Raw genomic sequence first — 54,875 nt, 5'->3', positions numbered from 1 at the left:
CCACGAGAACGAGGACATTCGCAATCATGTGATCCCGTTTGATCAGGCGATGGCGCTGGTCGAAAGCGGCGAGATCAACGCGGTTCCGCTGGCCATGATGCTCCTGTGGCTGGCGGGCAGACGCGCAGGGCTGCGCAGGGCGGTCTGAGCGGTCTTGAGTTCCCGGCAGGCGAGCCCTACACCATGGGGACGTTTGTGAAGGAAAGGACAGCGCATGCGGATCGCGAAGGATTTGGCCCAGGCCGTTGGCAACACCCCCCTGATCCGCCTGAACAAGGCGTCCGAAGAGACAGGCTGCGAGATCTTCGGCAAGGCGGAGTTCATGAACCCCGGCCAGTCGGTGAAGGACCGTGCCGCGCTGTTCATCATCAAGGACGCCGTCGAGAAGGGCCTGCTGAAGCCCGGCGGCACCATCGTGGAAGGCACGGCCGGCAACACCGGCATCGGCCTCGCGCTGGTCGGGTCCTCCATGGGATTCAAGACCGTCATCGTCATTCCCGAGACGCAGAGCCAGGAAAAGAAGGACATGCTGCGGCTCGCCGGTGCCGAGCTGGTGCAGGTGCCCGCAGCGCCTTACAAGAACCCGAACAACTACGTGCGCTACTCCGGCCGCCTCGCGGAAGAGCTGGCGCGGACCACGAACGAGGGCGTGATCTGGGCCAACCAGTTCGACAACGTCGCGAACCGTCAGGCGCATATCGAAACCACCGGACCGGAGATCTGGGAACAGACCGACGGCAAGGTGGACGGCTTCATCTGCGCGGTCGGCTCGGGCGGCACGCTCGCCGGTGTCGGCATGGCGCTGCAGCCCAAGGGCGTGAAGATCGGCCTCGCTGACCCGGACGGCGCGACGCTCTACAACTATTACACGCACGGCGAGCACAAATCCGAAGGCTCGTCCATCACCGAAGGCATCGGGCAGGGGCGGATCACCGCCAACCTCGAAGGGTTCACCCCGGACCTGGCCTACAACATCCCCGACAGCGAGGCGCTGCCGGTGGTCTTCGACCTGCTGGCGGACGAGGGGCTTTGCCTTGGCGGCTCCTCCGGCATCAACGTCGCGGGCGCAATCCGCATGGCGAAGGAAATGGGGCCGGGTCATACCATCGTCACCATCTTGTGCGACTACGGAACGCGCTACCAGTCGAAGCTGTTCAACCCCGAGTTCCTCCGGGAAAAGGGCCTGCCGACACCGCCGTGGCTGACGCGGGCGCCTGCCAGCATCCCGGGGGTCTTCGAAGATCAATGACGTATCTGACAAGAACACTGACAGGGCTCTTCGCAGCCCTGTTTCTGTCTTTGGCAACGGCTCTTCTCGCGCAGGACGAGACCGGCATCGACTACTCCGCCTGGGAGAGTCTGGCGGTGCGGGCGGAAACCACCGTCGAGCAGGGACGCGCGTCCGACACGGCGCTCGAGGACCTGCGGGCGGAGGTGGCGGGCTGGCGCGATTCCTTCCTGCAGGCCCAGAGCATCAACGCGCAGCGCATTGCCAGTGTCGAGGCGCAGATCGCGACGCTGGGTCCCGCACCCGCCGAGGGCGAAACCGAAGACGAGGAACTTGCGGCGCGGCGTGCGGATCTCAATGACCAGCTGACCCGGCTGAAAGCGCCGAGCCTGCGCGCCGAGGAGGCCTATGTCCGGGCAAACGGCGTGATCTCGGAGATCGACAGCATCATCCGCGAGCGCCAGACCAGTGAGCTGCTGAGCCTCGGACCGTCGCCGCTCAACCCGGCGCATTGGGGCGAGGCCTTGATGAGTTTGAAGACCTCGGTCACCGCGACCTGGGCCGAATTGACGCGCAACATCCAGACACCGGCGCTGCGAGCCGAGGCCCAGCAGAAGCTGCCGGCCATCCTCGTGTTGCTGGCCATCGCCGCCACGCTCCTGCTGCGCGGCAAGGGGTGGGCGCGCAAGGGGGTCGATCGCATGCGCGGGGCCACCCGGCGCGGCACCGGCGTCTGGCGCTTTGTGCTGTCTCTGGGGCAGATCCTGCTGCCCTATATCGGTGTGCTGTGCCTCACCGTCGCCCTGCTGATTTCCGGTCTGCCGGGCCAGCGCTGGACGCTGATCCTCGAACAGGTGCCGCTGTGGATGCTCATCATGCTGACCATCCGCTGGCTGGCGGACCAGAGTTTCAACGATGACGACGCCATCGCCACCATCGCCCTCGACCGTTCGGAGCGCTACGCGGCGCGGGCCTATGCCAACCTGCTGTCGCTGACCTTCGTCGCGCGTTCGGTGGTGCAGGCGATGATCGAATTCGACAACCTGCCGGAAAGCACGGCGGCGGTTCTGGATTTCCCGCTGCTTGCGCTGTCGGGTTTCTTCCTGTTCCGCCTTGGACGCGTGCGCAATCACGCACCCTTCGCCGGCAGCGCCGCCGCCCAGACCGACGAAGGCCCCTTCCGCATGCGCTTTGCCCGTCTCATGGGCCGGGCGGCGATGGTGGTGGGCGTGCTCGGGCCGCTGCTGGCGGCGATCGGCTACTACCGCGTTGGCGAAATGCTGATCTACCCGTTCATCGCCACGCTCGGCGTGATCGGCCTCGTGCTTGTGCTGCAACGGGTGATCAACGACCTGTACGAGCTGGTGACCGGCGAGAGCGGCGCGGAGGCCGACAGCCTCATACCCGTGCTCGCGGGGTTCATGCTGGTGGTTCTGTCGCTGCCGTTTCTGGCGCTGATCTGGGGCGCCCGGGTGGCGGACCTGACCGAGCTCTGGGCGCGGTTCCGCGAGGGCTTCCAGATGGGCGACACGCGCATCTCGCCCAGCGATTTCCTCGTGGTGATCGTGGTCTTCGTGGCGCTGCTGATGCTCACGCGGCTGCTGCAAGGGGGGCTGCGCAGCACCGTGCTGCCGAAGACCAAACTCGATCAGGGCGCCCGCAACGCGGTCGTCTCCGGCGTCGGCTACATCGGCATCTTCCTTGCCGCCATCATCGCGGTGACCGCAGGCGGGCTGGACCTTTCGTCGCTGGCTATCGTCGCCGGTGCGCTGTCCGTCGGCATCGGTTTCGGCCTGCAGAACATCGTGTCGAACTTCGTCTCCGGTATCATCCTGCTGATCGAGCGGCCCATCTCCGAGGGCGACTGGATCGAGGTGGGCGGCCGCCACGGCATCGTCAAGGACATCTCCGTGCGCTCGACGCGGATCGAGACCTTCGACCGCTTCGACGTCATCGTGCCCAACGCGGACCTCGTGTCCGGACAGGTGACGAACTACACCCGGGGCAATGTCATCGGGCGGATCATCGTGCCGGTGGGCGTGGCTTACGGCAACGACACGCGCAAGGTGGAACGTCTGCTTCTGGACATCGCGCGGCACCACGACATGGTGCTGATGAACCCGCCGCCTGCGGTGATCTTCATGGGGTTCGGGGCGGACAGCCTCGATTTCGAGATTCGCGCGATCCTGCGGGACGTCAACCAGAGCATGGGGGTGAAGTCCGAGATGTTCCATCAGATCTACGAGACCTTCACGAAGGAAGGGATCGAAATTCCCTTTGCGCAGCGCGACGTCTGGATTCGCAACCCGGAAACCCTGGTGAAACCGGGCGCCGGGCCGGACGCGCCGAAGGACTACACGCCGGTTGACCGGGAGCAGCGCCGCGAGGCGTCGGGGCCGGCTTTCGATGCCGGGGAGGGCGACAAGTGAGCGCGCTTCTGTACCGCGACGATCCCTACCTGCGCGATGCGCCGGGGCGGGTGACGGGCCACACCGAGGAGGGCGGCATCATCGTCGAGCCGGCGCTGTTCTATCCCAAGGGTGGCGGCCAGCCGGGGGACAACGGCTGGCTCGAATGGGACGGCAAGCGGTTGCCGATCGCGACGGCGGTCAAGCACGAGGACGGCGTGCGTTCCGTGCTGGTGCCCGCGGAACCGGCGGCGCTGCCGCCGATGGGTGCGCATGTGGTGCAGGTGCTCGACTGGGAGCGGCGGCACCGGCACATGCGGGTGCACACGGCGCTGCATCTACTCAGCGTTGTGGTGCCGCTGCCGGTCACCGGCGGGCAGATCGGGGCGGGCACCGGGCGGCTGGATTTCCTGATGCCGGAGCCGCCGAGCGACAAGGATGCGCTGGAGCGGGCCCTGAACGACATGATCGACAAGGACCTCGCTGTGGGCGAGGAGTGGATCACCGAGGCCGACCTCGACGCCAATCCGGAACTGGTGAAGACACTGTCGGTGAAACCGCCGCGCGGCTCCGGCGCGGTGCGCCTCGTGCGGATCGGGCAAGGGCGGGACCAGGTGGACCTGCAGCCCTGCGGCGGGACGCATGTGGCGCGGACCGGAGAGATCGGGCGCGTCAGCTTTGGCAAGATCGAGAACAAGGGCAAGCAGAATCGCCGGATCAGTATTGTCCTCGACAGTTGACCAGTCCTGACGGCGCCGTCCTTTGTCTTGTCACCGCTTCTTCAACGGCACACCGTAGAGTTCCATCCTGTGGCCGGTGAGCCTGTAGCCGAGCTTGCGGGCAATGCGGTCCTGCAAGACTTCGATCTCCGGATCGACGAATTCGATGACCTTGCCGGTGGTCGTGTCGATCAGGTGATCGTGGTGCGCGCGCTTCGCATCCTCGTAGCGCGCGCGGCCGTCGCCGAAGTCGACCTTGTCGAGAATCCCTGACTCTTCAAAGAGTTTCACCGTCCTGTAGACCGTCGCAATGGAAATGCGCCCGTCCACTTTCGCGGCGCGGGCGTGCAGTTCCTCGACGTCCGGGTGATCGCGGGAGGTTTCCAGAACCTCCGCGATCGTGCGGCGCTGGCCGGTCATGCGCAGGCCCTTGGCGCGGCATCTGTCCAGGATGGTTTGGGTCATGTCGGGGCCTTCGTCACGGGTCCGACCCTTTTGCCAAAACCGGCGTCAGGCGTAAAGCGGTTGCAGGCCCATCTGCATGTGCAGTGCGTTGACCGTGGGCTCGTCGAGCTCCATCGCCTTGGCGAGGCTGTCGAGGTACTGCGCCTCCGCCGCGGTATCGACCGTGATGGTCATGAGCGAGGCGCTGTACACCTGCGTGCGCAAGGCTGCGGGGGTATCGGCGGCGAGGGTCTCCGGGTCGACCTTCGCGGCCAGCTGCGTCTTGATGAAGGCCTTGTCCTCCGCGTCCGCGTCATCGCCAAGTGTCTCCAGGATCTTGGCTTTCTCCGCTGCGTCGATGCCGCCGTCGGCCTTTGCCGCCTGGATCATGGCGCGCAGCATCAGGCCGGCCATCTCCTCGCCCTGCGGGTTGGTCTGCTTCGTGTTGAAGGCGTCGAGCATGGCCGAGGCGGTTTTGCCCTGCGTTGCCGCGGCGGCGGTGAGCATTCCCGCAAGGCCGGTGCCCGCGCTGCCCATCATGGCGTTCAGATCCATGGTGCCGTTCTGGACCTTCTTCATCATGTCCGCCATGGGGTTGCCCTCGCCCATGCCCTGCATCATCGCGCCAAGGCCACCCTGCTTGAAAGTTTCCATCATGGAATTCAACGGGTTGTTCGGCATCTGTGGCATATCCGGCATCTTGCCGGACATCGCCTGGCCCATCTGCGCGGTGGGCGCGCTGGCCGGGTGCTCGCCCTTGAGCTGGGCGCTGCCGCCGATCAGCCCGGGTTGCGGTTTGGTCAGCCGGTCGACGCCGCGTGCTGCCGCGTAACCGATTGCAATCTTTGCCAGAGTTCCCATGAGACCCATGATGAAAATCCTTCCCCGTGTGTTGGCGTTCGCCCTGTCCACCCAGACTGGCAGATTTCTCCAGCGGAGTCACAGGGTTGATTGACGGCGGCGGATTTCCGGTGTCCATGGGGGCATGGAACGCAAGGACAGGATGGATCTGGCGGGGGCGGCGGGGATGGTGGCGTTTGCCGCGATGCTGGCCCTGAACCAGGTGGTGATCAAGGTGACCAACGGCGGATTCGGCCCGGTCTTCGGGGCGGGGCTGCGCTCGCTGCTGGCGGTCGGCGTGCTGCTGATCTGGGCCGCGGTGATGAAACGCCCGGTGCGCGGACTGCGTGAAAGCCTCGGGCCGGGGTTGCTGCTCGGGCTGTTGTTCAGCGTGGAATTCCTTTTGCTTTTCATGGCCTTGGATCACACCACCGTGTCCCGTTCGGCGATCCTGTTCTACTCGATGCCGGTCTGGCTGGCCCTTACCGCGCACTTCCTTTTGCCGGGCGAGACGTTGTCTTTGCGGCGGGGGATCGGATTGGTGCTGGCGATGGCGGGGGTGGTCTGGGCGCTCGCCGATCCGGTGAGCCTGTCGGCAGGCAGCGTGTTCGGCGATGTCCTGGCGTTGGGGGCGGCGCTGTGCTGGGCGGGGATCGCCCTGACGCTGCGGCTGACGCGGGTGTCCGAGTGCTCCAACGAGACGCAACTCTTCTGGCAACTTTTTGTTTCTGCTGTTGTTTTGCTATTCGTGGCACCCCTGTTCGGACCGTTGTTCCGGGAGCCGACATGGCTGCATTGGGCGGGCATGGGTTATCAGGCGGTGCTGGTAGCGAGCCTCGGGTTCCTGTTCTGGCTGCGCCTGATGGCGATCTATCCCGCCTCCGACATCGCGGCGTTTTCCTTTTTATCCCCGGTGCTTGCGGTGGGTTTCGGCTGGGCGCTGCTGGACGAGCCGGTGGGGCCGGGGTTCCTCGGCGCGTTGGGGCTCGTGGCGGTGGGAATCGTGCTCATCAACGTCCGCCGCAAGCGGAGTTAATGCACCGTCCGGCGCGGTTAACGGGGCGTCCGGTCCCCCGTTGCCGCCGGGATTCGCGGAAAGTCGGTACAAAACCTGTCGAATTTCGTACAGATTTGGGGGGTGTCGAAACCGGCCTTGCGGGGGGCGTTTCCGGGGTTTGGTACAAAAAGGGCCGAGTTTCGTACAGATTGCCCTGCGGGGACTTACGATGGTATCGATACCATCCTGCCGGGACGCTTTCCCTTGCGTCACATTTCGTTAACGCAGCTGAAATTCCACCGCGTCACGTGCCGCAGAACGTCGCCGTGACCTCTTCCTGTGTCGTCGGAGCGCGGCGCAGGTCTTCGAAGTCGGGGTTGGCCTCGAAGGGATTGGCCAGCGCCGCATTCAGGCGGTGAAAGAGGCTGTCGTCGCCCTGCACCGCGGCGGCGATCATTTCCTCGATCCGATGGTTGCGCGGGATCAGGACGGGATTGCTCGCGGCCATGAGCGCCTGCGGGTCCGGCTCGGACCGGATGCGCTCCTGCCAGCGGACATGCCAGCGATCGAAGCCCACCCGGTCCGCGATCTGGTCACGCGGGGCGCCATCCAGTAAGCTGCGGAAGGTGTTGGTGAAGTCGGACGCGCCGGACTGCATGAGGCCCAAGAGGTCACTGACAAGCTGCGCGTCCTCCGGCTCCGGCTCGGAGATGCCGAGCTTGGCGGCAAAGCGGCGGGTCCATTCGGCGCGGAGGGTGTCGGCGCTGGCGTGGATGATCTCGGTGAAGTCCTTCACCGCCTTGTCCTGATCGTCGGTGAGCGGCACGAGGGCGGTGGCCAGTTGTGCCATGTTCCACAGGATGATGTCCGCCTGCGCCGCATAGGCGTAGCGCCCGAAGCGGTCGATGGAGGAGAAGCGTTTCTCCGGGTGGTAGGCGTCGAGAAAGGCGCAGGGGCCGTAGTCGATGGTTTCGCCCGAGAGGGTGCAGTTGTCGGTGTTCATCACGCCATGGATGAAGCCGAGCGACATCCACTGCGCGACGAGGCGGGTCTGGCGGTCACAGACTTCCGCGAGCAGGTCGCTCGGCGTATGGGCCTCCGGGTAATGGCGGCCCTGGGTGTAGTCGAAGAGCGTTTGCAGCGTGTCGTAATCGCGCTGCGCGGCGAAGACCTGAAAGGTGCCGACACGGATATGGCTGGAGGCGACGCGGGTGAGGACGGCGCCGGGGAGGGGCTGGTCGCGGTAGACCTCTTCTCCGGTGCGGGTGGCGGCGAGGGCGCGGGTGGTGGGCACGTCAAGCGCGTGCATGGCTTCGGAGACCACGTATTCGCGCAGGACCGGGCCGAGCCATGCCCGCCCATCGCCGCGACGGGCGAAGGGCGTGGGGCCGGAGCCCTTGAGCTGGATGTCGCGGCGCAGTCCATTGCGGTCGATGACCTCGCCCAGCAGGACCGCACGGCCATCGCCAAGCTGGGGATTGAACTGGCCGAACTGGTGCCCGGCGTAGTTCTGCGCGATGGGCGTGGCGCCCTCGGGCAGGGCATTGCCGGCGAAGAGCGCGGCGAGGGCGGGATCGTCGGTGCCGTGGATCTGAAGCTCCTCGGCCAGCGCGTGGTTGAAGGCGATGAGGGAGGGGGCCTTGACCCGCGTGGGTCTTTGCGGGGCGAAGAAGCCCTGCGGCAGGCGGGCGTAACTGTTGTCGAAGGGAATGTGCAGGGTCATGCCGGGGACATAGGGTCAGGAGAGGGGCTTTTCCATGGTCACCGAGGTGATGCGGGTGAAGCCGGGGTGCGCCTTGCGATCGGTGATCGCGAAGCCGAAGGCGGTGAAGGCGGCGTGGTTGCGGGTCAGCTCGATGCGGGTTTCGAGTTGCAGCCGGGGCAGGGACAGGCGGCGGGCGAGGGTCTCGGCCTCCCGCAGGAACGCCCGGCCCAGCCCCTGGCCCTGCGCTTCGGGGGCGATGGCGAGCTTGCCCATATAGAGCGCTTCCGGGCGCTGCGCGAAGAAGGCGCAGCCGAGGAGCGGGCCGGGGGTGATGTAGAGATGTTCGGCGCGGGCGCGTGCCCGCAGGGTTTCGAGCGTGAGGCGGTGCGCGGAGGAGGGCGGATCGATGACGCCGTCCATATAGGCAAAGCTGCCACGGATCAGGGCCAGCAGCCCCGTCCAGTCGTCGAAACCCTCGGGAGCGGGGATCGGCGTCACAGCATGCGGCTCATGTACATGTAATCCTCGCGCGGCGCAAAGCGGGCGCGGCGGTAGAAGCCGATCAGGCGATCGTCGGAGCGGTCGGCCTCGAGATGCAGCGCCTTGACCCCGGCGTCCTTCATCGCCTTGGCAATGCCGCTGAGGGCATCGAAGCCCATGCCGCGCTTGCGCACGGCGGGGCGGATGTAGAGCTCGTCGACGATGGCATCGAGCCCGCCGAATTCGAGGCTCCAGCCAAAGGTGATGCAGATGTAGCCCACGGGGGCACGGCGCGGCCCGATCAGCCAGATCGCGCCATGCGGCGATCCGGCGAGGATCGGGGCGACGGCATTGGCGACATGGTCGAGGTCGCTGTCGTAGCCCCGTTCCGCATGGAAGGCGGCAACAAGCGGCAGGAGCTTGTCCGCATCCTCTTCGGCGGCGAGATGGAGCGACTTCATGGGACCTGCCTGACGGATAACCTGCTGCGCGCAAACCCTATGCCCGCCCGCAGGCCGAAGCAAGCCGCTCAGGCAGGAAGCCGCCGCCTGGTCTTCTCTGGTCTGAAAATACCCTCGGGGTCCGGGGCAGAGCCCCGAACAAAATTTTGTCCCGGCAAAATTTTTGCCCGCTCAGGACAGCCGCCCGAGCCTTTCGGTCAGCAGCGCGAAGAAATGGTCCGCGTCCAGATCGCCGATGAACAGCGCGTTGGGCGCGCGGTCGGTCACGCCCCACCAGTCGGCGACGGTCATGCCGCGGCAGAGGGTGCTTTCGGTCTCGATCTCGACGTTGATGTGCCGTCCGGAGAACAGGTGCGGGGCGATCAGGTAGGCGGTGACACAGGGGTCGTGCAGCGGCGCCCCCTCGGAGCCGTATTTGGCGAGGTCGAAGCGCTCGAAGAAGTCGGTCATCTGGGCGACGGCGGTGCCGACGCGGGTGCCGAGGGCGCGGAAGGCGTCGTTGCGGGGCGTGGTGACCAGCGCCTTGTGGGTGCAGTCGAGCGGCAGGACAACCAGCGGCACGCCCGCGCCGAAGACGATCTTCGCCGCCTCGGGATCGACGTAGATGTTGAACTCGGCGGTGGGGGTGATGTTGCCCACTTCGAAATAGGCGCCGCCCATCAGCACGATTTCCCGGATGCGCGGGGCGATGTCGGGGGCCTTTTCAAGGGCGGTGGCGATATTGGTGAGAGGGCCGAGAGGGCAGAGGGTGACGCTGCCCGCGGGTTCGCGGCGCAGGGTGTCGATGAGGAAATCGACGGCGTGCCCGTCCTGCAGCGGCATTGTCGGCTCCGGCAGGGTCGGGCCGTCGAGGCCGGTCTTGCCGTGCACATGCTCCGCCGTCACCAGATTGCGCCCGAGCGGGCGGTCGCAGCCGGCGAAGACCTTCGTTTGCGGGAAACCCGCCAGTTCGCAGACAATGCGGGCGTTGCGGGTGGTCAGCTCCAGCGGCACGTTCCCGGCGACGCAGGTGATGCCGAGCACCTCGAGGTCCTCTGGCGAGGCCAGCGCCAGCAGGATGGCGACCGCGTCGTCCTGTCCCGGGTCGGTGTCGATGATGATCTTGCGGGCCGTCATGACGCTCTCCTGTTTCTGACGGCTCAGGAGTGGCATGGGGGCCGGGACCATGCAAGGGCAGCGTGAGCGTCTCCGTTGCGTCACCCGTGACGGCAGGTCATCCGGCCCGATCAGGCGGGTTGCACAAGTTTTGCATTGCCTGCCTGCCGATTGGGCGTTCAATAGACGCCATGAAAGTCCGTGTGTTCCGCTGCAAAGCCTGTAACCACCGTTACCGCCTCGGCGTCAGCCAATGCGGCTATTGTTTTCGTCCCACGGCTCTGTGGAATCGCTGGTGGGTCCTGCTGACCGCGGTGGTGGCGGGCGGCTGGTTCGCGGCGAAGGAGTTCGGTCTGATCTGAACGGGTCGTGCGAAGCAGGACGCTCCGCCTAGGCGGAGCAGGATGCTCCGCCGAGAACGCAGAATTTCGCGCAATGGGGGTGGTTCAGGCGGACATCCTGTTCGGCCTCCTCCAGTGTCGTCCCCAGTTCGAATTGCGCATCGTAGGGCAACAGCGTGCAGGCAAGCACCGCAGGCCGCTCCACGCCGCGACGCTTGACCACCATGCGCGAGGAGGCGCACATGACGCTATTCGGTGACTTCTTCAGGATGCCCCAGCAGGCGGTGGTGATCTCCGGCACCTCCACGGCGGTGTCCATTTCGGGGAAAAGCACGGTCATGCCCGGGTTCATCGCGTCGATGGCGAAGCCTTCCCTGTCGAAAAGGGCGGCATAGCCGGCGCGGGCCTCGGCGTCGGATTCGTGCCAGAGGCTGCGCCCGGCGACGGCCATGCGGATGCCGGTGTCGCGCAGCCAGCGCATGCCTTCGAGCGTCTTGTCATAGGTGCCGGGGCCGCGTTCCGCGTTGTGGTGGAGCGGGTCGAAGTGGTCGAGCGAGACGCGCAGGGTCAGCTTGTCGCCGAAGTCGCGGTGCAGCGCCTCCAGCCCCTCGCGCACCCGGCGGCGCATCATCGGGCGCATGGCGTTGGTGAGGATCAGCACTTCGTAGCCGCGCAGGAGGGCCGCACGGGCCATGGGAATCATCGCCGGGTTCATGAAGGGCTCGCCGCCGGTGAAGCCGATCTCGCGCACGCCCCAGCCGCGCTCGTCCAGTTGATCGAGGAAATCCACCACTTCCGCCTCGGTCAGGTAGACGAGGCGGTCGTTCTCGGGCGAGCTTTCGATGTAGCAGTTGGCGCACGTGATGTTGCACAGCGTGCCGGTGTTGAACCACAGTGTCTGCGGGTCACTCAATGCCACGCGGGCGCGTTCCGAGCCGTCCGCCGTCACGTCCGGATCGAGGAATTTGCCGCTGTTCGCCTGGGCGCTATCCTTCATGCGTGTGCTCCTGCCGTTTTTCTCACCGTGCCGGAAAGCCGGGAGCGGGGCCAGACCCCAGAATCCGCCTGACGCCATTGTGAAGCGGAACTTCAACGTTAGACACGGGCGCAAAGCTGGGGTATGAGGTGCCCAAGTTAGCGCTAACGGAGCAAGACCTGCGCTGAAAACCGCTGTCCGGACGGGCCGGATGGTGTACCCAGACCCGCAGCAAGTGAGGGAACGTGCCATGGTTTCACGCGTCATTCCGGTCGATCCGTTCGATCTGGTCATTTTCGGCGGCACGGGCGATCTTGCGCGGCGCAAGATCCTGCCGGGGCTGTTCCGGCGGTTCTGTTCCGGGCAGATGCCCGACGAGGCGCGGATCATCGGCGCGGCCCGGTCCGACATGGACGATGCGGGCTTCCGCGAGATGGTCGCCGAAGCGATTCGGGAGTTCGGCGGCGGGCGGGCCTGCGAGGACGGCACGCTGGACGCCTTCCTTGAAAAGATCCTCTACGAGTCGGTGGACGCCAAGGGCACCGGCGGCTGGGAGGCGCTGAAGGGGCGGCTGCGCGAGGGCGTCGTGCGGGCGTTCTATTTCTCCGTCGGCCCGTCGCTGTTCGGCGATCTCGCGGAGCGGCTGCGCAGCTTTGGCCTTGCCGATGACGAGAGCCGGGTGGTGGTGGAAAAGCCGTTCGGCCATGACCTCGCCTCGGCGAAGGCGCTGAACAAGGCGCTGGCGGAGCATTTCCACGAAACCCAGATCTACCGGATCGACCATTATCTCGGCAAGGAAACGGTGCAGAACCTGATGGCGGTGCGCTTCGGCAACGTGCTGTTCGAGCCGCTGTGGAACGCGCAATACGTCGATCACATCCAGATCACCGTGGCGGAGACCGTTGGTGTCGGCGGCCGGGGCGAGTATTACGACAAGTCCGGCGCGATGCGGGACATGGTGCAGAACCACCTGATGCAGCTTCTGTGCCTGATTGCCATGGAGCCGCCGGCGCGGTTCGAGCCCGATGCGGTGCGCGACGAGAAGCTGAAGGTGATCCGGGCGCTGGACCCGGTCCTGCCACATCACATCGTGCGCGGGCAGTATGACGCGCAGGGCGATTTGCCGGGGTATCGCGAGGATGCGGGCGATCCTCGCTCGACTACCGAGAGCTTCATCGCGATGAAGGTGCATGTGTCGAACTGGCGGTGGGCGGGAACCCCGATCTACCTGCGCACCGGCAAGAAGCTGCGGTCGCGGGCGAGCGAGATCGCGGTGGTGTTCAAGGACGCGCCGCATTCGATCTTCCCGGCGGACGCGGGGCGGCATCGCAATATTCTGACCATCCGGTTGCAGCCCAACGAGGGCATGGAGCTTGGCGTGACGATCAAGGAGCCGGGTCCGGGGGGGATGCGTCTGCTGGACGTGCCGCTGGACATGAGTTTTGCCGATGCGCTGGGGCCGGATGCGGAGGAGGTGCCGGACGCCTACGAGCGGCTGATCATGGACGTGATCCGGGGCAACCAGACGCTGTTCATGCGTGGCGACGAGGTGGAGGCGGCCTGGGCCTGGACCGATCCGATCATCGAGGGGTGGAAGGCGCGGGGCGAGGTGCCGAAGCCATATGACGTGGGCAGCTCCGGGCCGGACGACGCGCTGATGCTGCTGCACCGGGACGGTCGCAAGTGGCGAGACATCCGCACGTGAGGACATGGAAACGCTTCGGGGGACCGGAGCGTTTTGCGACTGGGACGACAAGGAAAGACAGGTCGGCATGAGCTATGAATTCATCGGGTATCAGGACCGCGAGGAGCTGATCGTCGCGCTGGCGCAGCGGTTGACGGGCGATCTCGTGGCGGCGCTCCGGCACAACGACCGGGTGGCCTTTGCGGTGCCGGGCGGCACCTCGCCGGGGCCGGTGTTCGACGATCTGTGCGCGGCGCGGCTCGATTGGGACCGGGTCGATGTGTTGCTGACGGACGAGCGCTGGGTGCCGGAGGATCACGAGCGGTCGAACACGCGGCTGCTGCGCGAGCGGCTCCTGGTGGAGCGGGCGGCGGCGGCGGGCTATCTGCCGCTCTACGCGCCTTATCCGGAGCCGGAAGGGGCGCTGGAGGCGCTGGCCGAGCCGATCGCGGCCAACATGCCGCTTGCGGTGGTGCTGCTCGGGATGGGGGCGGACCTGCACACGGCGTCGCTCTTTCCCGGCGCGGACCGGCTGGAGGAGGCGTTGCGTCCGGACGCGCCGGTGCTGCTGCCGATGCGTGCTCCGGGCGCACCGGAGCCGCGCATCACGCTGACGGCGGAGGTGCTCAACGGCGCGCTGGCGAAACACGTGCTGATCTTCGGGGCCGAGAAACGCGCGGCGCTGGACTCGGCGAAGGGCAAACCGGCGCTGGAAGCGCCGATCAACGCGGTGCTGTCGGGCGCCGTGGTTCACTGGGCGGAGTGAGGGATCATGTTCGGGACACTGAAGGAAAAGGCCGCAGGGCTCGGAGATCGCCGGATCGAGGACCTGTTCGCGGACGCGGGCCGGGCGGAGGCGTTCAGCCTGACGGCGCTCGGGATGCTGTTCGATTACTCGAAGACGCAGGTGGACGCGGGCATCCGGGACGCGCTTCTGGCGCTGGCCGACACGGCGCAGGTTGCGGCGCGGCGCGATGCGATGTTCGCCGGGCAAAAGATCAACGAGACCGAGGGACGGGCGGTGCTGCACACGGCGCTGCGCAATCTCGAAGGGCGGCCGGTGCTGGTGGACGGCGTCGACGTGATGCCCGAGGTGCTGGCGACGCTGGGCCGGATGGAGGCGCTGGCGGATGCGGTGCGGGAGAGCGATGTGACCGACGTGGTCAATATCGGCATCGGCGGCTCGGACCTCGGCCCGGCGATGGGCGTTCTGGCGCTGGCGCCCTACCATGACGGGCCGCGCTGCCATTTCGTCTCCAACGTGGATGGGGCGGACATTGCCGATACGCTGAAACGCTGCGACCCGGCGCATACGGTGTTCATCGTGGCGTCGAAGACCTTCACGACGATTGAAACCATGACCAACGCGGCCACGGCCAAGGCATGGTTGCAGGAGAAGGGCGTGAGCGCCGAGGGCAAGTTCATCGCGCTGTCGTCCAACGTCGAGAAGGCGGGCGCGTTCGGCATTCCCGAAGAACGGGTGCTCGGCTTCGAGGATTGGGTCGGCGGGCGCTACAGCATGTGGGGGCCGATTGGTCTGTCGCTGATGATCGCCATCGGCCCGGACAACTTCCGCGCCTTCCTGCGCGGGGCGGAGGCCATGGACCGGCATTTCGTCGACGCGCCTCTGGCGGAGAACATGCCTGTGCTGCTGGCGTTGGTGGGGATCTGGCACAATCAGGGGCTTGGCCATGCGACGCGGGCCGTGTTGCCTTATGATAACCGGCTGGCAAGGTTCCCGGCGTACCTGCAGCAGATGGAGATGGAGAGCAACGGCAAGGGGGTGGCCATGGATGGCACCGATTTGCCGTATGACAGCGGGCCGGTGGTCTGGGGCGAGCCGGGCACGAATGGCCAGCATGCCTTCTATCAGCTGATCCATCAGGGCACGCGGGTCATTCCGTGCGAGTTCATGGTCGCCGCGAGCGGGCATGAGCCGGCGCTGCGGCATCACCATGACCTGCTGATCGCCAACTGCCTCGCGCAGTCCGAGGCGCTGATGCGCGGGCGGGACCTGGACGAGGCGCGGGGCAAGGTCGCGGGCAAATTCGAGGGCGCGGAACTGGAGCGGCAGGCGAAGCACCGGGTATTCCCGGGCAACCGCCCGTCCACGACGCTGGTCTATCCGAAGCTCGATCCGGAGACGCTCGGCAAGCTGATCGCGCTCTATGAACATCGGGTGTTCGTGGAGGGGGTGATCCTCGACATCAATTCCTACGATCAATGGGGGGTTGAGCTCGGGAAGGAACTGGCGACGGCGCTGGGTCCGATGGTCACGGGCGAGGCTCCGGTGGCGGGCAAGGATGGATCGACCGCGCAGCTTATTGGTTTTGTGCAGGAAAATCGGTGATCTACACGGGTCCGTGAAAAAATATCGCGGACCCACGGAACGAAATCCGGGCGCCTTGGTTGTGGATTCAAATCCTGAACGCAAGGAGTTCTGATCATGAAACGCACCACTCTGACCGCCATCGCTGCCCTTATGGTTGTGCCGACCTTTGCCGTCGCGCAGTCTTCGGATGCCAGCGACGACCCGAACCAGCCGCTGCTGATGGAGCAGTCCGAATCCGCCGACGGCACCACCCTTGCCGACGAAGCGCAGAACGAGATGGCCGAAGCCGGTCAGGAGATCGACGAAGCCGCCGACGCAGCGGAGCAGGAGATCGCCGAAGGGGCCGAGGCTGTCGAAGGCGCGATGGACAAGGCCGCAACCGAGATGGCCGAAGGGGCCGAGGCCGTTGAGGGCGCGATGGACAACGCCACGACCGAGATGGCCGAGACCGCTGACGAGATGACCGACGGTGTGACCGACATGGCGCAGTACATCCGTGCCCGCGACATGATCGACGGCGCCGTGTACACCATGACCGAAAGCACCGACATGGTGTGGGACGGCGACCTGATGTTCGACGCGGTTGGCGAGAACTGGGACAAGGTCGGTGAGATCGAGGACATCGTCCTGGCCTCCGACGGCTCGTTCAAGGGTGTGATCGCCGAGGTCGGCGGCTTCCTCGACATTGGCGACAAGCACGTGATGCTGCCGATCGACAACGTCAAGCTGGTGCCGGTGGATGACGTGTCCTACGCCATCGTGACGCCGTACAGCCTGGAGGAACTCAAGAGCCTCGAAAACGTTGACGAAGGCTTCTGGAACTGACCCCAGGTTCCCGTCAAAGGCACGTAGCGAGTTTTGCGCCCGGACTTCGGTCCGGGCGTTTTGCGTTTCAGGGGATGTCGAAGCCTTCGGGGGCCAGCTCGAAACCCTCGAAGCGGAAGGCGGGGGAGACGGTGCAGCCAACGAGGGTCCAGTCGCCGGTGCTGCGGGCGGCCTGCCAATGGTGCGGTGGGACGATGATCTGCGGGCGCTGGCCTGACAGGAGGTCCGGTCCGAGGGGGAGGTCGGTGCGGGGGCCTTGCGCGGTCTCCGACAGGGACAGGATGAGCGGGGCACCTGCGTAGAAGTGCCAGATTTCGGCGGCGTCGACGCGGTGCCAGTGGCTGCGTTCTCCCGCCTTCAGCAGGAAATAGATGCAGGTGCCGGCGGGGCGTCGTCCCTTGTCCGGGGCGATCCATGTCTGGCGGTAATGGCCACCCTCCGGATGCGGCTGAAGGTCCAGAAGGCGAATGATCTCATCGGCTTGTCGGGGGTCGCTCATGTTGTCTCCGGGGGCACCGGGCGCTGTGCTCAAACTTGGTTAACTCCTCTGCCGAATCCTTGTGCCACGCGAAACCGCTTCGAGCAGGAGGCATCAGGATGGCACAGAGCGTTCGGCAGATGGCCGAGGAAATCGTTGCCCGTGAGGGTGGCTATGTCAATGACCCCGACGATCCGGGCGGGGCGACGAAATACGGCGTCACGATCCACACCATGCGCAGTCTCGGGCTGGATCTGGACGGCGATGGCACGGTGACGGCGGCGGATGTGAAGCGGCTGAGCCGGGAGCAGGCGGTGGAGATCTTCCTCCAGCACTATTTCCTGCGCCCGCGCATCGCGGAGCTGCCGGCGCCGCTGCAGGGCTCGGTGTTCGACATGTATGTCAACGCTGGCAGCAATGCGGTGAAGATCCTGCAACGGCTGCTGAACGACATGGACGAGCCGGTGACCGTGGACGGGGCCATCGGGCCGCGCACCATCGCTGCTGCCGCGCGGGCCTTTGCCAAGGCGCCGAGCCACATGGTGGATGCCTACGGGATCGCCCGGCGCAACTACTACTTCGGGATCGCGGACCGCCGTCCGGCCTCGCGCAAATACGCCCGCACAAGGGCAGGCGGCAAGGGCGGCTGGATCAAGCGGGCGGAGGAGTTCATCTCGCCGCGCTATCACATGACGGACGCGGAATTCGCGGCGCGGGTGGCGGTATGGGGATGATCGACGGGCTGTTCGGCCTGCTGTTCGGCAACGGCCGCAACGTGGTGGCGCAGACGGCGGAGGTGTTCCGCGTCAACGCCGAGAACGAGGCCGCGCGGGGCGCCGTGTACCAGTCGGCGGCGCTGGAACAGTTCGGGCGCGAGTTCCAACTGGTGCAGCGCGGCTGGTTCGACCGGCTGATGGACGCGCTGAACCGAATCCCGCGCCCCATGATGGCGCTGGGGACGATGGGGATGTTCGTTGCCGCGATGGTGGACCCGGTCTGGTTCGCGGCCCGCATGGCGGGCATCGCGCTGGTGCCGGAGCCGCTGTGGTGGCTGCTCGGAGCCATCGTGAGCTTCTACTTCGGCGCACGCCATCAGGCGAAAGGTCAGGACTTCCAGCGCGAGATCGCGGCGAGCATGGCGGCGGTGCCACAGGTGGTGCGCACCGTGCGCGACGTGGAGGCGCTGCGGGATGTGACGCCATCGGTGGGGGCTGCGGCGGTGCCGGACACGGGCGCGCCGGACGAAGGTGACGGCGGCGGCGCGAACCCGGCGTTGGAAGACTGGCGCATCGGCCGGTGAGGGGTGCGGGGCACAGCCCCGCCCTACGATGCGTTGAAACGCGAGGCAGAGGCCGCGCTCCGCATCCGGGGTGCGGCCTTTCGGCGTGTTCTCTCAAAGGACGTTCAATCGTTGATTGAGATGTGCCTGGAGTAGCAGCACGAGGCGCACAGAGTGGCGCGATGTCCGGCAAGGACCGCCCGTACAACGGTTGACAGGATTGCGCCACGTCAGCGATGACAGTCGCACATTCAATGACTTGATACCGGCGGACCAAATGATTCGGACTACTCTGGCCGCGCTTGCGGCGCTTTGTTTCACACAGACGGCGGATGCCCTGCCGATCACCTACGAAATGGACGTCACCGCCTCTTACGGCTCGGCTTACGGCGGCGGTGCGATCCTCGCGCCGATCACCTGGACCTTTGGCTTTACCTACGATCCGGACACCATCGTGCCGACCACGCAGGGCTCGGGCAACGGCAATACCAGTACCTTCTACGGGCAGGGCTCGGGTGTGACCGGCTATTTGCGCAAGGGCTCAGACGTGGCGCCCATCGACTGGGTGGAGGCGCAATTCTCCACCGCCTCGCTGAACCGGCACAGCTTCACCATCCGATACGTGGTGGACGGGCGCAATCCGCTTTGGGATCCGGCCTGCTTCTCCGTGCACAGATATGCCTGCCCTGACCTCGATCAGAACGACGGGATGAGTTTCACCACTGCCCAGGGCGGCGCCAGCATCATCGACCTGAACCAGGTGCAATTCAGCTTCGGCGGCAACAACACCACCCCCACCTATTTCACTGCGCCCGGCACACTGGCGACGACCTCGCTGGCCTGGCTTGGCGATGCGCAGGTTCTGCGCAGCACCAACATGAGCGTGTACGGCTACGGCATCGCCGGGTCGCAATACGGGGTGTTGACGGCGACCCAGGACCCGACCGCCAGCGCGCTGCGCACGGTCTCCGCCGTGCCGCTGCCCGCGAGCGCGGTGCTGCTGGTCGGGGCGCTTGGCGGCCTCGCGGCGATGCGGCGGCGCAAGCGGGCGATTTGAGCGACAGCGACTTCCAACAGGGCAGAAGGTCGCCACCGCGCTCCGGGGCGGCCTTTTCCTTTGCCGTCAAGAGACATGCGCCCGCGACAATGTGAACGCGGCGGCGCGTCAATTCCGTTTGGCCTGTCACCGGACCGCGCCTATAAGGGGGGCATGATAACAGAACTCGGACATTTCGCCCTGATCCTCGCGCTCTTCGTGGCGGTGGTTCAGATGATCGTACCAATGATCGGCGCCTCGACGCACAGGCCCGGGTGGATGGCCCTTGCGGAGCCCGCCGCGACGGCGCAGTTCGTGCTGGTCGGCATCGCCTTCGCCGCGCTGACCCACGCCTTCGTGACGTCCGATTTCTCGCTGCAACTGGTGTACAACAACAGCCATTCCGCGAAACCGATGCTCTACAAGGTCAGCGGCGTCTGGGGCAACCACGAGGGCTCCATGCTGCTCTGGTGCCTGATCCTGGCGCTGTTCGGGGCCATGGCGGCCTGGTTCGGGGGCAACCTGCCACCGTCGCTGAAGGCCCGGGTGCTCTCGGTGCAGGCCTCGATCGGGGTCGCCTTCCTCGCCTTCACGCTGTTCACCTCCAACCCCTTCCTGCGCATGGGTGTTCCGCCGATGGACGGCACGGATCTCAACCCGCTGCTGCAGGACCCCGGATTGGCCTTTCACCCGCCGTTCCTCTACCTCGGCTATGTCGGGCTTTCGATCTGCTTCAGCTTTGCCGTGGCGGCGCTGATCGAGGGCCGGGTGGACGCGGCCTGGGCCCGCTGGGTCCGGCCCTGGACGTTGGCGGCATGGGTCTTCCTGACCATCGGCATCGCGCTGGGGTCCTGGTGGGCGTACTACGAACTGGGCTGGGGCGGGTTCTGGTTCTGGGACCCGGTGGAGAATGCTTCCTTCATGCCCTGGCTCTTCGCCGCGGCGCTGTTGCACTCCGCCATCGTGGTGGAAAAGCGCGAGGCGTTGAAGAGCTGGACCGTGCTGCTGGCAATCATCGCCTTCGGCTTCTCGCTGATCGGCACGTTCATCGTGCGCTCGGGCGTGCTGACCTCCGTCCATGCCTTCGCCAACGACCCGGAGCGGGGCGTCTTCATCCTCGGCATCCTCGTGTTCTTCACCGGCGGGGCGTTGACGCTCTTTGCCGCGCGGGCCAACGTGATGGAGGCCAAGGGCGTCTTCGGCGTGGTCAGCCGCGAAAGTGCGCTCGTCGCCAACAACATCCTGCTGGCGGTGGCCTCCTTCGTGGTCTTCGTCGGAACGCTCTGGCCTCTGGTCGCGGAGATGGCGTTTGACCGCAAGCTCTCCGTCGGGGCGCCGTTCTTCAACATGGCCTTCCCGCCGTTCATGATCATGCTCGGCCTGCTGCTGCCCGTCGGCGCGATGATTGGCTGGAAGCGCGGCAAGGCCGGGCGCGTGATCAAGGCGCTGGTCCCGGCGTTCGTGCTGGCGGTGGCGGTGGCGGGGCTGGTCTGGGCGATGCAGTCGGACCGCAGCCTGCTCGGCCCGGTGGGCGTGTTCCTCGGGACCTGGCTGGTGGCGGGGGCGGTCACGGACCTGCTGTCGCGTCTGGGGCAGTCGCGCGATGTCACGCGCCTGCTGCGCCTGCCGCGGGCCGAATGGGGCAAGGCAACGGCCCATGCGGGGCTCGGCATCACCATGCTCGGCATCGCCGGGCTGATGGCCTGGGACGTGGAAGACATCCGCGTCGCCAAACCGGGCGAGCCCTACACGGTGGGTCAGTTCGAGATCGAGCTGGTGGATGTGCAGAGGGTGCAGGGCCCGAACTGGTTCGCGACGCAGGGTGACGTGATCGTTCGGCAGGACGGGGCGGAGATCGCGCGGCTGTACCCGGAGAAGCGCAACTACCCGGTGGCGAAGATGCCGACCACCGAGGCGGCCATCGACTACCGCTTCATGCGGGACGTCTACTTGGTGATCGGCGACGCGCAGGACGGCGGCGGCTGGGTCATCCGGACCTACATCAAGCCGCTGGCCAACTGGATCTGGGCCGGCTGCCTGATCATGGCCTTCGGCGGCCTGCTGAGCCTGTCCGACCGGCGGTATCGCGTCGCGGCGGGAGCGCGGAAGGCGGCCCCGGTGCAGGGGGTGCCGGCGGAATGACTGTGCTGGCACGGATGCGGGGCATGGCCCCGCCCTACCTTCTGGCGGTGCTTCTGGCTCTGGTGGCCACCGCCCTGCTGGCGGTCCAACCGGACGAGATGCTCGACGATCCGGCGCAGGAAGCCCGCGCCCGGGAGATCTCCGCCGGGCTGCGCTGCCTCGTCTGCCAGAACGAGAGCATCGACGAGAGCAACGCCTCCCTGGCCCATGACCTGCGGGTGCTGGTGCGCGAGCGCATCACCGCCGGGGATACGGACGAGGAGGTCGTCGCCTTCATCGTCGACCGCTACGGCGAGTTCGTCCTGCTCAAACCCACCTCCAGCGGCTGGAACGCGCTGCTCTGGGCAGCGGGGCCGCTGCTCTTCGTGCTCGCCATGGGCATCGCTTTCGCTTACCTCCGCCGCCGCGCCACGGCACCGGCGGTGACGGAGGCCGGGCTGAGCGCGGAAGAACGCAAGCGCCTCGAGGAAATTCTCAAGAGCTGACCGGCCTTAGCCGATCTGCCGGGCCACGTACCACGTCGTCCCGCAGGGCGTGCGGAATCCGCCGCGCAGATCGCCATCGCCCTTGTCCATAATCGGCTGGACTTCCTCGGCCCCGGCCTCCAGCGCGCGGGCGAAGGCGGCCTCGGGATCGGGCAGGTAGAGATGCAGCATGGCCCCCGCGCCCGCCATCCCGCCCATCATCAGAACGGTATCGCCGATCCGGCACTCCGCATGCATGACGCGCGCGCCGTCCATGATGACCCGCAGGCGCTCGGCCCGGAAGACGGTTTCGCAGAAATCCAGCACCTGCAAGGGGTCCTCGACCAGCAGGTACGGCGCGAGATCGGTGTAGCTATCGGGTTTGTAACTCATGGCGCAAAGGTATCCTGTGCGCCGGAAAAGGCAACGCTGTCCGAAGGCCGGCGTGACGCGGCGTTTCGCTTTGCCTTTCCAGGCTGGCGCGTATTTGATGGCGCCGACCAACAGGGGAGCCCCGCCATGATCTACGAGACCATCACCTTCGATCTGACCGATGACATCGCGGTGATCGCGATGAACCGGCCGGACGTGATGAACGCGCTCAACACCCAGATGCGGGCGGAGCTGACCGACGCCATCACCCGCGCGGGCAAGACGGCGCGGGTGGTGGTGCTGACGGCGAACGGCCCGGCCTTCTGCTCCGGGCAGGATCTCGGCGATGCCAGCAGCATCGACAGTCTCGATCTGGAGCGGGTGCTGCGCGACGAATACGTGCCGATGCTCAAGGCGATCACCGACTGCCCGCTGCCGGTCATTGCCGCGGTGAACGGCGCGGCGGCCGGGGCAGGGGCGAACCTTGCTCTCGTCTGCGACGTGGTCATCGCCACAGAAAGCGCCTTCTTCATGCAGGCCTTCACCCGGATCGGCCTGATCCCGGACGCGGGCGGCACCTGGGCGCTGCCCCGCCAGATCGGACTCGCCAAGGCCATGGGCGCGGCCCTCTTTGCCGACCGCATCACCGCGCGGCAGGCGGACGAGTGGGGCATGATCTGGGAGGCCGTTCCGGACGAGGCGTTCGACGCCCACTGGCGCGCCCGGGCCGCGCATCTGGCCAAGGGTCCGACGACCGCCTACAGCCACCTCAAGACAGCCCTGCGCGGCGCCTTCGAGAAGGACCTCGAAGGGCAACTGGCGGTGGAAGCGAAACTGCAGGGGGAATGCGGCAAGACCCGCGACTTCCGCGAGGGTGTCATGGCCTTCCTCGAAAAACGCCCGGCGGCCTACGAGGGCAACTGACGGCGGGACGGCCCCCTGTCTTCTCTGGTCTCCAAATACCTGGGGGCTCCGGGGGCAAAGCCCCCGAAGGAAAATTTTGTTCCGGCAAAATTTTGACGCGCGCCCGCAGGGCGCGCGTTGGTCGCCCCGCGCAAGCGGGGCGAAATCGCTCTCCCAAAGCAGGGGCAGCAGCCACGAAAAAGGGCCGCCCGATCCGGGCGGCCCTTTCGTCTGTGTCCGGGAAGCGAAGAGTTCAGCGGTTCTCGATATCCACGTAGTCGCGCAGCGTCTCGCCCATGTAGAGCTGGCGCGGGCGGCCGATCTTCATCTGCGGATCGTTGAGCTGCTCCTTCCACTGTGACACCCAGCCGACCGTGCGCGAGAGCGCGAAGATCGGGGTGAACATTGAGGTCGGGAAGCCCATCGCCTCGAGGATGATGCCGGAGTAGAAGTCGACGTTCGGGAACAACTTCTTCTCGGCGAAGTAGGGATCGGCCAGCGCCTGCTTCTCCAGTTCCTTCGCGGTGGCGAGGATCGGGTTGTTCTCGACGCCGAGCAGGTCGAGCACCTCGTCCGCCGACTGCTTCATCACCGTCGCGCGGGGATCGAAGTTCTTGTAGACGCGGTGACCGAAGCCCATCAGGCGGAACGGATCGTTCTTGTCCTTGGCGCGGGCGATGAACTCGGGGATGCGGTCGGGCGAGCCGATTTCCTTGAGCATTTCCAGGCAGGCCTGGTTCGCGCCGCCGTGCGCCGGCCCCCAGAGGCAGGCGATGCCGGCGGCGATGCAGGCAAACGGGTTTGCACCGGAGGAGGAGGCCAGACGCACCGTGGAGGTCGAGGCGTTCTGTTCGTGGTCGGCGTGCAGGGTGAAGATCCGGTCCATGGCGCGGCTCAGGATCGGGTTCACATGGTATTCTTCCGCCGGCACCGCAAAGCACATGTGCAGGAAGTTCGCCGCGTAATCGAGATCGTTGCGCGGGTACACGAAAGGCTGGCCGATGGAGTACTTGTAGGCCATCGCCGCGATCGTCGGCATCTTGGCGATCAGCCGGTGCGAGGCGATCTCGCGCTGGCGCGGGTCGGCGATGTCGGTGCTGTCATGGTAGAAGGCGGACATGGCGCCGACCACGCCAACCATGGTTGCCATCGGATGCGCATCGCGGCGGAAGCCGCGGAAGAAGTTGTGCATCTGCTCGTGGATCATGGTGTGGCGGGTGATGGTGTTCTCGAAGTTCTCGAGTTCCTCCGCCTTCGGCAGGTAGCCGTAGAGCAGCAGGAAGCAGACTTCGAGGTAATGCGATTTCGCCGCCAGCTGGTCGATCGGATAGCCCCGGTGCAGCAGCACGCCCTCGTCGCCGTCGATGAAGGTGATGGTGCTGTCGCAGGAGGCGGTAGAGGTGAAGCCCGGGTCGTAGGTGAACACGCCCGCCGAGCCATAGAGCTTGCGGATGTCGATCACGTCCGGGCCCGCGGTCGGCGAGTGCACCGGCAGGTCGTAGCTCGTGCCGTCGATGGTGAGCGTTGCGGTCTTTGTCGGTTCAGCCATGCTTGTCATCCCTTCGTTCAAACGGTGGGGCGGGGCCGTTCAGGCCCGCGCCAGTCTAAGTCACATGGCCGCCCGGGGTTCAGGCCCCGCTGCCGGCCGCCTCGATGCGGGCGAGGGTTTCGTCCCGGCCCAGCACCAGCATCATGTCGAAGACGCTCGGGGTGGTCGTCCGGCCTGCCAGCGCCGCCCGCAGCGGCCCGGCCAGCTTTCCGAACTTGGTCCCCTCGTCTTCGGCGAAGCGGTTCATCACCGCCTCCAGATCATCTCGCGTCCAGCTAGCATTTTGCAAGTGCGGCGTCAACGTAGCCAGTATACCACGGGATACCGGATCGAGTGTCTTCGCAGCCTTCTCGTCCGGGACGACAGGGGTATCTGTCAGGATAAAGTGCCCTTTTTCAAGCAGTTCCGGGAAGGTCTTGGCGCGTTCCTTGAGGCAGTACATGCCCCGCGACAGGGTGTCTCGCTGCGCCTCGGTCAGGGCCGGAGCGCCGGTGACGTCAAGGAATGCCTCCAGTTCTTGCAGCAGCGCAGCATCCTCCGCCGCGGCGATATGCAAGCCGCAGGTGTTTTCCAGTTTCTTGAAGTCCAGCCGGGCGGGCGCCTTGCCGATTCCTTCGAGGTCGAACCATTCCTTTGCCTGATCATCGGTAAAGAATTCGTCATCGCCGTGGCTCCAGCCGAGCCGCGCCAGGTAGTTGCGCATGCCCGCGGCCGGATAGCCCATGGCCTGGTATTCCTCCACGCCGAGCGCCCCGTGACGCTTCGACAGCTTTTTGCCGTCCGGCCCGTGGATCAGCGGGATATGCGCCCAGACCGGCACATCCCAGCCCATGGCGGTATAGATGCCCATCTGCCGCGCCGCGTTGTTCAGGTGGTCGTCACCCCGGATCACATGCGTGACGCCCATGTCATGGTCATCGACCACCACGGCGAGCATGTAGACCGGCGTGCCGTCGGAGCGCAGCAGGATCATGTCGTCGAGCTGGTCATTGCGGATCGTGACCTTGCCCTGCACCTGGTCGTCGATCACGGTCTCGCCGTCCGTCGGGGTCTTGAGGCGGATGGCGTAGGGCGCGTCCGGGTGCGTCGACGGGTCGGCATCGCGCCAGGGCGACTGGAACAGGGTCGAGCGCTTCTCCTCGCGGGCCTGCTCGCGGAAGGCTTCGATCTCCTCCTGGGTCGAGAAACACTTGTAGGCCGCGCCCTTGGCCAGCAACTCCAGCGCCACCTCCCGGTGCCGCGCCGCGCCTGCCGCCTGGCTCACCGCCTCCCCGTCGAAGTCGAGGCCGAGCCAGTCGAGGCCGCGCAGGATCGCCGCCGTCGCCTCCGGCGTCGAGCGGGCGAGGTCCGTATCCTCGATCCGCAGAAGGAACTTGCCGCCGCGTCCCCGGGCGAACAGCCAGTTGAACAAAGCGGTCCGAGCGCCGCCGATGTGCAGGTATCCCGTGGGCGAGGGGGCGAAACGGGTCACGACTTCGGTCATCTTGGTTAACCTTTTGATAACGGTGGTGCGGGTAGCTTGGGCCGTTCCTTAAAGGCCCGCCCGATGCGGGGCAAGCGATGGCAGGGTTCTTTTCATGGCTCGAGGGCGTGCTGCTGGGGCAGCGCGGCTTTCTTTTTCCCTGGGCGCCGGTCTGCCTCGGCCTCGGGATCGGGCTGTATTTCGCGCTGCGGGTCGAGCCCTCGGGGCTGGCGCTGGGGCTGTGCCTCGCAGCAGTCGTGCCCTGGCTGGTCTGGCTGCGCTTTGCCGGCGTGATCTCCGGCCCGCTGGTCTCGGCGCTGGTTCTGGTCGCGGCGGGGTTCGGCCTTGCCGGGCTGAAGACCCATTGGGTCGCCGGGCCGGTGCTGGACTTCCGCTATTACGGCGCCATCGAGGGGCGGATCGTGGACATCGACCGCTCCGCCTCCGACGCGGTGCGGCTGACGCTGGACCGGGTGGTGCTGGAGCGCATGGACCCGGGCCGGACGCCGGCCCGCGTGCGGGTCTCGCTGCATGGCGATCAGGGCTTCCTCGACCCGGAGCCCGGCGCGGTGATCATCCTCACCGGCCACCTGAGTGCTCCCGGCGGGGCGGTTGAACCCGGCGGCTTCGATTTCAAACGCCACGCCTGGTTCCAGCGGATCGGCGCCATCGGCTACACCCGCAACCCGGTCTTGCTGCTGGAGCCGCCGGGGGCGGGGCAATGGGTGTTCAAGGCGCGGATGGCGCTGGCGGACCGGGTGCGGGCGGCGCTGGACGGCGAAGCGGGGGCCTTTGCCGCCGCCGTGATGACCGGCGACCGCTCCGCCATGTCGCAGGGCACGCTGCAGGCGCTCCGGGACAGCAACCTTGCGCATCTGCTGGCCATCTCCGGGCTGCACATGGGGCTGCTCGCGGGGGTCGTCTTCGGCGTGCTGCGGTTTGGACTTCTGCTGGTCCCGCGCCTGAGGCACCACGCGCCGGTGAAGAAATGGGCGGCGGGCGGGGCGCTGGTGGCCGCCTTTGGCTACCTCCTGCTGTCGGGGGGCAACGTGGCGACGGAGCGGGCCTTTGTCATGGCGGCGGTGGCGCTGACGGCGGTGATGCTGGAGCGGCGGGCGATCAGCCTGCGGGCGGTGGCGCTGGCGGCGCTGATCGTGCTGGTGCTGCACCCGGAAGCGTTGTTCGGTCCGGGATTCCAGATGTCCTTTGCCGCAACCACGGCGCTGGTGGCGGTCTTCGAATGGATCAACCTGAGCCGTGCCGGACGCGACTGGCCGCGCTGGACCGGGCCGGTGCTGGGCCTCGTGGTCTCCTCGGCGGTGGCGGGGCTGGCGACGGCGCCGGTGGGCATGGCGCATTTCAACCAGTCGGCCAGCTATGGCTTGCTGGCCAACCTCGTCTCGGTGCCGGTCATGGGGTTGATCGTCATGCCGATGGCGGTGTTGGCCGCCGTCCTCATGCCCCTCGGGCTGGACTGGATCGCGCTGGCGGTGATGGGCCTCGGGCTGGACTGGATTCTCGGGGTGGCGGATACGGTTGCGGGCTGGCCCGGGGCGGTCAATCCCGTGGTCGCGCCGCCGCGCATCGTGCTGCCGCTGATCGCCTTCGGTGGGCTGGTGCTGTGCCTGTGGCGGGGCCGGGGGCGGGGGCTTGGCCTGGTGCCGATGATCGCGGGTACGGTGATCTGGACCCTGTCCGACCGCCCCGCGATCCTGATCGCCGACACCGGGGCGATTGTCGGGCTGATGACCACAGAGGGCCGCGCCCTGTCGCGGGAGAGCGGCGCGGGGTTCATCGCGGAGACCTGGCTGGAAAATGACGGGGCCGGCACGTCGCAGGCCGGGGCGGCGGCGCTCTGGCCCGGGCCGCAGGGCAAGGAGAGCCGCGCGAAGATCGGCCCCTACGAGGTGGTGCACCTGCAGGGCAAGCGCGGGGTGGCGGACTGGACGCGATGCACGGCGGGGCAGATCGTCGTGGCCAGCGTCGACCTCGCGCTGGACGGGCCGTGCCTGCGGTTCGATCCGGTCTCGCTGCGCCGCACGGGTTCGGTGGCGATCTGGATGCGGCAGGAGGGGCCGCGCGTGGTGACGGCGGCGGAGGTGTCGGGGCACAGGCTGTGGCACGGGCCGGAGCCCGCGCCTGTCACTGTCGCCAAGGCTCAGTAGGTGCGGATCAGCCCGACCAGCTTGCCCTGCACCGAGACGCTGCCCGCAGGCAGGACGCGGGATTCGAACGCCGGGTTTGCGGCCTCCAGCGTGATCATGTCCCCCTTGCGGCGGTAACGCTTGAGCGTGGCCTCATAGCCCTCGACCTGCGCCACGACGATGTCGCCCTCCTGCGCGACAGTGGTTTCCGCGATGATCACCACGTCGCCGTCGTTGATGCCGGCCTCGATCATCGATTCCCCTTTGACCTCAAGCGCATAGTGCCGCCCGCGCCCGGAGAGCATCTGCGGCGGCACGCCGATCATCGGGGCGGGATCGTTGATCGCCTCGATCGGCACACCGGCGGCGATGCGGCCCAGCAGTGGCAGCGCGTTCGCCTCCGTTTCGAAGGGTTGCGCCTGTGGCGGCGTGCGGTCGGGGCGGTCGCCCTCGATGATTTTCGGCGTGAACCCGGCGGGGCGGGAGCCCAGGCTTTCCGGCAGCTTGACCACCTCGATGGCCCGCGCCCGGTGCGCCAGACGGCGGATGAAGCCGCGCTCCTCCAGCGCCGTGATGAGCCGGTGGATGCCGGACTTGGAGCGCAGGTTGAGCGCGTCCTTCATCTCGTCGAAGCTCGGCGGAACGCCGTCGCGCATCATGCGCTTGTTGATGAATTCCAAAAGATCGAGTTGTTTGCGTGTCAGCATGCCCGGCCCCTTCTTGGGATGTTCGTCAACTTTTGTTCTACGCGTGTTCACGTTTTGTGTCAACCCGTTGCCTGTGGACAAGTCACGGGCCTGCGGGGGCGACACGGCAATTATCCGGTCACCTTGGTTAACGAAACATTGCCATGTGCTGGCCGGGTTTGTGTCAGATGGGGATGTAGTCGACGGTCTCGCCTTTGTCCCGCGCCGGGTCCCGTACGGGGCGGACGATCAGCGCATTGGCGGCGCTGAGCACGCTCAGGAGGGCGGAATCCTGCCGTTCGAAGGCAGTGATGCCCTCGGGTCCAAGCGTGGCGCGCAGGTAATGCTCGCGGGGGCCGTTTTCGGGGAGCGGGCTTGCGAGAACGGCGCTCCTGCGCGGCTGCGGCGCGGCGCCCTGACCGAGCATGGCGCGGATCACCGGGGCGACGAAGACATGGCCGCAGACCATGGCGGAGACCGGATTGCCGGGCAGGCCGATCATCATGGCATTGCCGAGACGGCCGGACATCAAGGGCTTGCCGGGGCGCATGGCGACCTTGTGGAAGCTTTGCTCCATGCCAAGCTCGGCGGCGACCGGCGCGACGAGATCATGGTCCCCGACGGAGGCCCCGCCGATGGTGATGACGAGATCGGCGTCATCGACCAGCCCGAGGATGGTCTTGAGCGAGGCGGCGTTGTCGCGGGCGATGGGCAGCAGGCGCGGCTCCGCGCCAAGCTGGGTCAGCAGCGCGTGCAGGCCGAAGGTGTTGGAGGCGATGATCTGGTCCGGGCCCGGTTCCTCACCGGGCATGACGAGTTCGTCCCCGGTGGAGATCAGCGCGACGACGGGCCTGCGGGTGACCGGCACGCGGGCGATGTTCATGGAGGCGAGAAGCGCGATGTCGCCAGGCGTGAGCACGCGCGGGGCGGCGAGGGTCATGCCTTTCCGGAAATCGTTGCCGGCGGGTCGGATGTTGTCGCCCTCGTCGAGACGGTCGCCGATCGTGATCGTCTCGCCGGTCCGGGTGACATCCTCCTGAATGACCACGCGCGTGGCCCCGGGCGGCACCGGCGCGCCGGTGAAGATGCGCACGGCCTGCCCATCGGCCACCGCACCGTCGAAACGATGCCCGGCGGCGCTTTCCCCGATGACGGTGAGCGTATCGCACGCATTGGCCCGCGTCACCGCGTAGCCGTCCATGGCGGAGGCCGGGAAGGGCGGTTGGTCCCGGGTGCTGTGCACATCGCGGGCAAGTGTCCGCCCAGCGGCTTTCAGGAGCGGCACCTCTTCTGTGTCCAACGGCTGCGCCAGTGCAAAGAGGCGGTCCAGGGCTTCGGATACGGTGATCATTCCGCCTCGTACCGCCCGGATTTGCCGCCGTCTTTCAGCGTGACGTGGATGCCGCCGATTTCCATCGCCTTGTCCACGGCCTTGACCATGTCATAGACGGTCAGCGCGGCGGTGGAGACGGCGGTGAGCGCCTCCATCTCGACGCCGGTCTGGCCGGTGGTCTTGACGGTGGCTTCGATGCGGAGGCCGGGGAGGGCCGGGTCGGGCACAAGGTCCACCGTCACCTTGGTGATCGGCAAGGGGTGGCACAGGGGGATCAGCTCCGGCGTCTTCTTTGCCCCCATGATCCCGGCGAGGCGGGCGACGCCGATGACGTCACCTTTCTTGGCCTTGCCTTCGGTGATGAGTGCAAAGGTTTCGGGGGCCATGCGGACCCAACCTGCGGCGGTGGCGATGCGGGCGGTGACGGCCTTGTCCGAGACATCGACCATATGGGCATTGCCGGAAGCGTCGAAATGGGTGAGGTCGCTCATGCGGGCACCGGGTCCTTGAGCAGCGCCCGGGTTGCGGCGGTCACGTCGTCCTTGCGCATCAAGCTCTCGCCGATGAGGAAGGCGCGGGCGCCATGCGCGGCCATGTCCGCGAGGTCTTGCGGCGTGTTGAGGCCGGATTCGGAGATCAGGAAGCGGTCCGGCGGGACGCGCTTCGAGAGGTCGCGTGTTGTCTCAAGCGTGGTCTCGAAGGTCTTGAGATTGCGGTTGTTTACACCGATGAGCCGGGACTTGAGCATCAGGGCGCGATCCAGTTCCGCGCCGTCATGCACCTCGATCAGCGCGTCCATGCCCCATTGATGGGCGGCATCTTCCAGTTCCTGCGCCTGCGCGTCCGAGACAGAAGCCATGATGATGAGGATGCAATCGGCATTCAGCGCCCGGGCCTCGGCCACCTGATAGACGTCATACATGAAGTCCTTGCGCAACGCGGGCATCTGCGTCGCGGCGCGGGCCTGCACAAGGTAGTCTTTCGCGCCCTGAAACGAGGGTGTGTCGGTCAGCACGGAAAGACAGGTCGCGCCGCCGTCCTCGTAGGCCTTCGCCAGCTTCGCCGGTTCGAAGTCGGCGCGGATGAGGCCCTTAGAGGGGGACGCCTTCTTGACCTCGGAGATCAGGCCGTAGCCATGGGCCGCCGCCTCGAAGAGCGCCGCGCCGAAGGGGCGGACGGGCAGGGCTGCCTTTGCCTCGGCCTCGACGTCGGCGTAGGGCTTCGACGCCTTGTCGGCGGCGACTTCCTCCAGCTTGTAGGCCTTGATCTTGTCCAGGATGGTCGTGGTCATGTCGGTTCCGTCCAGTTGATGGGCGCCTCTCCTCTGGCTTTAAGCCAGTCGTTGACCTTGGAAAAGGGGCGGGAGCCGAAAAACCCGCGCGAGGCGGAGAGTGGCGAGGGGTGGGCGGTCTTGAGGATCAGGTGATCCGGGCCGGTGATGTGCGGATCGAAGGACTGCGCAGGTTTGCCCCAGAGAAGGAAGGCGCGTGGAGCGTCCGACAGCCTTTGCAGGACGTCCGTTGTCAGGTGTTTCCAGCCGAATTTGGCATGGGCATTGGCTTCTCCCGCAGGCACGGTGAGGCAGGTGTTCAGGAGGAGCACGCCCTGTCTGGCCCAGAACCGCAGGTCGCCATCTGGCGGGATCGCGCCTAGATCGGCCTGCATCTCCTTGTAGATGTTGCTCAGCGAGCGCGGCAGCGGGCGCACGTCCGGCTCCACCGAGAAGGCGAGGCCGTGGGCGTGGCCGGGTGTGGGATAGGGGTCTTGTCCGAGGATGACGACCTTGACCTGATCCGGCGGGCAGGCCTCCAGCGCAGCGAAGCGCTGCGGCTCGGGTGGCAGGATCACGCGGGTGTCGGCGGCGATCCTTGCGCTGAGCGCCGGCCAGTGGCGCGTGAAGAAGGGCAGGTCAGCCCATGCCGCGGGGATCACGGGCGGCTCGCGGGCGTCAAGGGCAAGATCCGTCGACGGATCATGCAACTGTCTTCGAATACATTTGTCTCAAGCCTCATGCGGCCTGCGAGGCTTTGGCCAGGGCTTGCACCTTGCCGAGCGCGGCGCCGCTGTCGATGCTCTGCTTCGCCATCTCGACGCCTGCCCTGAGGTCGTCTGCCTTGCCCGCGATCGTCAGTGCGGCGGCGGCATTGAGCAGCACCGCGTCGCGATAGGCGCCGTCTTGCCCGTCCAGCAGCGCCCGGAAGGCCTTGCCATTCTCCTCCGGCGTGCCTCCGAGGATTGCCTCGAACGGATGCTGCGGCAGGCCCGCGTCCTCCGGATGCACTTCCACTTCGCGGATGCTGCCGTCCTCTTCCAGCGCCGCGATCCAGCTGACCCCGGCAATCGACAGCTCGTCGGTGCCGTCCGAGCCGTGCACCAGCCAGGCGCGTTCGCTGCCGAGTTGGGCAAGGACTTCGGCCATGGGCCGGATCAGTGCGCGGGTGAAGGCCCCGGTCAGCTGGCGCTTGACCCCCGCGGGGTTGGTCAGCGGTCCGAGGATGTTGAAGATCGTGCGCGTGGCAAGCTCCGTCCGGACCGGTCCGACATGGGCCATGGCGGGGTGGTGCATCGGGGCCATCATGAAGCAGATGCCGACCTCGGCCAGCGCCTTTTCGACCACCTTCGGGCCGACCATCACGTTGATCCCCATCTGCCCCAGCGCATCCGCCGCGCCGGATTTCGACGACAGGTTGCGGTTGCCGTGTTTGGCCACCGGCACCCCCGCACCGGCCACGACAAAGGCCGTGGCGGTGGAGATGTTCAGCGTGCCCTTGCCGTCGCCGCCGGTGCCGACGATGTCCATGGCCCCGGCGGGCGCGGCGACCTTGTGGCATTTGGCGCGCATCACGGCGGCGGCGGCGGCATATTCGTCCACCGTCTCGCCGCGGGTCCTGAGGGCCATCAGGAGGCCGCCGATCTGCGCCGGGGTGGCCTCGCCCTCGAACAGGATGGTGAAGGCGGTCTCGGCCTCCGCACGGGTCAGGGGACGGTCGGCAGCAGCGCCGATCAGGGGTTTGATGTCGTTGCTCATGCCGGGGTCCGGGTCCTGTCTGCGGGACGTCCTGGGTGCCGCGTGGCGCGGGATGTGCGCGGATTTCCGCCCTGATCCGGCCCACCGGACCGGCAAACAGCGGAAAACCTGACACAGTTCTGGCGCACGGGCGGACTGCCTCTCTCTCGGGGGTGGCGGCGCGGGGCCGGGTCGCGGTATACATGCGCAGGCAGGCCCGGTGGCGTCAAGACCGGCGGGGCTGATCGGGCTGCAACAGGCAGGGCGCCGGAGGCCTCCGTGGCAACACGGGGCAGGCGCGGCAGACAGGCAGAGGGCAGAACATGGCACGCGGATTTGTTTTGGGCGCGATCTGGGGCACGGTGGTTGCCGGTGTGGGAGCAGGGGCGATGTCGCTCATGCTGGGATCGCCGGACCGGAGTGTGCAGCCGGAGGTCGGGTTGGATGCGGCGATGTTGTCCGACCCGGAGCCGATGGAAACGGCGGCGGACATGCCGGACACGGATGCGACGGAAACAGCGGCACAGGGCGCTGCGGCCCCCGAACCCTTGCCCGCGACCGCGCCGGACACGCCTCCGGAGGCGCAGGCCGAGGCCGCGCCCGATCCGGCGGATGCGGTCGGCGATGCGCCGGTGGCCGCGACGACGCCGGAGTCCGGGCAGGGTGCCCCGGCGCAGGTGCCGAACGCCGACAGCGGCGTGGACGTGCCGACCGAAGTAGCCTCCGCGCCAGCCGAACCCGACACCCCCGGAACGCCGCAGACCGATGCAGAGCCGCCCGCCGCCCCGGTTGTCGGCGCAGCGCCAGGGGCGCCGCAGATCACGACACCGGAGGACAGCGCCGCCGCGGTGACCGTCGCCGAGGCCGAGCCGGTCCAGACCGCGGAGGCGATGACGGCGCCCGAAACGCCGGAACCGGATGCCGGGCCGCAGGTCTCCACCGAGCCCGCCGCGCCGCCGGCGGTCCCGGAGACCGTCACCTCCGGTGCGGAGCCGGCCGAGGACGCTGCGCCTGCGGAAACAGTCACGCCCGAGGCACAGCCCGCGGACGACGTCGCCGTCACGGACGAGGCAGAGGCCGCCCCGGCCGGCCTGATGCGCCGCGAGCCGGCGGTGCCGCAGGGCCGCCTGCCGAGCATCGGAGACGCGCCTGCCGCAGCCGTGGCCGCAGCTCCTGCAATATCCTCGGACAGCCCTCTGGTGCGGTATGCGGCCAAGGTGGCGGCCGCGCCGGACGATCTGCCGCGCATGGCCTTCGTGCTGATCGACGACGGCTCCGGCCCGCTCGGCCCGGAGGCCCTGGACGGCTTTCCCTTCCCGCTGACCTTCGCCATCGCCCCCGGCCATCCGGACGCCGTCGCCACGGCGCAGGCTTACCGCGACCACGGCTTCGAGGTCATGGCCATGGCCGACGTGCCGGAAGGCGCCTCCGCCTCGGATGTGGAAGTCATCATGGCGGGCACCCTCGACTCGATCCCGGGTGCCATTGGCGTGGTCGAGGACCCGGCGGGCGGCGTGCAGAGCAGCCGCGAGATCTCCAACCAGGTCACAGCGTACCTTGCCGAGACCGGCCATGGCATCGTGATGATGCCAAAGGGGCTGAACACCGCGCAGCAACTGGCGTTGAAGGCCGGGGTGCCCTCGGCGACGCTGTTCCGGGATTTCGACGCGGAAGGGCAAGACGCCCGGGCGATCCGCCGCACCCTCGACCAGGCCGCCTTCCGGGCGGCGCAGGAGGGGGCAGTGGTCATGTTGGGACGGCTTCGCGCCGACACGATCTCGGCACTGGTGCTCTGGGGCCTGCAGGACCGAGCATCGACCGTGGCGCTGGTCCCGGTGTCGCGGGTGCTGGAAGAGGCGGCGGCGCTGTAAGCGCCGGTCTCAGAGCGTGAGGCCCGCCAGCAACCGCGCCGCCTCTTCGGCCGGACGCGCCAGCCCCGCGCGGTCTTCGCCGGGATAGAACCGGGCGCGGGTGGCCGTGGCCAGCGGGCGCGGCGCGAGTACATGCACTTTCGGCCCGATTTGAGCCGTCTCCGCCTGCCAGCTGCGCACCAGAGCCATCTGCGCGGCCTTGGTGGTGCCGTAATGACCGAAGAACTTCTCGCCGCCGTGCGGGTCGTCGAAGAACAGCGCCTGCCCCCGGGTGCCCAGAAGGGGCGCGACGAAGGGGATCATGTGGGCCATCGCATCCACGTTGGTGGACAGCGACTTCTGCCAGTCCTTCGGATCGAGGTGATGCGCCGGGGTCAACGGCGCGGCATGGATCGCCGTATGCGCCCAGAGCGCCACGGTCCCGTCCTCGTCCGTCCCCGGCCCCCAGCGGTCGAAGACCGAGCGGCACAGGTGCGCCATGGCATCGCGGTTGCAGATGTCCATCGGCGCCAGCGTCGCCTCGCCGCCCTTCGCCTTGATCCGGTCGTCCAGGTCCTCGAGGCCGCCCACGGTGCGGGCCACGGCGATGATGTGGTAATCGGGGGCCAGCCCCTCCGCGAGGGCAAAGCCAAGGCCGCGCGAGGCGCCGGTGATGAGAGCAAGTCTGGTCATGGCCTTCCTTTGCGGCGGAACAGGCCCGAGGTCAAGCGGCCCCACGTCGCGGGTTCGGCCGCCATCCCGTCTTCTCTGGTCCCCAAATACCCTCGGGGGGGGAGGCCCGGTCCGCAACGCGGCAAACTCTCCAGTGGAGAGTTTGAGGGTCGAACGGGCGAAGCCCGGAAGGGACGGGGCGTCGTCCATTGGTCGCCCGGACCAATGGCGCAACCAAGGACGACCCCCGAGGAAAATTTTGTCCCGGCAAAATTTTGCCCGCCCGTAAGGGCGGTCACCCCGGCATCCGCAGCCGCTTCGAGTTCGACAGCACGATGGCGTCCGCGGCCACGGCGATCACCTGCTGCGCGCCGATCCGGCTGCCGACCTGAACTTCGGTCACCTTGCCGTTCGGCAGGCGAATGAGCGCGTGCGGCGCGTTTTCCTTGCCGAAGACGCCGAGCACCATGGGCTCGGAACCGGGCAGGGTGGCCTCGGTTGTGGCGATGTCCTGCACCTTTGCAGGGGTGTCGCCTTCGGAGGTGACGGCGGGGTCTGTCTTGGCCTTGGCCTGGACAACAAAGGTTTCGGGCCGCGCCTTGGGGCGGAGGGATCTGGTCAGCATCTGATTACTCGAAATTGTCTCATACGCCCGCCGCGCCGGGATCTCCGGGGCGGGCGGGCGGCTGATACCGCTCACGCTGCAGATGCGAAAGAGGGGCCCCGAATGCTCGGCGCCCCTTTGCCTGTTTGCCTGTCCCGCAAGCGGATTTCCGCGGGAGAGGTTAACGAATGGTTACTCCGCCGCCTTCATCTGGAAGCCCTTCTGGATCATGTCCGCCGGTTCCACGGGGTATTCTCCGGAGAAGCAGGCGTCGCAATACTGTGGGCAGGAAGCCTTGCGGCCCTCGGCCTCGCCTACGGCGCGGTAGAGGCCATCGAGCGAAATGAACTTCAGCGAATCGACACCGAGATGCTCGCGCATCTCGTCCTCCGACATGGTCGCCGCCAGCAGTTTCTCGCGCTGGGGCGTGTCGACGCCGTAGAAGCAGGGCCAGGCGGTGGGCGGAGAGGCGATGCGGAAGTGCACTTCGGCGGCACCCGCGTCGAGGATCATCTCCTTGATCTTCCGCGACGTCGTGCCGCGCACCACGGAATCGTCCACTAGGATGACTTTCTTGCCCTGGATCAGCGCCCGATTGACGTTGAGCTTCAGGCGCACGCCCATGTTGCGGATCTGCTCCGTCGGCTCGATGAAGGTGCGGCCCATGTACTGGTTGCGCACGATGCCCATGCCGTAGGGAATACCGCTTTCATGGGCAAAACCGATGGCCGCCGGGGTGCCGCTGTCCGGTACCGGACAGACGAGGTCCGCCTCCACCGGCGCCTCGCGGGCCAGTTCCACGCCGATCTGGCGGCGGGTCTCGTAGACCGAGCGGCCGCCGATGATGCTGTCGGGGCGGGAGAAGTAGACATGTTCGAAGATGCAGAACCGCGAGGGACGCGGGCGGAAGGGGCGCGTCGATTCGATGCCGTGCTTTTCGGAGATGACGACCATCTCGCCCGGCTCGATCTCGCGCACGAACTCCGCGCCGATGATGTCGAGCGCGCAGGTCTCCGACGAGAGCACCCAGCCGTCGCCGATCTTGCCCAGCACCAGCGGGCGCACGCCCAGCGGATCGCGCACACCGATCAGCTTGGTCCGGGTCATGGCAACCACGGAGAAGGCCCCTTCGACCCGGCGCAGCGCATCTTCCATGCGCTCCGGGATGTTGCGCTGCAGCGAACGGGCCATCAGGTGGATGATGCACTCCGAATCGGAGGAGGACTGGAAGATCGAGCCGCGTTCGATCAGCTCCTTCCTCAAGGCATCGGCGTTGGTGATGTTGCCGTTATGGGCAATCGCCGCGCCACCCATGGAAAATTCGCCGAAAAACGGCTGCACATCGCGGATCGCGGTCTGGCCCTTGGAGCCTGCGGTAGAATAGCGCACATGGCCGATGGCGATCGGCCCCGGCAGCGTTTCCATCAGCGATTGCTTGGTGAAATTGTCGCGGACATAGCCGAAACGGCGGGCGGAGTTGAAGCCGTGGTCGGGATGGTGGCAGACGATCCCCCCGGCTTCCTGGCCCCGGTGCTGCAGGGCGTGCAGGCCGAGGGCGACGAAATTCGCCGCATCGGTGACCCCGACAACGCCGAAAACGCCGCATTCCTCGTGCAGCGTGTCGCCCGACATCTCGTCGGCGGCGTAGTCGAAATCGAACGGATGGGCGGGTGGCATAAAGCGGTCGGACAAGAGGCGCTCCGAATCCTGACTGTGCGAGATGGCCCCCACATACTCCCTGAGACGGCGGGTGTCACGAAACGATAACATTTTGTGGGAAATCCATTAAGAAAACCCAAGCCCTCTGAAAGGTTTTTCATCTACGCAAGGTCGTGAGGTGAGAAGTGAGGGTGTGATGTTTCGCCGTAAGAGAGAGATTCAGGAAGGCCCGCAAAACTTTGGGGCGATCATGAAGATGATCGACACGACCATGTGCCGTGTCGAATTCAGCCCGGAAGGCCGGATAAACTGGGCCAACAAACGGTTCCTGGCTCTGTCGGGCTATACGCTCGAGGAACTTCAGGGGCAGGATCGCAGCCTGCTTTGTGCGAACGAGGCGGGGCACGCCGCCAATCCGCCCTGGTGGGAGTCGCTCGACGGGGACAACACGTTCTTCGGCGAATTGCACCTGCGCACCAAATCGGGCGAGATGCGCTGGCTCTCCGCGACGGTGGCGCCAGTGCACGGTCACGACGGCAAAGTCACGCGCTTCATGCAGATTTCCCGCGACATGACCGAGCGCAAGGTCCTGAACGACAGGGTCTGCAAGGCGCTGGAGGCGCTCGGGCAGGGGCGGCTCGACACCCGGATCGCCCTGCCGGACGTCGAAGGGTTCGAGGGCATGGGCGAGTCCTTCAACATGGCCATGACGGCGCTGGAGACGGCGTTCAAGCGGACGCTGACGACGCTGGCCTACCTCAACGACGACGCCCGCGAGCAGATCCTGCGCAACGACGGGTTGGCCAGGGACGTGCGGGCGCAGGCGGAGTACTGCAAGAACGCCCGCGAGTCGATGCTGGCGGCCGACGGGGCGCTGACGGAGATTGCCGGTGAGATCCGCGACAACCTGCAACTGGTCAGCACCAGCAGCGGCCTCGCACAGGAAGGCACGGTCGAAATGCGCAAGGCCAACACGGCGGCGCTGTCGATGCACGACCAGGCAGAGGCCATGATCGAGGTCAACCGCCTGATCGACAGCGTGTCCTTCCAGACGTCGCTTCTGGCGCTCAACGCCGGGATCGAAGCGGCGCGCGCAGGCTCGGCCGGGGCGGGGTTTGCCGTGGTCGCGGCGGAGATCCGGGGCCTCGCGAACCAGGCGGCGGAGGCCTCGCGGGAGATCGCCACCCGCATCGCCGGCATGTCTGACCGGGTCAAGGAAGTGGTCTACTGCGTCGACCGGGGCGACAAGCGACTGAAGGAACTGGCGCAGAGCCTCGATACCGTGTCGAAACGCATCGCCGGGGTTACCGGGATCACGGAGCGTCAGGGCGAGGGGCTGGGCAGCGCGCAGGCGGCGATTGCAGACCTGGTCACCAACCTTGCCGCCTCGGCGGACCGCACGGAGAACCAGACCGCGTTGTCGCAGGAGGCGGCGAAGCGGCTGGAGGAGGTTACGAAGAGCATCCGCGCCATGGTCGGCCCCTTCACCGGCACGTCGGGCACCGCATCGCCGGGCAAGAAAAAAGCGGGATAGGCTTCGCGCCGTCCCGCTCCGCTGACCGTCGCTATGCGCCGGATCAGGCGTCGCTGCCCGGCGTCGTGGCCTCGGTTCCCGGGGCTGCGCAGACGCCGACAAGTTGTTCGTACTGCCCGGTGATCCAGCCGAGCGCCTGTTCCGGGTTCTGTTCCTCGACGCGCGTGGTGAAGCGCGAGAACACCGCCGCCGAACGCGAATCGTCGATCATCGGAATGTCCTGCGCGGTGATCACGGTCTCGTAGACGAAAAATCCGATGGCCACGAGCAAGACGCCGCGCGCGACACCGAAGAAGAAGCCGAGCGCCTGATCGAGGCCACCGAGAGCGGAGCGCTGGATCAGCGAGGAGAACAGCGGTGTGAAGAACGAGGTGACCAGCAGCGCCACGGTGAACACCCCGGCGAAGGCGGCGATGATCGACAGCTCGCAGCTGTCCGAGAGGAACTCGCCGATCACCGGGATTTCCTTGACCAGCGGCTGCACCTGGGGCGCGAACATGGCGGCGAGGATGGCCGCGACGATCCAGCCCGCGATGGCCATGATCTCGCGCACGAGGCCCCGCGAATAGGCCAGCAGCGCCGACAGGACGATGATGACGGCGACGGCGCCGTCGATGATCGTGAAACCTTCCATGCTCTGTGCCCGTCCTCTGGTCGTTCTTCTGTCGTTCGTCTCATGACGTCCCGGCCCGGGTCATCCGGCGCCGAAAACCTCTCCGACAAAGGCGGCGAGATCGCCCATGCGGGTGAGTGTCATCGCCTTGTTCGAAGCCGCCTTGCCGCCTTTGGGCAGGATCGCCGTGGAGAAACCAAGTTTTTGCGCTTCTTTCAACCTGTTTTCGGTCTGGCCCACCGGTCGCAGGGCGCCGGAGAGGCTGATTTCCCCGAAAACCACCGTCTCGGCGGGCAATGCGGCGTCTTCGCGGGCGGAAAGCAGCGCGGCGGCGACGGCGAGATCGGCGGCGGGTTCGCTGATCTTCATGCCGCCCGCGACGTTCAGATAGACATCGAGGCCCGCGAAAGGGATGCCGCAGCGCGATTCGAGCACCGCGAGAATCATCGCGAGCCGCCCGCCATCCCAGCCCACCACGCTGCGCCGGGGCTGGCTGTGCGGCGAGGGCGCGACGAGGGCTTGCAGTTCGACCAGCACGGGCCGCGTGCCCTCGATCCCTGAAAAGACGACGGAGCCGGGGGCGGGCGTGCCGCGTTCGGAGAGGAACAAAGCCGACGGGTTGAGCACCTGCGCCAGCCCCGATCCGGTCATCTCGAACACGCCGATCTCGTCAGCCGGGCCAAAGCGGTTCTTGACGCTGCGGAGGATGCGGAACTGATGGCCGCGCTCGCCCTCGAAGTAGAGCACGGTATCGACCATGTGCTCGACCACGCGCGGCCCGGCGATCTGGCCGTCCTTGGTCACATGACCGACCATGATCACGGCGCTGCCGCGTTTCTTGGCGAAAGAGGTCAGCTCATGGGCGGCGGCGCGGACCTGGGAGACGGAGCCGGGGGCGCTGCCGACGGTATCGGACCACATGGTCTGGATCGAATCGACGATGGCGAGGTCCGGGCGCTCCACGTCGAGCGTCGTGAGGATGTCGCGCAGGCTGGTCTCCGCCGCGAGCTTGACGCTGGCCTGCGCAAGGCCGAGGCGCTGCGCCCGGAGCCGCACCTGTGCACTGGCTTCCTCGCCGGAGATGTAGAGCACTTTCAGCCCGGCCTTGGCAAAGGCCGCGGCGGCCTGCAGCAGCAGGGTCGACTTGCCGATGCCCGGATCGCCGCCGACCAGCACGGCGCTGGCCGGCACGAGGCCGCCGCCGAGAACGCGGTCAAGTTCGTCAAGGCCGGACGCGGTGCGCGGCGGTGGCGCCTCCTGCGTGGCGAGGTCGGTGAGGGGAATGGTGCGGCCCCGGGCGGCGAGGCTCTGCTTGCCGGGGCCTTCGGACAGCGGTTTTTCCTCGACGATGGTGTTCCACTCGCCGCAGCCCTCGCAGCGCCCGGACCACTTGGAAAAGGCCGCGCCGCAGGATTGGCAGACGAAGGTGAGAGACGGTTTGGCCATGACGGCTCCGGACTTGGGCAGGGGTCCGGCGGTTATGGCGCAAACGCGGGGCGGGGCCAATGGGGCAGGTTCGGAAGGGGCGGGGGGCATCCGGCGATCCCGGGCCTGACCCGGGATCTCACGCCGTAAAGTTTCGGATCAAGCAGAGGACCCGGGCGGTGTCCGCGCACGCCCGGGGCGAGGAGTGCCTGCTGATCACTCGGCCGCGCGCTTCTCCCAAAGGGCAACGCCGACTTCTCCTAGCATCGTCTGCACCACCGTCTCGCCACTGTCCTCGTCGTCGTAGAAGTCCGGGACCGGGCGGATCATGCGCTGGCGGACCGGCGGGGTCCTGGCGATTTCCGGCAGAAGTCCGTGCAATTCGTCGCGCAGCCGCTCCAGCTGCGCCTTGGCGACGCTCTCCTCCAGTTCGACCTGTTCGGTCCAGCGGCGGATTTCCACGGCCAGGCCCTTGGCGGCCTCGATTCGCTCGTTGAAGAGGTCGATCTCCTGCTGCCGGGCGATCAGGAAATCCCGGGCCCGGGCGAGGTTGCGGTCGGAGTAGGTGTCGGCGAGTTCGGCGCTGACATGGCTCATCTGTGCGGCGAGTTCGAGAATCGAGGGTTGCAGCTCGGCCAGATCGGGATGGTCGCGCAGGAAGGCGATGCGCTCGCGGATCGAATCGAACTCGCCCTTCATCTGGAACACGCCGGTGCGGTCTGCCGTGTGCGCGAGGGAATAGGCGCGGGCGACGTCCTTCTGGTTCATGTGGAATTTGCGGTGCGAGGTTTCCAGCGCCATCATCCGGGCATTCGCAGGCAGGAAGAAACACAGCAGCACGGCGAGGGCGGTGATGCCCGACTGCACGTAAATCCCGGCCTCGGGATAAGTGACGTCGCCGAAGGCCAGACTGAGCGACAGCCAGGGCGCATGACCAAGGGCCGAGGCCCCGGTATAGGCAAGCAGGCCGAGCGCGGCGCAGGCAATCGCGACGAAGGCGATCCGCTGCAAGGCCATGCGAATCAACTCGGCGGCGGCGCGGATGTGCAAGACCATTTTTGACCCAAGCCCCTAAAATCCATCAAAGAAACGGCGAACATCGGCAAGTTTATGCCGATGGCCTATTAACACAAAGGACTTTATTCAGGAACGGTCTGTTTCCAAATCCGGGATTTCCGGGCTTGCATCGGGTTTCTTGCTCTCCAGTGCGCCGAGCAGGATGGACGTTAGGATGCAGGCGGTGAAGAGGTAGAGACCCCAGGCGGTCTCGATCCGGCCAACGCCGATACCCTTGGAAAGGGTGATGTAGAGCGCGACGAGGAAGATGTCGGCCATGGCGAACTTGCCCAGCAGGTTGATCGCGGGCAGGGCGCGGCGGTCGAGCAGGTGAAACTGCACCAGTGCGAGCCCCAGCGTCTTCAGCATCGGCGCGAAGAGGGCGAAGACGGTCACGAGGAGGGCGAGGAAGATATCCGTGCCCCAAAGGCTTTGCAGGCCGGAGATCACGGAAATCTCGCTCAGGCCGAACAGCGGCAGCAGCCCGGCACGCAGCAGCGGCGCGAACCAGGCGACGGGGTAGGCGATCAGCAGCGCGAGGTTCAGCCAGCGGATCATGACGCATACCAGGCGAAGCCGAGAAGGGTCAGGAGCAGCAGCGTGTGGGCGGCATCGAGCCAGCGTTTCCGGGACGTCTTGAGGAAGCCCGACAGGACGAAGAACGCCGACGGGAAGAGCAGCGCGGTGAGGCCGCCGCCGTGGCGCATGAGCCCGTCGGCGCGGAGGTAGAGCGGGCCGCTGTTCAACCCCGCCGCCGGGGCGAAGATCACCGCCAGTCCGGCCAGCGCGAGGACCAGCGCGGCGAGCGCGGGCCAGCGGGCAGGGCCGGGATCGCGCAGGACGCGGATCAGGGCGAGGACGGCAAGGACTTCGAGGTAGATGAATGCCTTGAAGAACAGGAACCAGAGCAACACCGGGTCCGGTTGCAGGAAATTCATCGCACGGCCTCGATCGGTCCCTCGGCGCGGCCCGCGATGAACTGGTCGAGGTAGGGATCGCCGGAGGCGTCCATCCGGCTGACCGGCCCGGTCCACTGGATTACTCCGCCGTGCAGCATCGCCACGTTGTCCGCGATGGCCCGGACGGAGGTCATGTCATGGGTGATGGTCATGGCGGTCGCGCCCATTTCCACGACGATCTCGCGGATCAGGTCGTTGATGACACCGGACATGATCGGATCGAGGCCGGTTGTCGGCTCGTCGAAGAAAATGATCTCCGGCTCGGCGGCGATGGCGCGGGCAAGGCCGACGCGCTTTTGCATGCCTCCCGAGAGTTCCGCCGGGAAACGGTCCGCCACGTCCGGCTTGAGGCCGACGCGGCGGAGCTTCTCGATGGCGATTTCCCGCGCTTCGTTCTTCGGGCGCTTCAGCGAGCCGCGCAACAGGCGGAAGGCGACGTTCTGCCAGACGGTGAGGGAATCGAAGAGCGCACCGCCCTGGAACAGCATCCCGAAGCGGGCGAGGAAGGCATCGCGGTCACCCTTGGTCACGTCGTTGCCGTCGAGGGTGATGAGGCCTGAATCGGGGGTCACGAGGCCGAGGACGGATTTCAGAAGGACGGATTTGCCCGTCCCGGAGCCGCCGATGATGACCATGGAGGTGCCCTTGGGGATGGTGAGGTTCACCCCTTTCAGAACGGCGTTGGTGCCGAAGGTCTTGTGGACGTCTCTCAGTTCGATCATGCGCCGTTTTCCTCGAAGGAAAACGGAACGAAATCTTTCGAAGATTTCGGGGACAGGCGGCAAGTCATAGCGAGAAGAACACCCCCGTCAGCAGGAAGTTGGCGGCGAGGATCAACACGGCGGCGGCCTCGACCGAGCCTTTGGTCGCGCGGCCCACGCCTTGGGCACCGCGCCCCGAGTTCATGCCGTAATAGCAGCCCATGAGCGCCGCGATGCCGCCGAAAGCGCAGCCCTTGACCAGGGACGAGATGATGTCGAGCGGTTCGAGGAAATCGACGGTGTTCTTGATGTAGGCGGCGGCGTTGAAACCGAGCGAGCCGGTGGCGACGGCATAGCCGCCGAAGATGCCGATGACATCGCCGACGGCGACGAGGCAAGGCACGACCAGAAGCGCGGCGAGCACGCGCGGAGCGGCGAGGTATTTCATCGGGTGAGTCGAGAGGGTGACCAGCGCGTCGATCTGCTCGGTCACCTTCATGGTGGCGATCTCGGCGGCAATGCTGGACGTCACCCGCGCCGCGATCATGAGGCCGACCAGCACGGGGCCAAGCTCGCGCACCATGCCGATGGCGACGATCTGCGGCACCACGGCTTCGGCGTTGAAACGGGCACCGCCGGCGTAGATCTGAAGCGCCAGCGCGGCGCCGGTGAAGATGGCGGTCAGGCCCACCACCGGCAGCGACAGCCAGCCGATGTTCAGCAGCGCATAGGCCAGTTCGCGTCCGTAGAAGGGCGGCGTGAGCATGTGGCGCAGGGTTGCCAGCGCGAAGAGCGTGACACGGCCGATGGCCGAGAGGAAGTCGAGCGCGGTCCGTCCGAGCGCACCGAGGGGTGCCAGAAGGATCATGCGCCGGTGTACTCGCGGGTGTAGCGCAGGCCGAGCGAGGTCAGCACCTCGTAGCCGATGGTCCCGGCCCAGTCGGCGAGGGTGTCGACGGACTGGTTCAGGCCCAGCAGCTCCAGCGCCTCCGGCTCGAAGTCCAGCGCCGTGACATCGACGCCGATCAGGTCCATGGACACACGCCCGAGGATCTTGCAGCGCTGCTCTCCGGCCCAGAGGTAACCCTCCGGCCCGATGGCGCGCAGGATGCCGTCGGCATAGCCCCCGGCAATGGTCGCGACGCGCATGGGCCGGGGCGCGACAAACGTGTTGCCGTAGCCGACGGTCTCGCCCGGCTCTACCTCGCGCAGCTGGATCACGGGGATCGTCAGGGTCACCACCGGGCGGGCATCGACGAAGGGCAGGCCGCCGTAGAGGCCGATGCCTGGGCGGACCACGTCGAAGTGATAGTCGCGGCCAAGCAGGATGCCGCCGGTGGCCGAGAAGCTGCGCGGCACGTCGATGCCGTCGGTCATGGCGCGGAACGCCTGCAACTGGTGCGCATTCATCGGGTGATCCGGCTCGTCGGCGCAGGCAAGATGGCTCATCAGAAGCGTCGGGCTCTGCGCCAGCGCGATGTCGCGCAGGGCGCTCCACTCTGCGGGCTCCATGCCGAGCCGGTTCATGCCGCTGTCGAGCTGGATGCCGAAGGGGTGGCCCGGCAGGCTTTCGACGTGGCGCAGCATCTGGTCGATGGAGTTGATCATCGGCGTCAGTTTCGCGCCGCCGATCATTTCCGCATCCCCGTCCATATGTCCGGAAAACACGTTGATCTCCGGTCCGGGGCCCAGGATGCGGCGCAGGTGGGCGCCTTCCTCGGCAACGGCGACGAAGAACCGGCGCGCACCTGCGGCGGCCAAAGCCGGGGCGACGCGGTCCACGCCGAGCCCGTAGGCATTGGCCTTGACCACAGCGCCGGCCTCGGCGTCGGTCCTGCCCGCGAGGGCGTTCCAGTTGGCGCAGAGGGCGCCGAGATCGATCGAAAGACGTGCTTGTGCCATGGAACCCGTGTTTGGCATGCGCCGCTGTCGCGTCAAGGGGGAAATGCGCCGCATGGGGAGCGGGACGTCCCCTTCATCATCGCGCCTTGTGGGCCGCGGTCCCGGGCGCTACTGCTTGGGGCATGACCGAGTTTGACCAGGCCTTGCAGGCAAAGATAGACGGAAAAACCAAGCCCCTCGGGGCCTTGGGGCAGATCGAGATCGTGGCGGCCAAGGCCGCGCGGCTGCAGCAGCGGCTCGATCCGGTGATGGAGCGGGCGCGGCTGGTGATCTTTGCCGGCGACCATGGCATCGCCCGGTCGGGGGTTTCCGCCTATCCGGTGGAGGTGACGCGCCAGATGGTGCTGAACTTCGCCCGGGGCGGTGCGGCTGCGAACGTCTTTTCCCGCGTCGGGGGCCTCGACCTCGCGGTGGTCAATGCCGGGGTGGTCGGCGGGCGTTTCGACATCCCGCAGGTGCGCGACGAGCCGCTGGGCGAGGGCACCGGAAACAGCGTGATCGGTCCGGCGATGAGCCGCGCCACCTGCGAGAAGGCCATTGCCATCGGCCGCGCGATCGGCGCGGAGGGCGACTGGCAGGCCTGCGCCTTCGGCGAGATGGGGATTGGCAACACCTCCGCCGCGGCTCTGGTCGCGCATCGGCTGACGGAAGCGTCGCTGACCGCGTTGGTCGGACGCGGTGCGGGGCTGGACGACGACGGGCTGATCCGCAAGCACGAGACGCTGACCAAGGCGAGCAAACGCGTGCCCGGGGTGCTCGGCCCGGTGCAGGCGCTGGCTGAGTTCGGCGGCTTCGAGATCGCCATGATGGCCGGCGCCATGCTCGGCGCGGCGGCAGCCCGGCGCATGGTTCTGGTGGACGGCTACATCGCGTCCGTTGCCGCGCTGGCGGCGGCGCGGATCGAGCCTGCGGCGCGTGAGGCGATGATCTTCTGTCACCTGTCCGGCGAGCCGGGGCACCGGGTGGTGCTCGACACGCTCGCCGCGAAGCCACTGTTGCAGCTTGATATGCGGCTCGGCGAGGGGACCGGCGCGGCGCTGGCCTGGCCCCTGGTCAAGGCGTCGGTTGCGATGCTGAACGAGATGGCCTCCTTTGCGGAAGCGGGCGTGTCGGAGGCGGAATGAAATACGAGCGACCGCTGGAGACGACGCTGTTCCTGCTGGCGGTGCAGTTCCTGACCCGCATCCCGGTGCCGCGCGATCTCGAATTTTCCGACGACCTGCTGGTGCGGGCGACGAAGTATTACCCGGCGGTGGGGCTGTGTGTCGGGGTGATCGGCGCCGCGGTGCTGTGGATCGGCGGGACCGTGGTGCCGCAGCCGGTGGCGGTGCTGCTCTCCATGGCGGCGACGATCCTGGTCACCGGCGCCTTCCACGAGGACGGGCTGGCGGATGCGGCGGACGGGCTTGGCGGCGGGCTGACGCGGGACAAGGCGCTCTCCATCATGCGCGATTCCCGCATCGGCACTTATGGCGCGGTGACGCTGGGCATGACGCTGGCGCTGAAGGCGGCGATGCTGATGACGCTGCCGGAGGTGACCGCCGGGGCCTTGCTGATCGCGGGCCATGCCATCAGCCGCATGGCGGTCGTGCATGTGATCGCGACTACCGATTACGCCCGCGAACACGGCGCGAAGTTCACCGTGCCGACGGTGACGCCGGAGGGCTATCGCGTGGCGCTGGCCTGGTCGGTGGCGGTGCTGATCGGTCTTGCCTTTGCCATCGGCCTTGTCTCCGCGCTGCTGGTCTTCGTCGGTGCCACCCTCTGCGGGCAGGCGTTCCGGCTGATCTACCTGCGCAAGCTCGGCGGCTACACGGGCGATTGCCTGGGCGGGACCCAGCAGATCGCCGAGGCCGGGGCCCTGCTGGCCGTGTCGATTTGGCTCTGACCCTGCTGCGGCACACCCGGCCCGAGGGGGCGGAGGGGCTGTGCTATGGCGTGAGCGACCTGCCGCTGGCGGTGGCGTTCGAGCAGGACCTGCAGGGGGTTCTTGAGCGTCTGCCGGAGGTGTCCGGCATCGTGACCTCGCCCTTGCAGCGCTGCCGGACACTGGCGGAGCGGATCGGGGGGCACCTGTCACTCGGGGTTGCCGTGTCGGAGCACTGGCGGGAGATGGACTTCGGACGCTGGGAGGGGACGCCGTGGGACGCGATCCCCCGCGCGGAGCTTGACCAATGGGCCGGGGATTTCCACGGCTTTGACGGGCATGGCGGCGAGAGCGTCTCGGCGCTGCGTGCCCGCGTGGCGGCGGGGCTGGACGCCGCGCAGGACGGCACGCTGATCGTCACCCACATGGGCTGCATCAAGGCCGCCTTTGTTCTGCGCGGCGATCCCGCCGGTTGGGATGCCCGTCTGCCGTTCGGCGGGATGGTGACGCTTTAGCGCCGTTCGATCCGCAGCCAGATACCGTCCCGGCTGCGCACCGTCAGATGCGCCTCCGGCACCGGAACCCGGTCCGGCAGGGCCGTCACCTTGAGGTCGCGCAGGAGCAGCGCCAGCAGCAGCGGCCCCTCGACCATGGCGAATCCCGCCCCGGTGCAGACCCGCGCCCCGGCGGAGAAGGGGATATAGGCCTCGCGTCCGCAGGTCTTGCCGTTCTCCGTCTGCCATCGCGCGGGATCAAAGCCGTCGGGGTTGTCCCACAACCTTTCGTGCCGATGCAGGTGCCAGGGGGAGAGCACCACCTGCGCACCCTTCGGCAGGGAGCGGTTGCGGAATTGTTCCGGGCAGGCGGCCTCGCGCACCATCATCGGCACGGGCGGATAGAGGCGCAGCGCCTCGCGGAAGACATCGCGGCTGACCTTGAGTTTCGAGACATCGGAGAAATCCCCGGTCAACGCCTGCGCTTCTTCGGCGACGCGGTCCTGCCACGCCGGATGCGTGGCGAGCAGGTAGAGCGCCCAGGCCAGCGCGGAGGCGGAGGTCTCATGCCCGGCGAGGAAGAAGATCGCCACCTGATCGACCATTTCCGGGGCGCTGAAGGTCTCGCCCGTCTGCGGGTCCGCCGTGGTCATAATCTTCGTAGCCAGATCGTCGGGCGCGGTGCCCGCTGCGATCTGCCTCTGCCGCTCTTCGGTCATCTTCGTGATCAGCGCCCGGATGCGCTGCGCGGTGGCGCGGGTGTCCTTGCGAAAGAACCGCGGAAACAGGCGCGGCAGCGGGACAAAGGCGGCGAGGTTCAGGATCGGCTGGCTGCGCTGGTAGGTGCGGAACTCCTGGAAGACAGCCTGCGCCGTGGCGTCCTCGATGGGGAGCGAGAACAGCGAGCGGAAGATCACATCGGCGGCGGCATGGGAGGTCTCCGCCTCGATTTCGACGGTCTCGCCGCTGCGGGCGAGGAGCCGCAGGCGGGCGGCCTCAGCGGCCTTCCACATCGCGGGCCAGGTTTCGCGCAGCCGTCCGCCCTCGAATGCCGGGTCGATGATGCGGCGCTGGCGCTGCCATTCCGCGCCATTGGTCAGGAAGACGGAGTTGCCGAGCAGCGGGCGCAGCCCCTCCGAGATGCGGGCCGACTTGGGGAAATCGAGCGGGCGATCCTTCAGCACGGTCTTCACCAGGTCCGGTTGGTTGATCAGGAAACTGCGGAAGAACGGCGTCCGGAATTCCGCCATCCAGGCGCGGTAGAGCCGCGCAGGCTGGGCACTGAGGATATCCTTGCGGAAGAGTTTGACATAGCGCCAGAGGGAGACGCGATCCGGCCGCGCGTCGGGTTTCGGCGGGATCATGGCGCGGTGCTCGTGAATTTCGAGACAGCGCGGTCGATGCGGCTCGCAGAGGCCGGCCGGCCGGCGTAGCGCGTGGCGAGAGTGATCGGCCCGGCGGTGATGCGGAAATAGTCGTAGTCGAGCGGCGCGTCGAAAGCGCAGAGGTACTGGAAGTGTAGCCGGAAGAAGCGCCAGCGCAGGGCTTTCCAGCGCTCCGGGCTGAGCGATCTGGTGAATTGCGCGGAGAAGACGAGCGGCCAGCGTTTGTCCGCTGGCGCGACGCCGGAGACGCTGACCGGATCGCAGAGCGCGAAGGCGCAGCCATCTCCGGGGGCGGTGACGTCGACCCAGGTGAGCTCATCGCGGGCGGAGAGGTAGGCGAGATCGGCGCGCAGCCGGTGCGCGTTGCGCAGGAAGGAGACCATCGGGACCACCTGCCCGAGGCTGAGGAAGGCCAGGGTCGGTCCGGTCTCCGGAACCCGTCCGGACCGGATCAGGTCGGCGAGGATCGACACCGCGAGATGCGCCCCGGAGGAATGGCCGACGACAAGCACCTCGTCGGTGTCCGTACGCAGGGCCTCGGCGATGGTGTCGGTGAAGGTGGTGATGCGCGCCTCCAGCTCCGGCGGGTTCGCACCCTTGTGCTGCGCCGAATAGGCGTAGTCGTGCATGAGGTAATAGGCAAAGATCCTGCCGTCCTTCTTCTTGAACCAGCGCAGCAGCAGCCCGCCGAGCACCACACCGAGCGCCGCGCCCAGCACCGGGGTGATGCCGCCGACCGGCGGCAGAGACCGGCTCAGGGCAAAGACGCCCCATGCCAGAAGCAGCGCGATCATCAGTTGCAGGAGCAGCATCCCGATAGGGTAGAGCGCCGCGATCACCGGCCCCTTGCGCAGGCGCATCAGCCGCCAGAGTGCGCCGGAGCCGATGTATTCCGCCGCCGTACGGAACAGCTGGGCGTAGGTGGCGGGGATCGAGCTGTCCATGCTGCCGCGCACGATGTCGGACCAGACGAGCACCGCGACATCCGCCTGCGTCTCCAGCCCGTCCATCCGGCCTGTCGCGTGCCAGCCGTAGTTGGCGCCTTTCGGCGCGGGCGTGAGGGTCAGGTCATAGCCGGAAATCCGCGCCTGCTCCGCGGCTTCCTTGCGATAGAGTTCGCGGTAGCGGCGGGGATGAATCGGATCGTAGCCGGGGATGTAGAACACCCGGCGGTGGCGGACCTCCTGCGCCTGTCCTGTCTGTGCCTGCTCCGCGCCCATGCCCCGCGCCTTTCTGCCTCGCGGCAGGCTAGACGCGTTTTCCGGCAAGAGTAAGGCTTTGGTTTGGCGCGGCGGCTGTAGGGCGGGGCTGTGCCCCGCTCAGCGCGACGGTTTATCCGAGCGCTCCCAGCGCCGGGAAGGTGTCCAGCAGCCAGAACGACAGAGCGGAAAAGCCCCCGGTCAGCATCAGGAGGCCGATGGTCCAGAGCAGCAATCCCATGGCCCGCTCGATCTGTTCCATGTGCCGCTTCATCCAGGCCATCGCCCCGGTCAGGCGCGGCAGGAAGGCCGCGACCAGCAGGAAGGGAATGCCCAGCCCCGCCGCGTAGACGCCAAGGAGAAGGGTGCCCCGCGACAGGGACGCCTCCGAGGCCGCCAGCGACAGGATCGCGCCCAGTTGCGGGCCGATGCAGGGCGTCCAGCCGAAGGCAAAGGCCAGACCGAGGATATAGGCACCAAAGGCGCTGCCGCCCCGGTCCCCGGCATCGAGCCGCGCCTCCCGGTCGAGGAATCCGATCCGGTAGACCCCGACGAAATGCGCGCCGAAGATCATCACGATCACCCCGGCGGCGGTATTGAACCAGCCCTGGTATTGCAGCAGCGCGGTCCCGGCGGCGGAGGCGGCAAAGCCGAGCAGCAGGAAGACCGTGGAGAGGCCAAGGACGAAGAACAGCGCCGCGAGCAGCGCCTTGCCCCGGGCACCGTCGCTGTTCATGTCGCTCATCGACACGCCGGACATATAGGCGAGATAGGGCGGCACCACCGGCAGCACGCAGGGCGAGAGGAACGAAATGAGCCCGGCCAGCAGCGCCACGACGGCGGCCGGCAGGAGCGAGGCATCCATGATCTCGATTCCGAACATGGCCATGGCATAGGCGATTGCGCGGCCTCCGTCACGGCATCAAACGGTCACATGTGCGTTGGGGCTTTTCCTTTGGCGCGCGCGGGTCTATCTGCGCGGGCATGGAACACGAACTCGACGCCATCGGTCTGCTGTGCCCGCTGCCCGTCCTGAAGGCCCGCAAGCGGCTTCAGGCGTTGGCGAGCGGCGATGTTCTGCGGGTGCTGACGGACGATCCCGCGGCTATCATCGACATGCCGCACTTCTGCGCAGAGGCCGGGCACACGCTGCTGGATCAGCGCGAAGTGGGTGCAACCATGGTCTGGCGGATAAGGAAGGGCTGAGAGTCAGCGCGGTGCCCCCTGGCTTCTCTGGTCCTGAAATACCTGGGGGTCCGGGGGCAAAGCCCCCGAAAACAAGATTTTATCCCGGCAAAATCTTCGCCCGGTCCGGGCAATCACGTCCAGTCGAAGAACCCCGGTCCCGCCTGCGTCAGCAGCCGGTTCGCCAGCTCATGGCCCATCTGCGGGCCGTCCGTCGCCGGTCCCGTGATCTCGCCGGCAAAGGCCGCTGACCCGTCCGGGCGCAGGATTTCGCCGCGCAGCCGCAGCATCGCGCCGTCCAGCTCCGCCAGGGCGGCAATCGGCGTCTCGCAGGAGCCGTCCAGCGCCGCGAGGAAGGACCGCTCCGCCGCCAGCCGAAGCGCGGTGTCGCCGTCATGGATCGCCGCCAGCATCAAAGCCACGCGGCCATCGTCCGACCGGCGCTCGATCCCGATGGCGCCCTGCGCCACCGCGGGCAGCATGTCGTCCGGGTCGATGGGCGATTTCGGGACATCGTCCATGGCCATCCGGTTCAACCCGGCCATGGCGAGGAAGGTGGCCTGCGCCACGCCGTCCCCGAGTTTCTTCAGCCGGGTCTGAACATTTCCCCGGAATTCGACGACCTTGAGGTCTGGCCTGCGCGCCAGCAGCTGCGCCCGCCGCCGGAGCGAGGATGTCCCGACCACCGCGCCTTCTGGCAGATCCCGCAACCCGCCGCCAGACAACGTGATGAACGCATCCCGCGTGTCCTCCCGGGGCAGATAGCAATCCAGAACCAGCCCGTCGGGTTGCACCGTCGGCATGTCCTTCATCGAATGCACCGCGATGTCGATGTCTCCGGCGAGCATCGCCTCCTCGATTTCCTTGGTGAAGAGGCCCTTGTTGCCGATCTCCTTCAGCGGGCGGTCCGCGGCGATCAGGGCGCGGTCGTCGCCTGTCGTCTTGATGACGACGATTTCGAACGCCGCCTGCGGCAGATCATGCGCCGCCATCAGCCGCGCCCGCGTTTCGTGCGCCTGCGCCAGGGCGAGGGGGGAGCCACGGGTGCCGATACGAAGCGGCGCGTGTTCGGAGGGAAGATCCTGTGTCATGACTTGTTCTTATGTCGCGGCAAAGCCGGTGGCAATGGCGCCGGAATTGACATATTGCCGCCAGTAATGACCGAGGAGGCCCCGATGACCAAGACGATCCTGCGCGCCCTTGCGGGCGAGACGCTGCCGACACCGCCAATCTGGATGATGCGGCAGGCGGGGCGTTACCTGCCGGAATACCGCGCGACGCGGGCCGAGGCCGGGGATTTCCTGTCGCTCTGCTACAACCCGGATCTCGCCACCGAGGTCACCCTCCAGCCGATCCGCCGCTACGGCTTCGATGCGGCGATCCTGTTCGCTGACATCCTGCTGTTGCCGCAGGCGCTGGGCGCGGAGCTGTGGTTCGTCACCGGCGAGGGGCCGCGCCTCTCGACCATCCGGTCGCAGGCCGATTTCGACAAGCTTGGCCGCGGCAAGATGATCCATGACACCCTCGCACCGGTCTACCAGACGGTTGCAAATCTCTCGAAGGCCCTGCCGGATGAGACCACCCTCATCGGTTTCGCGGGGGCGCCCTGGACCGTGGCCACCTACATGATCGCGGGTCGCGGTACGCCCGATCAAGGCCCCGCCCACGCGCTGAAGGCCGAGAACCGCCCGCTTTTCGAGGCGATCATCGACCGTCTGACCGAGGCCACCGTCGACTACCTCTCCGAACAGGTGAAGGCCGGCGCCGAAGTGGTCAAGCTCTTCGACAGCTGGGCCGGCTCGCTGGAAGGCGACGACTTCGACCGGTACTGCACGCGGCCCGCGCAGATCATCACCACCGAACTCAAGTCCCGCTTCCCCGGCTTGCCGGTCATCGCCTTCCCGCGTCAGGCGGGGGACAAGTACATCGGCTTCCACGCCGCCACCGGGGCGGACTGCGTTGCGATCGACGATTCGGTCACCCCCGAATGGGCCGCCGACCACGTCCAGCCCGGCGGCTGCGTCCAGGGCAACCTCGCCAGTCGTCACATGGTCACCGGCGGGCAGGACCTTGTCGACGAAACCCGGCGCGTCGTGAAGGCTTTCTCCGGCGGTCCGCACATTTTCAACCTCGGCCATGGCATCACGCCGGACGCCGATCCCGAGAACGTGCAACTGATGATCGACACCGTTCGCGGCAAGGCCTGACGGCCGGGCAGGGGCGCCGGTCCCCTGTTTCTTCTCTTTCACAAATACTCCGGGGGCGTCGCCGTCAGGCGACTGGGGGCTGCGCCCCCACGGCGGCTCCGCAGGAGCCGCCGCCGGTCGCCGCGCAACCCGCGGCGAAACCCCTGCGCGTCCCCCCGGAGAGTTTCTCGCGC

At 67.1% G+C, this 54,875-nt stretch carries 56 protein-coding genes (1 of these 56 only partly in view); 24 read left to right on the top strand and 32 right to left on the bottom strand.

Annotated features, from left to right (window positions below; all coding sequences use genetic code 11):
* From ACP159_RS04960 to ACP159_RS04945, 4 genes are all read left to right on the top strand, one after another.
* Positions 1-148, top strand: partial view of an NUDIX domain-containing protein gene (locus ACP159_RS04960; protein WP_425098528.1) — the final stretch only. 977 nt of this gene lie to the left of the window's left edge; 148 of the gene's 1,125 nt are visible here — the last part of the coding sequence; its start codon lies beyond the left edge, outside the window; it ends in the stop codon at positions 146-148.
* A gap of 66 nt (positions 149-214) precedes the next feature.
* On the top strand, positions 215-1,249 hold the full coding sequence (locus ACP159_RS04955; RefSeq protein WP_425098527.1) for a cysteine synthase A: 1,035 nt from the start codon (positions 215-217) through the stop codon (positions 1,247-1,249).
* The gene (locus ACP159_RS04950) at positions 1,246-3,657 is read left to right on the top strand and encodes a DUF3772 domain-containing protein (protein ID WP_425098526.1); all 2,412 of its coding nucleotides are present in this window, start codon (positions 1,246-1,248) and stop codon (positions 3,655-3,657) included. The genes ACP159_RS04955 and ACP159_RS04950 overlap by 4 nt, the downstream gene beginning before the upstream one ends.
* A complete protein-coding gene (locus ACP159_RS04945; RefSeq protein WP_425098525.1) occupies positions 3,654-4,376 on the top strand; it encodes an alanyl-tRNA editing protein in 723 nt (240 codons plus the stop codon). The genes ACP159_RS04950 and ACP159_RS04945 overlap by 4 nt, the downstream gene beginning before the upstream one ends.
* 30 nt (positions 4,377-4,406) lie before the next feature.
* On the opposite strand, the gene ACP159_RS04940 is transcribed toward ACP159_RS04945, so the two are convergent.
* Both ACP159_RS04940 and ACP159_RS04935 read right to left on the bottom strand, forming a co-directional pair.
* A complete protein-coding gene (locus ACP159_RS04940) occupies positions 4,407-4,820 on the bottom strand; it encodes a Fur family transcriptional regulator (protein ID WP_425098524.1) in 414 nt (137 codons plus the stop codon).
* A 45-nt stretch (positions 4,821-4,865) separates the two neighbouring features.
* Positions 4,866-5,669: a DUF533 domain-containing protein gene (locus ACP159_RS04935; protein WP_425098523.1), complete on the bottom strand. Its 804-nt coding sequence runs from the start codon at positions 5,667-5,669 to the stop codon at positions 4,866-4,868.
* Positions 5,670-5,784: 115 nt separating this feature from the next.
* Between ACP159_RS04935 and ACP159_RS04930 the strand changes: the two genes are divergently transcribed.
* Entirely contained in the window at positions 5,785-6,675 is an 891-nt protein-coding gene (locus ACP159_RS04930) for a DMT family transporter (RefSeq protein WP_425098522.1), read from the top strand.
* A 265-nt stretch (positions 6,676-6,940) separates the two neighbouring features.
* On the opposite strand, the gene ACP159_RS04925 is transcribed toward ACP159_RS04930, so the two are convergent.
* The 4 genes from ACP159_RS04925 to ACP159_RS04910 form a co-directional block, all read right to left on the bottom strand.
* Positions 6,941-8,359 carry a protein adenylyltransferase SelO gene (locus ACP159_RS04925; RefSeq protein ID WP_425098521.1) on the bottom strand — a complete coding sequence of 473 codons (1,419 nt, stop codon included), beginning with the start codon at positions 8,357-8,359 and terminating at the stop codon, positions 6,941-6,943.
* 15 nt (positions 8,360-8,374) lie between these two features.
* Positions 8,375-8,839, bottom strand: coding sequence for a GNAT family N-acetyltransferase (locus tag ACP159_RS04920; RefSeq protein ID WP_425098520.1), 465 nt, complete (start codon positions 8,837-8,839; stop codon positions 8,375-8,377).
* On the bottom strand, positions 8,836-9,282 hold the full coding sequence (locus tag ACP159_RS04915; RefSeq protein ID WP_425098519.1) for a GNAT family N-acetyltransferase: 447 nt from the start codon (positions 9,280-9,282) through the stop codon (positions 8,836-8,838). The genes ACP159_RS04920 and ACP159_RS04915 overlap by 4 nt, the downstream gene beginning before the upstream one ends.
* Before the next feature lie 171 nt (positions 9,283-9,453).
* Positions 9,454-10,398 (bottom strand): nucleoside hydrolase, encoded by a 945-nt coding sequence (locus tag ACP159_RS04910; protein ID WP_425098518.1) that lies wholly within the window; start codon positions 10,396-10,398, stop codon positions 9,454-9,456.
* Positions 10,399-10,568: 170 nt separating this feature from the next.
* On the opposite strand from ACP159_RS04910, the gene ACP159_RS04905 reads away from it, so the two are divergent.
* Positions 10,569-10,739 carry a hypothetical protein gene (locus tag ACP159_RS04905; protein WP_425098517.1) on the top strand — a complete coding sequence of 57 codons (171 nt, stop codon included), beginning with the start codon at positions 10,569-10,571 and terminating at the stop codon, positions 10,737-10,739.
* Between the two features lie 28 nt (positions 10,740-10,767).
* Here ACP159_RS04905 and ACP159_RS04900 read toward each other — a convergent pair whose 3' ends face one another.
* Positions 10,768-11,715, bottom strand: a complete 948-nt coding sequence (locus tag ACP159_RS04900) for a radical SAM protein (protein WP_425098516.1) — start codon at positions 11,713-11,715, stop codon at positions 10,768-10,770.
* A 229-nt stretch (positions 11,716-11,944) separates the two neighbouring features.
* Here ACP159_RS04900 and zwf point away from each other — a divergent pair, with 229 nt between their 5' ends.
* From zwf to ACP159_RS04880, 4 genes are all read left to right on the top strand, one after another.
* On the top strand, positions 11,945-13,399 hold the full coding sequence (gene zwf / locus ACP159_RS04895) for a glucose-6-phosphate dehydrogenase (protein WP_425098515.1): 1,455 nt from the start codon (positions 11,945-11,947) through the stop codon (positions 13,397-13,399).
* Positions 13,400-13,466: 67 nt separating this feature from the next.
* Positions 13,467-14,144, top strand: coding sequence for a 6-phosphogluconolactonase (gene pgl, locus ACP159_RS04890; RefSeq protein WP_425098514.1), 678 nt, complete (start codon positions 13,467-13,469; stop codon positions 14,142-14,144).
* 6 nt (positions 14,145-14,150) lie between these two features.
* Entirely contained in the window at positions 14,151-15,728 is a 1,578-nt protein-coding gene (pgi, locus tag ACP159_RS04885; protein WP_425098513.1) for a glucose-6-phosphate isomerase, read from the top strand.
* A 96-nt stretch (positions 15,729-15,824) separates the two neighbouring features.
* A complete protein-coding gene (locus ACP159_RS04880; protein WP_425098512.1) occupies positions 15,825-16,535 on the top strand; it encodes a PRC-barrel domain-containing protein in 711 nt (236 codons plus the stop codon).
* Positions 16,536-16,602: 67 nt separating this feature from the next.
* Here ACP159_RS04880 and ACP159_RS04875 read toward each other — a convergent pair whose 3' ends face one another.
* Complete coding sequence (locus ACP159_RS04875) at positions 16,603-17,034, bottom strand: cupin domain-containing protein (protein ID WP_425098511.1); 432 nt, start codon at positions 17,032-17,034, stop codon at positions 16,603-16,605.
* A gap of 98 nt (positions 17,035-17,132) precedes the next feature.
* Between ACP159_RS04875 and ACP159_RS04870 the strand changes: the two genes are divergently transcribed.
* From ACP159_RS04870 to ACP159_RS04850, 5 genes are all read left to right on the top strand, one after another.
* Positions 17,133-17,747, top strand: a complete 615-nt coding sequence (locus tag ACP159_RS04870) for a holin-associated N-acetylmuramidase (RefSeq protein ID WP_425098510.1) — start codon at positions 17,133-17,135, stop codon at positions 17,745-17,747.
* Entirely contained in the window at positions 17,738-18,313 is a 576-nt protein-coding gene (locus ACP159_RS04865) for a holin family protein (RefSeq protein WP_425098509.1), read from the top strand. Before ACP159_RS04870 ends, ACP159_RS04865 begins: the two co-directional genes overlap by 10 nt.
* Positions 18,314-18,569: 256 nt before the next feature.
* On the top strand, positions 18,570-19,349 hold the full coding sequence (locus tag ACP159_RS04860; protein ID WP_425098508.1) for a VPLPA-CTERM sorting domain-containing protein: 780 nt from the start codon (positions 18,570-18,572) through the stop codon (positions 19,347-19,349).
* A 153-nt stretch (positions 19,350-19,502) separates the two neighbouring features.
* Positions 19,503-21,470, top strand: coding sequence for a heme lyase CcmF/NrfE family subunit (locus tag ACP159_RS04855; protein ID WP_425098507.1), 1,968 nt, complete (start codon positions 19,503-19,505; stop codon positions 21,468-21,470).
* Entirely contained in the window at positions 21,467-21,955 is a 489-nt protein-coding gene (locus tag ACP159_RS04850) for a cytochrome c-type biogenesis protein (protein WP_425098506.1), read from the top strand. The genes ACP159_RS04855 and ACP159_RS04850 overlap by 4 nt, the downstream gene beginning before the upstream one ends.
* Positions 21,956-21,961: 6 nt before the next feature.
* Here ACP159_RS04850 and ACP159_RS04845 read toward each other — a convergent pair whose 3' ends face one another.
* Positions 21,962-22,327, bottom strand: coding sequence for a bleomycin resistance protein (locus ACP159_RS04845; protein ID WP_425098505.1), 366 nt, complete (start codon positions 22,325-22,327; stop codon positions 21,962-21,964).
* A gap of 126 nt (positions 22,328-22,453) precedes the next feature.
* Between ACP159_RS04845 and ACP159_RS04840 the strand changes: the two genes are divergently transcribed.
* Complete coding sequence (locus ACP159_RS04840; protein ID WP_425098504.1) at positions 22,454-23,230, top strand: enoyl-CoA hydratase-related protein; 777 nt, start codon at positions 22,454-22,456, stop codon at positions 23,228-23,230.
* Between the two features lie 232 nt (positions 23,231-23,462).
* Here ACP159_RS04840 and gltA read toward each other — a convergent pair whose 3' ends face one another.
* Both gltA and gltX read right to left on the bottom strand, forming a co-directional pair.
* Positions 23,463-24,758 carry a citrate synthase gene (gene gltA, locus ACP159_RS04835; RefSeq protein ID WP_425098503.1) on the bottom strand — a complete coding sequence of 432 codons (1,296 nt, stop codon included), beginning with the start codon at positions 24,756-24,758 and terminating at the stop codon, positions 23,463-23,465.
* 79 nt (positions 24,759-24,837) lie between these two features.
* The gene (gene gltX / locus ACP159_RS04830) at positions 24,838-26,241 is read right to left on the bottom strand and encodes a glutamate--tRNA ligase (protein WP_425098502.1); all 1,404 of its coding nucleotides are present in this window, start codon (positions 26,239-26,241) and stop codon (positions 24,838-24,840) included.
* Positions 26,242-26,318: 77 nt separating this feature from the next.
* Between gltX and ACP159_RS04825 the strand changes: the two genes are divergently transcribed.
* Positions 26,319-28,385, top strand: coding sequence for a ComEC/Rec2 family competence protein (locus ACP159_RS04825; RefSeq protein ID WP_425098501.1), 2,067 nt, complete (start codon positions 26,319-26,321; stop codon positions 28,383-28,385).
* Here the strand turns inward: ACP159_RS04825 and lexA are convergent.
* From lexA to trpD, 6 genes are all read right to left on the bottom strand, one after another.
* Positions 28,379-29,071 (bottom strand): transcriptional repressor LexA, encoded by a 693-nt coding sequence (gene lexA, locus ACP159_RS04820; protein WP_425098500.1) that lies wholly within the window; start codon positions 29,069-29,071, stop codon positions 28,379-28,381. The two genes, ACP159_RS04825 and lexA, sit on opposite strands and share 7 nt — an antisense overlap.
* A 163-nt stretch (positions 29,072-29,234) precedes the next feature.
* Positions 29,235-30,401 (bottom strand): gephyrin-like molybdotransferase Glp, encoded by a 1,167-nt coding sequence (glp, locus tag ACP159_RS04815; RefSeq protein ID WP_425098499.1) that lies wholly within the window; start codon positions 30,399-30,401, stop codon positions 29,235-29,237.
* Entirely contained in the window at positions 30,398-30,874 is a 477-nt protein-coding gene (gene moaC / locus ACP159_RS04810) for a cyclic pyranopterin monophosphate synthase MoaC (protein ID WP_425098498.1), read from the bottom strand. Before moaC ends, glp begins: the two co-directional genes overlap by 4 nt.
* Positions 30,871-31,674, bottom strand: coding sequence for an indole-3-glycerol phosphate synthase TrpC (gene trpC / locus ACP159_RS04805; RefSeq protein ID WP_425098497.1), 804 nt, complete (start codon positions 31,672-31,674; stop codon positions 30,871-30,873). The genes moaC and trpC overlap by 4 nt, the downstream gene beginning before the upstream one ends.
* Positions 31,671-32,315: a uracil-DNA glycosylase gene (locus ACP159_RS04800; protein WP_425098496.1), complete on the bottom strand. Its 645-nt coding sequence runs from the start codon at positions 32,313-32,315 to the stop codon at positions 31,671-31,673. Before ACP159_RS04800 ends, trpC begins: the two co-directional genes overlap by 4 nt.
* Before the next feature lie 76 nt (positions 32,316-32,391).
* Positions 32,392-33,411, bottom strand: a complete 1,020-nt coding sequence (gene trpD, locus ACP159_RS04795) for an anthranilate phosphoribosyltransferase (RefSeq protein WP_425098495.1) — start codon at positions 33,409-33,411, stop codon at positions 32,392-32,394.
* Between the two features lie 302 nt (positions 33,412-33,713).
* On the opposite strand from trpD, the gene ACP159_RS04790 reads away from it, so the two are divergent.
* Positions 33,714-35,261 carry a divergent polysaccharide deacetylase family protein gene (locus ACP159_RS04790; RefSeq protein ID WP_425098494.1) on the top strand — a complete coding sequence of 516 codons (1,548 nt, stop codon included), beginning with the start codon at positions 33,714-33,716 and terminating at the stop codon, positions 35,259-35,261.
* Between the two features lie 9 nt (positions 35,262-35,270).
* Here ACP159_RS04790 and ACP159_RS04785 read toward each other — a convergent pair whose 3' ends face one another.
* From ACP159_RS04785 to purF, 3 genes are all read right to left on the bottom strand, one after another.
* The gene (locus ACP159_RS04785) at positions 35,271-35,933 is read right to left on the bottom strand and encodes an SDR family NAD(P)-dependent oxidoreductase (RefSeq protein WP_425098493.1); all 663 of its coding nucleotides are present in this window, start codon (positions 35,931-35,933) and stop codon (positions 35,271-35,273) included.
* 274 nt (positions 35,934-36,207) lie between these two features.
* Positions 36,208-36,537: a hypothetical protein gene (locus tag ACP159_RS04780; protein WP_425098492.1), complete on the bottom strand. Its 330-nt coding sequence runs from the start codon at positions 36,535-36,537 to the stop codon at positions 36,208-36,210.
* A 171-nt stretch (positions 36,538-36,708) separates the two neighbouring features.
* Positions 36,709-38,193, bottom strand: coding sequence for an amidophosphoribosyltransferase (purF, locus tag ACP159_RS04775; protein ID WP_425098682.1), 1,485 nt, complete (start codon positions 38,191-38,193; stop codon positions 36,709-36,711).
* Positions 38,194-38,425: 232 nt separating this feature from the next.
* On the opposite strand from purF, the gene ACP159_RS04770 reads away from it, so the two are divergent.
* Positions 38,426-39,709, top strand: coding sequence for a methyl-accepting chemotaxis protein (locus ACP159_RS04770; RefSeq protein WP_425098491.1), 1,284 nt, complete (start codon positions 38,426-38,428; stop codon positions 39,707-39,709).
* A gap of 43 nt (positions 39,710-39,752) precedes the next feature.
* Here the strand turns inward: ACP159_RS04770 and ACP159_RS04765 are convergent, their stop codons facing one another.
* From ACP159_RS04765 to alr, 8 genes are all read right to left on the bottom strand, one after another.
* A complete protein-coding gene (locus ACP159_RS04765; RefSeq protein ID WP_425098490.1) occupies positions 39,753-40,343 on the bottom strand; it encodes a CvpA family protein in 591 nt (196 codons plus the stop codon).
* A gap of 60 nt (positions 40,344-40,403) precedes the next feature.
* Positions 40,404-41,768, bottom strand: coding sequence for a DNA repair protein RadA (gene radA / locus ACP159_RS04760; protein ID WP_425098489.1), 1,365 nt, complete (start codon positions 41,766-41,768; stop codon positions 40,404-40,406).
* Positions 41,769-41,963: 195 nt separating this feature from the next.
* Positions 41,964-42,803 (bottom strand): DNA repair protein, encoded by an 840-nt coding sequence (locus ACP159_RS04755; RefSeq protein WP_425098488.1) that lies wholly within the window; start codon positions 42,801-42,803, stop codon positions 41,964-41,966.
* An 87-nt stretch (positions 42,804-42,890) separates the two neighbouring features.
* A complete protein-coding gene (locus tag ACP159_RS04750) occupies positions 42,891-43,361 on the bottom strand; it encodes a paraquat-inducible protein A (RefSeq protein ID WP_425098487.1) in 471 nt (156 codons plus the stop codon).
* Complete coding sequence (locus ACP159_RS04745) at positions 43,358-43,741, bottom strand: hypothetical protein (protein ID WP_425098486.1); 384 nt, start codon at positions 43,739-43,741, stop codon at positions 43,358-43,360. The genes ACP159_RS04750 and ACP159_RS04745 overlap by 4 nt, the downstream gene beginning before the upstream one ends.
* Positions 43,738-44,484 (bottom strand): ABC transporter ATP-binding protein, encoded by a 747-nt coding sequence (locus ACP159_RS04740; protein ID WP_425098485.1) that lies wholly within the window; start codon positions 44,482-44,484, stop codon positions 43,738-43,740. The genes ACP159_RS04745 and ACP159_RS04740 overlap by 4 nt, the downstream gene beginning before the upstream one ends.
* A 64-nt stretch (positions 44,485-44,548) precedes the next feature.
* Positions 44,549-45,331 carry an MlaE family ABC transporter permease gene (locus tag ACP159_RS04735; RefSeq protein ID WP_425098484.1) on the bottom strand — a complete coding sequence of 261 codons (783 nt, stop codon included), beginning with the start codon at positions 45,329-45,331 and terminating at the stop codon, positions 44,549-44,551.
* Entirely contained in the window at positions 45,328-46,365 is a 1,038-nt protein-coding gene (gene alr, locus ACP159_RS04730) for an alanine racemase (RefSeq protein ID WP_425098483.1), read from the bottom strand. Before alr ends, ACP159_RS04735 begins: the two co-directional genes overlap by 4 nt.
* A gap of 122 nt (positions 46,366-46,487) precedes the next feature.
* Here alr and cobT point away from each other — a divergent pair, with 122 nt between their 5' ends.
* Genes cobT through ACP159_RS04715 form a run of 3 tightly spaced genes read left to right on the top strand, consistent with a single transcriptional unit; the run spans position 46,488 to position 48,747 of the window.
* A complete protein-coding gene (cobT, locus tag ACP159_RS04725; RefSeq protein WP_425098482.1) occupies positions 46,488-47,489 on the top strand; it encodes a nicotinate-nucleotide--dimethylbenzimidazole phosphoribosyltransferase in 1,002 nt (333 codons plus the stop codon).
* The gene (locus tag ACP159_RS04720) at positions 47,486-48,253 is read left to right on the top strand and encodes an adenosylcobinamide-GDP ribazoletransferase (protein ID WP_425098481.1); all 768 of its coding nucleotides are present in this window, start codon (positions 47,486-47,488) and stop codon (positions 48,251-48,253) included. Before cobT ends, ACP159_RS04720 begins: the two co-directional genes overlap by 4 nt.
* A complete protein-coding gene (locus ACP159_RS04715) occupies positions 48,244-48,747 on the top strand; it encodes a histidine phosphatase family protein (protein ID WP_425098480.1) in 504 nt (167 codons plus the stop codon). Before ACP159_RS04720 ends, ACP159_RS04715 begins: the two co-directional genes overlap by 10 nt.
* On the opposite strand, the gene ACP159_RS04710 is transcribed toward ACP159_RS04715, so the two are convergent.
* The 3 genes from ACP159_RS04710 to ACP159_RS04700 form a co-directional block, all read right to left on the bottom strand.
* Entirely contained in the window at positions 48,744-50,090 is a 1,347-nt protein-coding gene (locus tag ACP159_RS04710) for a cytochrome P450 (RefSeq protein WP_425098479.1), read from the bottom strand. The two genes, ACP159_RS04715 and ACP159_RS04710, sit on opposite strands and share 4 nt — an antisense overlap.
* The gene (locus ACP159_RS04705; RefSeq protein WP_425098478.1) at positions 50,087-51,331 is read right to left on the bottom strand and encodes a hypothetical protein; all 1,245 of its coding nucleotides are present in this window, start codon (positions 51,329-51,331) and stop codon (positions 50,087-50,089) included. Before ACP159_RS04705 ends, ACP159_RS04710 begins: the two co-directional genes overlap by 4 nt.
* A gap of 112 nt (positions 51,332-51,443) precedes the next feature.
* The gene (locus ACP159_RS04700) at positions 51,444-52,193 is read right to left on the bottom strand and encodes a cytochrome c biogenesis CcdA family protein (RefSeq protein ID WP_425098681.1); all 750 of its coding nucleotides are present in this window, start codon (positions 52,191-52,193) and stop codon (positions 51,444-51,446) included.
* Between the two features lie 101 nt (positions 52,194-52,294).
* Here ACP159_RS04700 and ACP159_RS04695 point away from each other — a divergent pair, with 101 nt between their 5' ends.
* Positions 52,295-52,516 carry a sulfurtransferase TusA family protein gene (locus tag ACP159_RS04695; RefSeq protein ID WP_425098477.1) on the top strand — a complete coding sequence of 74 codons (222 nt, stop codon included), beginning with the start codon at positions 52,295-52,297 and terminating at the stop codon, positions 52,514-52,516.
* A 113-nt stretch (positions 52,517-52,629) separates the two neighbouring features.
* Here the strand turns inward: ACP159_RS04695 and hemC are convergent, their stop codons facing one another.
* Positions 52,630-53,586, bottom strand: coding sequence for a hydroxymethylbilane synthase (gene hemC, locus ACP159_RS04690; RefSeq protein ID WP_425098476.1), 957 nt, complete (start codon positions 53,584-53,586; stop codon positions 52,630-52,632).
* Between the two features lie 84 nt (positions 53,587-53,670).
* Between hemC and hemE the strand changes: the two genes are divergently transcribed.
* Positions 53,671-54,702, top strand: coding sequence for a uroporphyrinogen decarboxylase (hemE, locus tag ACP159_RS04685; RefSeq protein WP_425098475.1), 1,032 nt, complete (start codon positions 53,671-53,673; stop codon positions 54,700-54,702).
* Positions 54,703-54,875 lie beyond the last annotated feature (173 nt).

Origin of the sequence: Tropicibacter sp. S64 (assembly GCF_049803835.1) — a bacterium.
In the GTDB taxonomy this organism is placed as follows: Bacteria; Pseudomonadota; Alphaproteobacteria; order Rhodobacterales; family Rhodobacteraceae; genus Pacificoceanicola.
Note: the sequence above shows the minus strand (reverse complement) of the source record. Positions and strands in the feature narration are given on the sequence as shown.

Excerpts from the sequence above, each read along its gene's own strand:
- ACP159_RS04955 (WP_425098527.1), top strand. The coding sequence starts at position 215 with ATGCGGATCGCGAAGGATTTGGCCCAGGCCGTTGGCAACACCCCCCTG.
- ACP159_RS04950 (WP_425098526.1), top strand. The coding sequence starts at position 1,246 with ATGACGTATCTGACAAGAACACTGACAGGGCTCTTCGCAGCCCTGTTT.
- ACP159_RS04940 (WP_425098524.1), bottom strand. The coding sequence starts at position 4,820 with ATGACCCAAACCATCCTGGACAGATGCCGCGCCAAGGGCCTGCGCATG.
- ACP159_RS04935 (WP_425098523.1), bottom strand. The coding sequence starts at position 5,669 with ATGGGTCTCATGGGAACTCTGGCAAAGATTGCAATCGGTTACGCGGCA.
- ACP159_RS04930 (WP_425098522.1), top strand. The coding sequence starts at position 5,785 with ATGGAACGCAAGGACAGGATGGATCTGGCGGGGGCGGCGGGGATGGTG.
- ACP159_RS04925 (WP_425098521.1), bottom strand. The coding sequence starts at position 8,359 with ATGACCCTGCACATTCCCTTCGACAACAGTTACGCCCGCCTGCCGCAG.
- ACP159_RS04915 (WP_425098519.1), bottom strand. The coding sequence starts at position 9,282 with ATGAAGTCGCTCCATCTCGCCGCCGAAGAGGATGCGGACAAGCTCCTG.
- ACP159_RS04910 (WP_425098518.1), bottom strand. The coding sequence starts at position 10,398 with ATGACGGCCCGCAAGATCATCATCGACACCGACCCGGGACAGGACGAC.
- ACP159_RS04905 (WP_425098517.1), top strand. The coding sequence starts at position 10,569 with ATGAAAGTCCGTGTGTTCCGCTGCAAAGCCTGTAACCACCGTTACCGC.
- ACP159_RS04900 (WP_425098516.1), bottom strand. The coding sequence starts at position 11,715 with ATGAAGGATAGCGCCCAGGCGAACAGCGGCAAATTCCTCGATCCGGAC.
- zwf (WP_425098515.1), top strand. The coding sequence starts at position 11,945 with ATGGTTTCACGCGTCATTCCGGTCGATCCGTTCGATCTGGTCATTTTC.
- pgl (WP_425098514.1), top strand. The coding sequence starts at position 13,467 with ATGAGCTATGAATTCATCGGGTATCAGGACCGCGAGGAGCTGATCGTC.
- pgi (WP_425098513.1), top strand. The coding sequence starts at position 14,151 with ATGTTCGGGACACTGAAGGAAAAGGCCGCAGGGCTCGGAGATCGCCGG.
- ACP159_RS04880 (WP_425098512.1), top strand. The coding sequence starts at position 15,825 with ATGAAACGCACCACTCTGACCGCCATCGCTGCCCTTATGGTTGTGCCG.
- ACP159_RS04875 (WP_425098511.1), bottom strand. The coding sequence starts at position 17,034 with ATGAGCGACCCCCGACAAGCCGATGAGATCATTCGCCTTCTGGACCTT.
- ACP159_RS04870 (WP_425098510.1), top strand. The coding sequence starts at position 17,133 with ATGGCACAGAGCGTTCGGCAGATGGCCGAGGAAATCGTTGCCCGTGAG.
- ACP159_RS04865 (WP_425098509.1), top strand. The coding sequence starts at position 17,738 with ATGGGGATGATCGACGGGCTGTTCGGCCTGCTGTTCGGCAACGGCCGC.
- ACP159_RS04860 (WP_425098508.1), top strand. The coding sequence starts at position 18,570 with ATGATTCGGACTACTCTGGCCGCGCTTGCGGCGCTTTGTTTCACACAG.
- ACP159_RS04855 (WP_425098507.1), top strand. The coding sequence starts at position 19,503 with ATGATAACAGAACTCGGACATTTCGCCCTGATCCTCGCGCTCTTCGTG.
- ACP159_RS04850 (WP_425098506.1), top strand. The coding sequence starts at position 21,467 with ATGACTGTGCTGGCACGGATGCGGGGCATGGCCCCGCCCTACCTTCTG.
- ACP159_RS04845 (WP_425098505.1), bottom strand. The coding sequence starts at position 22,327 with ATGAGTTACAAACCCGATAGCTACACCGATCTCGCGCCGTACCTGCTG.
- ACP159_RS04840 (WP_425098504.1), top strand. The coding sequence starts at position 22,454 with ATGATCTACGAGACCATCACCTTCGATCTGACCGATGACATCGCGGTG.
- gltA (WP_425098503.1), bottom strand. The coding sequence starts at position 24,758 with ATGGCTGAACCGACAAAGACCGCAACGCTCACCATCGACGGCACGAGC.
- gltX (WP_425098502.1), bottom strand. The coding sequence starts at position 26,241 with ATGACCGAAGTCGTGACCCGTTTCGCCCCCTCGCCCACGGGATACCTG.
- ACP159_RS04825 (WP_425098501.1), top strand. The coding sequence starts at position 26,319 with ATGGCAGGGTTCTTTTCATGGCTCGAGGGCGTGCTGCTGGGGCAGCGC.
- lexA (WP_425098500.1), bottom strand. The coding sequence starts at position 29,071 with ATGCTGACACGCAAACAACTCGATCTTTTGGAATTCATCAACAAGCGC.
- glp (WP_425098499.1), bottom strand. The coding sequence starts at position 30,401 with ATGATCACCGTATCCGAAGCCCTGGACCGCCTCTTTGCACTGGCGCAG.
- moaC (WP_425098498.1), bottom strand. The coding sequence starts at position 30,874 with ATGAGCGACCTCACCCATTTCGACGCTTCCGGCAATGCCCATATGGTC.
- trpC (WP_425098497.1), bottom strand. The coding sequence starts at position 31,674 with ATGACCACGACCATCCTGGACAAGATCAAGGCCTACAAGCTGGAGGAA.
- trpD (WP_425098495.1), bottom strand. The coding sequence starts at position 33,411 with ATGAGCAACGACATCAAACCCCTGATCGGCGCTGCTGCCGACCGTCCC.
- ACP159_RS04790 (WP_425098494.1), top strand. The coding sequence starts at position 33,714 with ATGGCACGCGGATTTGTTTTGGGCGCGATCTGGGGCACGGTGGTTGCC.
- ACP159_RS04785 (WP_425098493.1), bottom strand. The coding sequence starts at position 35,933 with ATGACCAGACTTGCTCTCATCACCGGCGCCTCGCGCGGCCTTGGCTTT.
- ACP159_RS04780 (WP_425098492.1), bottom strand. The coding sequence starts at position 36,537 with ATGCTGACCAGATCCCTCCGCCCCAAGGCGCGGCCCGAAACCTTTGTT.
- purF (WP_425098682.1), bottom strand. The coding sequence starts at position 38,193 with ATGCCACCCGCCCATCCGTTCGATTTCGACTACGCCGCCGACGAGATG.
- ACP159_RS04770 (WP_425098491.1), top strand. The coding sequence starts at position 38,426 with ATGAAGATGATCGACACGACCATGTGCCGTGTCGAATTCAGCCCGGAA.
- ACP159_RS04765 (WP_425098490.1), bottom strand. The coding sequence starts at position 40,343 with ATGGAAGGTTTCACGATCATCGACGGCGCCGTCGCCGTCATCATCGTC.
- radA (WP_425098489.1), bottom strand. The coding sequence starts at position 41,768 with ATGGCCAAACCGTCTCTCACCTTCGTCTGCCAATCCTGCGGCGCGGCC.
- ACP159_RS04755 (WP_425098488.1), bottom strand. The coding sequence starts at position 42,803 with ATGGTCTTGCACATCCGCGCCGCCGCCGAGTTGATTCGCATGGCCTTG.
- ACP159_RS04750 (WP_425098487.1), bottom strand. The coding sequence starts at position 43,361 with ATGATCCGCTGGCTGAACCTCGCGCTGCTGATCGCCTACCCCGTCGCC.
- ACP159_RS04745 (WP_425098486.1), bottom strand. The coding sequence starts at position 43,741 with ATGAATTTCCTGCAACCGGACCCGGTGTTGCTCTGGTTCCTGTTCTTC.
- ACP159_RS04740 (WP_425098485.1), bottom strand. The coding sequence starts at position 44,484 with ATGATCGAACTGAGAGACGTCCACAAGACCTTCGGCACCAACGCCGTT.
- ACP159_RS04735 (WP_425098484.1), bottom strand. The coding sequence starts at position 45,331 with ATGATCCTTCTGGCACCCCTCGGTGCGCTCGGACGGACCGCGCTCGAC.
- alr (WP_425098483.1), bottom strand. The coding sequence starts at position 46,365 with ATGGCACAAGCACGTCTTTCGATCGATCTCGGCGCCCTCTGCGCCAAC.
- cobT (WP_425098482.1), top strand. The coding sequence starts at position 46,488 with ATGACCGAGTTTGACCAGGCCTTGCAGGCAAAGATAGACGGAAAAACC.
- ACP159_RS04720 (WP_425098481.1), top strand. The coding sequence starts at position 47,486 with ATGAAATACGAGCGACCGCTGGAGACGACGCTGTTCCTGCTGGCGGTG.
- ACP159_RS04710 (WP_425098479.1), bottom strand. The coding sequence starts at position 50,090 with ATGATCCCGCCGAAACCCGACGCGCGGCCGGATCGCGTCTCCCTCTGG.
- ACP159_RS04705 (WP_425098478.1), bottom strand. The coding sequence starts at position 51,331 with ATGGGCGCGGAGCAGGCACAGACAGGACAGGCGCAGGAGGTCCGCCAC.
- ACP159_RS04700 (WP_425098681.1), bottom strand. The coding sequence starts at position 52,193 with ATGTTCGGAATCGAGATCATGGATGCCTCGCTCCTGCCGGCCGCCGTC.
- ACP159_RS04695 (WP_425098477.1), top strand. The coding sequence starts at position 52,295 with ATGGAACACGAACTCGACGCCATCGGTCTGCTGTGCCCGCTGCCCGTC.
- hemC (WP_425098476.1), bottom strand. The coding sequence starts at position 53,586 with ATGACACAGGATCTTCCCTCCGAACACGCGCCGCTTCGTATCGGCACC.
- hemE (WP_425098475.1), top strand. The coding sequence starts at position 53,671 with ATGACCAAGACGATCCTGCGCGCCCTTGCGGGCGAGACGCTGCCGACA.